This window comes from Acinetobacter sp. UNC436CL71CviS28 (assembly GCF_000620525.1).
Classification (GTDB): domain Bacteria; phylum Pseudomonadota; class Gammaproteobacteria; order Pseudomonadales; family Moraxellaceae; genus Acinetobacter; species Acinetobacter radioresistens.
In genome coordinates, this window is record NZ_JIBB01000001.1 from 55,283 (window position 1) to 112,953 (window position 57,671).

A 57,671-nucleotide genomic window follows, 5' to 3' on the forward strand; every position below is an offset into this window, starting at 1 on the left:
AGCAGATAAATACTGCTGTCAAAAAAACTGAGGTCAGGGTTATATTTTAAGAAAAAACCGAAAGCTAGCCCGATAATGGCAGCAAATAGAATCTGTGTATTTAGGCTCATTAGAGTAAGCAGTAGTCAAGTAGTCCCTTTCAGGCACTATGCCATGAGCTTCCACAAGAATCGAGGCTATTTATAGGGACTTTTATTAATATTTAAAAGCCACTCCCTGAGGAGGGCTTTTAGAATGTACTTTTTAGCAGATATTACTGGGTTTCAATTTCACGTAAACGCATCAGGCCTTCTTGTACAGTACTGCACACTAGCTGGCCATTTTGCCACATGCGGCCAAAGTTTAAACCGCGTGAGCTGGCACTGACTGTTGCCTCCATGTCATATAACATCCATTCATCCGCGCGCAAAGGGCGATGGAAATAAATTGCATGATCCAGACTGGCACATTGCAGACTTGGTGAAAGATAGCTTAAGCCATGTGGACGTAGCGCTGTGGTCATCAAGGTGAAATCAGAATAGAACGCTACAATGGCCTGATGCAGGGAAATTTCATCGACTTCGGTTGCAATCTGGTCATGGGTTCGTAAATAGTGGGCATAATAAGGTGCTTCAGGTTGGGGCTGAAACGGGTTATCTATATTTACCGGACGGATTTCAATATGACGATTCCGCATAAAGCTGGCACGTACATTTTCAGGGATAAAGCTGATTAAACCTTCTTTTAACTCCTGCTCGGCTTTTAGTGTTTCAGGTGCAGGATAACTTGGTTCCTGATGCTGGTAGTTCAAACCTTCTTCCGGTTCTGCAAAAGACACCATCGCAGAAAAAATGGTACGTCCATGCTGAATGGCTCGCACCTGACGGCTGACAAAGCTTTTTCCGTCACGCAGACGTTCAACCTCATAAATGATAGGCGCATTAACATCGCCACCAAACAGGAAATAAGCATGCATGGAGTGTGCGGGACGGTCCGCAGTATAAGATGCTGCACGTAAGGCCTGTCCAAGTACTTGGCCTCCAAACACCCGTTTACCGACCAGGTTGCGGCTTATTCCCCTATAGATATTATCTTCTAGCTTTTCCAGGGTTAAAAGCTCAACAAGTTCTTGAGTTAAAGTATTCATAAGATACCTTTAATGAATGGAAGACCGAAACAGCCCCATGAAATGATGAACGAAAACAAGATAGATAAACTATTTTGCCATATTTTCTGAGTAAAACGCTAAACTTTCCTGAGAGCTGCTGCCATATTTACTTTTGGGTTATAATCCCTAAAAATACGATTTTTAACGATAAAAGCTAGCCATTCTCTTCTGTTTTAGCAGAAAATGGCAGACCCGTTTTTCTGTTCGATTTAATACAAAATCAGTCGATGACCGGATACCGGTTTCAGTCGTCTAGCTAGGAGTTTTTATGTCCAAGAGTGGATTTGGTCAGTTGTATCGGCGGCTTTCAAGCAAGCTGCTTGACCTTGTCGTAACCCCCCATGTTATTGGCGAAGTTCCAGGCAAGTCACCGGCTGAAGAGCAGGAATTGGCTGAAGTTAATAAAAAAATTACCTGTTATGTCCTGCAAAACTATTCTCGCAGTAACGCCTTAATTGTAGATGCAGAAACCCGACGTTTACAGCTTGCTCCGGCATTGGACCCGCTGGTCATTGCCGAGCATAAAGAAAAAGCTTCGGTTCTTTTTCTGCAACATCATGATGAAAAAAATCTTTTAAATCCGCCAGCTCATAATTTTCCACCCCGTTTACTTCGTCTGATTGAGCTTCTCGACCAGTATCCACAGTACGATATTGAACTGGTGCCAGTTACTGTGCTTTGGGGCCGCTCGCCAGATAAAGAAGATTCCTGGTTTAAACTTTTATTTACAGATACCTGGGCGACGCCGGGTAAAGTCAAACAGCTGGTTAATATTGGTTTACATGGCCGTGAAACGTATCTGGAATTTCATGAAGGCCAGTCTTTACGTACACTGGTTGAATACGCCAAAGAAAATTATCCGAACCTCTCAGCAGCGACTTATATTATTAGTACCTTAAATGACTATCTGGATTGCCAGCGCGAAGTCGTACTCGGACCAGATTTATCTGACCGTCGCAATGTGATGCAGTCTTTGATCAAATCGCGTGATGTTCAAGAAGCCATTCGCCGTGAAAGCATCCGTGGCAAAATTAGCATGCTGGAAGCTGAACGCCGTGCAATTGGTTACTTGAATGAGATCGTATCGGATTATTCAGCTTCAGCAGTACGGTTTGCCGATATGGCACTGACCCGCCTCTGGACGCAGCTTTATGATGGTGTAGAAGTACATAACTTTAATACTGTTCGTGAACTGGCAAAAGACTATGAAATTATCTATACACCATGTCACCGTAGTCATATCGACTACCTGCTGCTTTCTTATGTGATTTATAAGCGTGGTTTGATGGTTCCGTATATTGCGGCAGGCGACAACCTGAATATGCCATTCGTGGGCCAGCTGTTACGTGGTGGGGGCGCATTTTTTATTCGTCGCTCTTTTCGTGGCAACGCACTGTATACTTCGGTATTTAAAGAATATCTATATAGCATTCTCTCACGTAATACACCGCTTGAGTACTTTATTGAAGGTGGCCGTTCACGTACCGGCCGTCTGCTGCCACCCAAAACCGGCATGCTGGCGATGACTGTGCATAGCCATCTACGTGGACGTGCTAAACCTATTGCCTTTGTACCCACCTACATTGGCTATGAACGTCTCATGGAAGGCGCAACGTATGTAGGTGAAATGCAGGGCAAACCAAAAGAAGCTGAATCTATTTTTGGAATCTTGCAGACCCTGCGTAAAATCGAACGGATTTTTGGTAAGGTCCACGTAAATTTCGGTGAACCTGTGTTTCTAGATGACTTGCTGAAACAGCACGGCGCCGAAAATATAGTCATCGAGAAAAATGATGATCCGGTTCCTGCAGCAGTTTCAGAAGCAATTAATAGCTCGGCTGTTGCTATTTTAGAAAATATCAACCGTGCGGTGGTAATTAATCCAGTATCGTTATTATCACTCATCTTACTGGCCACTCCGAAACATACACTTGATGAAGAAGTATGTATTAAACAGCTTGATGCTTACCGACGTCTGGCCTCTGCACTGCCTTATGATGAACGTACTCAGGTTACGCCTTTATCTGGTAAAGAAATAATTGCCTATGGCTTGAAACTAAAACTGATCAAACGGGTTCAGCATGTACTGGGGGATATTATTGCAATTGAAGATAATCAGGCAGTCTTACTGACCTATTTCCGCAATAATATTTTGCATTCGTTTGTTTTGCCTTCTCTGGTTGCATCACTGGTTGAGCACAATGGTAAAATCAGCCGCGGCGATCTGATCAGTGTTATCCGTACTTTATATCCATTCCTGAAGGCCGAGTTATTCCTGAAATGGAATACTGATGAATTGAAAGAGCAGATTTGCCAAAATGCAGATGCCCTGATTCAAGGTGGCCTGATGAGCCAGGATGAAGAAGGCAATCTGCTCAGTTCTGCCCCAAATACTGAAGAACATAATCAGCTGGTTGTATTAGCCGCCCCAGTAAAACAGAGCCTAGAGCGTTATTACATGACCTTGGCCCTAATTACGCAACGGGGTTCTGGCACCATTTCTGCAAAACAGGTTGAAGATTTAAGCCATCTGCTGGGTCAGCGCCTGTCTGTACTTTATGAATTTAACTCACCAGAATTCTTTGATAAGGCCCTGTTCCAGAGCTTTATTAAAGTCTTAACCCAGCAAGAATATATCCGTACCAATGAGAATGGCCTAATTGAATTCGATGCCGGTTTTAGCAATATGGCCGAAGGTGCCAAACTGGTACTGGATGAAGTGACCTTGCAAATGTTGCATCACATTACTGACTTTAGTGATGAAGAACTGCAAGAAGCTTTAAATGCAGTGGCTGCACAGCAAGCTAAACGCCGCTTGATGCGCAAGAGAAAGTAATTTAAAAAAAGCCGCTGACAGCGGCTTTTTTTAAACTGGTTAAGCTGATTGACTTAACAGGTCAGCATAGACCTGAAAACAGTCAGGATAATTAAGCTGGAAACCACTGTCCAGCATACGGCTGGCATATACCTGTTTACCACTGGCTTGCTGCGTCTCAAGGGCCAGTATGGGCAATCCTAGCTGCTGCTGAAACCACTGAATAATACCAGGCAAAGGCAAAGGCCGGTTATCCGTTACGATATAACTCGATTGCGGAGTTTCAATACAGATTAGAAGTGCCAGAAAACCTACCAGGTCATCAATATGAATGCGGTTGCTATAATGCAGGTCTGGATAAGTCTTTCGGCTCTGGGCCAACTTTTGCATTCGTGCAACCGATGTACCATAGATTCCGGTCGGCCTCACAACTACCACTTGTTCAGGGCAGGCTGCCTGCCATTTCAGCTCCATTAATTGTAATAGAAAGCCCTGTTCATCACATGGATAAACTGTAGTTTCATCATTAATTTCCTGTCCTGCCTGTTCACCATAGACCCGGGTAGATGACACTACTACAATACGTTTTACCGGATGGCCATTTAAAGCAGCTGCTAACGATTCAATTGGAGATACATAGGTCTGTTGATATGCCTCAGCTGTACTTTGGTCTGGACTTAGTAAAATATACACCCAATCAACAGGGGGAATCTGGCTGAAGTCAGCCTGCTGTACATCCTGAATCAGATGAGTGGCATAAGGATCAAATTTCGGACTTCGGCTGATTGTGGTAATTTGGTGGCCTTGCTCAAATAACTGTTTTGCAAGTCTTTGAGATGTTTTACCATAACCAATAAATAGAATATGCATGGTATGACCTAAGTTAGGGGGACATGGCTACAGTCCATCAATTACAGGGTGTCGGTACAGCGTCAGCTGCATTACTCGAGAAACTGAATATTTTTACTACTGATGATCTGCTATTTCATCTTCCGCGTGATTATGAAGATCGTAGCACTATTATTCCCATGAACCAACTTGTCGTGGGCCGTAGCTATTTGCTTGAAGGAACGGTAAGTTCTATCGATTTTCCGCCCGGCAAACGCAAATCTATGGCGGTATTGCTCGAAGATGATTTTGGTAAGGTTACATTGCGCTTTTATCATATCTACAAGGCCCTGATTGATAAAATGCGTAGTGGCAACCGGCTGCGGGTATTCGGTGAAGTCAGAGTAGGCGCACGCGGACTGGAACTTTACCATCCGGAAATTCAGCAAATCAGTGCACAAACTGCTCTGCCTAAAACCCGCTTAACTGCCATTTATCCTTCTACCGAGGGCCTAACTCAAGCCAAGCTACGTGAATACGTACGCCAAGCTCTCGAGCAGCACAGCGAAAATCTTCCTGAACTTTTACCAGAAAAATTCACCAACGGTTACGCCTTAAAAGAAGCGCTTGAATACATTCATGAGCCACCCATTGATGCCAATATGCAACAGTTAATGCAAGGTTCACATCCCGCACAGCAAAGACTTATTTTTGAAGAACTGGTCGCTCATCAGATCAGCCTGTTAACTCGGCGCGCTTATATCCGTGAAATTGAAGCACCCGCTTTTGAACCCAGCACAATACTGGCTAAAAAATTATTGGCTAATCTGCCTTTTAATATGACGGGCGCTCAAAGAAGAGTATCTAAAGAGATCATGATTGATCTCAAGCAGCATCAACCCATGTTACGGCTGGTCCAAGGTGATGTAGGTGCAGGTAAAACGCTAGTTGCAGCAGTGGCCGCCTGTCATGCCCTAGAAGCCGGCTGGCAGGTCGCACTCATGGCACCTACAGAAATTTTGGCTGAACAGCATTATTTAAATTTCAAACGCTGGTTCGAACCACTGGGCATTCAGGTGGCTTGGCTATCAGGCAAACAAAAAGGTAAAGCCCGGACACAGGCAGAAGCAATTATACGGGGTGGACTAGCTCAATTGGTTGTAGGCACTCATGCCCTGTTTCAGGAAAATGTCGAGTTTGCCCGTTTAGGTCTAGTTATTATCGATGAGCAACACCGCTTTGGTGTCGATCAGCGGTTGGCTTTACGTAACAAAGGGGCTGAACAGATGACTCCACACCAGCTGGTGATGACAGCTACACCAATTCCACGTACTCTAGCCATGAGTGCCTACGGTGACCTCGACACTTCGGTGATTGATGAGCTTCCTCCCGGACGTACACCGATTCAGACTGTGACTATACCACTTGACCGCCGTGAAGAAGTTTTGCAGCGAATTGCTACCAACTGTCAGGAGGGCAAACAGGCTTATTGGGTCTGCACCTTGGTAGAACAGTCCGAAACACTGGATGCCCAGGCTGCTGAAGCGACTTATGCAGAAATTAAGGAACGCTTTCCTAGCCTGAATATTGGACTGGTACACGGCAAAATGAAAGCTGATGAAAAGCAGTCAGTCATGCAAAAATTTAAAAACAATGAACTACAACTTCTGATTGCGACTACAGTAATTGAAGTCGGGGTCGATGTACCTAATGCCTCAATTATGGTGATAGAAAATGCCGAGCGCCTTGGGCTGTCACAACTGCATCAGTTACGAGGCCGAGTTGGGCGGGGAGCAAAAGCCAGCTTTTGTGCCCTACTTTATAAAACTCCTCTTTCACAAAATGGACAGGAGCGGCTTTCTATTTTAAGGGAAAGTAATGATGGCTTTGTGATTGCCGAAAAAGATCTAGAACTGCGGGGTCCGGGGGAACTACTTGGAACCAAGCAGACGGGCGATATGGGCTTTCGCGTGGCTAAACTGGAGCGGGACGATCATTTGTTGACTGAGGCACACTATGTAGCCGAACAAGTCCTCAAGGATTATCCTGTAAATGCAGAAGCTTTACTTAAGCGCTGGTTACCTGAGGCACCACGTTATGCCTATGTTTAACCCATCCTCTTTACTCAGACCTATCTCACGGCTGCTACCCTGCCCGCTTTGTAGCAGCAGTTTACAAATGCAGCATGGAGTTTGTCATGATTGCTGGGAACAGCTGCCTTGGTATCGGCAGACTGTAGAACGACAAGAATTAAACATTCATGTTGCCTGTGGCTATCAGTATCCAATAGATCGCATCATCCAGCAGTTTAAATATGAGCAGCAGTTAAACTATCAGCAGCTACTGACTGCATCGATACTAACCCTCAGGTTACCTAAAGTTCAGGCCATTGTGCCTATGCCCATATCAACCGAACGTTTAATTGAACGCGGCTATAATCAGTCACTGGTCATTGCAAAAATTCTAGCCCGTGAGCTGAATGTTCCGGTCTGGCAACCTGTAATTCGGCTGGCTCAGCATTCGCAAAAAGGCTTATCGCGACTCGAACGTCTGAACCAGATTGAAATGCAATTTCAGCCGATCCTCACCGAACGCCGGCGTTACCGCCGGGTATTAATGCTAGACGATGTAGTGACTACAGGCAGCTCACTTTCGGCCTTGGCTCAAGCCCTGACCCAGCTGGGCTGCCAGCATATTTTTGCTGCGTGTATTGCAGCCGCAGAAACAGCCTAGTTTTTTTCCAGCAATTGCTGCTCGCACCAAGGTATAACAATCTCACGAGTCAGCGGAGCAAGCAAAGTGGTCTGATCATCCAGTCTGACCCACTTCATTTCAGCAATTTCTGCGGCAATCCGGGGTGACTGGGCTATAGCAACCACATATAGGTAACTGATCAGCTCATGGTCAGGCTCATTAGCTGTCTGTGTTTCGAAACGGCCAATAAACTGCTCTACTTGTGCCTCGCAACCAATTTCTTCCTGAATCTCGCGGATAATTGTCTGCTCTGGTGGCTCATCTATTTCCAGCTTGCCACCAACTTGCATAAAATATTGAGTATTTTGCTTACGTACTACCAGTAATTCATGCTCTTTATTTAGAATTACGGCAGCTGCCACAGTAATTTTTTTCATCAATTTGCCTTATGGATTTACGCCAGAAGTTCCCCACTTCGGTGCAGGCGGCTGATACTGGTCAAACTGCTGCAAGATTTGTTCGATATTGTCCGAGGCAATTAATTTTTCAACAAACCGGCTATGGGTAAAACCTTTATCGACTGTAAACTGAATCATTTTAAGCAGATCATTATAAAAGCCATCCAGGTTTAAAAAAGCACAAGGCTTCTGGTGAATCCCTAACTGAGCCCATGTCCATTGTTCAAATATTTCTTCCAAGGTTCCAGCGCCACCCGGCAGTGCAATAAAACCGTCTGAAAGTTCTGACATTTTAGTTTTTCGCTCATGCATGTTCTGAACGACATGCAATTCAGTCAGGTCTGGATGTGCCAATTCACGGTCAACTAAAGCATGGGGAATCACGCCAATCACTGCTCCCCCTGCCTGTAGGGCGCTATCTGCAATAACACCCATTAAGCCGGAACGTCCCCCACCATAAACCAAAGTCTGCCCACGCTGGGCGATTGCCTGTCCGACTGCTTGGGCCGTTTCTAAAAAAACAGGCTCAGTTCCAATGGCAGAACCACAAAAAACACCAATAGCTTTCATAATATGTTGACCATGTTGTAAATTTTTCATACTTTTCAAGTAAGCTTAAAGCAGAATTGCAAAGGAGACTAAAAAAATCTCTGTTGGGGTGTGTTTTTCCGGCAATCCTTGTCTAAAATACTCACCCATCTTGAACGCCAATACTGCGCAAGGGAGCCAAAGATATGCTTGAAGCCTTTTACGCCACAGAGCGCGGTAGTTTGGAAGATGCCACTATTAATGGTGGCTTTGATTTACATCCAGAACTTGTATGGATTGACCTGATTGCGCCCTCACAGGAGGAACAGCAATGGGTCATAGATGCCTATAACCAAAATTTACCGACTTTAAAGTCTCTAGAAGACATTTCTTCATCAGCACGATTCTACCGCGATGACGATGGAATTTTGCATATCAGTACCTACTTTTTAACGAAAAATAAAAATTATCAAGTCGATAATGAGACTGAAGATGGAATGAGCCGACTGGCTACCGTACAGACTGTGGCTTTTATTTTACATAAAAATCATCTATTCACATTACGTGGCGAAAAACTGGTGGCATTTCGGGCATTCCGGGCACGTGCGCGCCGTAATGATTATGAAATGGATTATAAAGATCCGACCTGGATTTTATTAGGGTTATTAGAAGCCAAACTGGATGAACTTGCGGATATATTAGAAGATATCCATAGGGATCTGGAAAAATACTCTACTGAGGTCTTAAATAATCATCATCGCGAACAGATTCTGGATCTGGACGACATGATTACGCGGCTAGCCCAGCAAGAAGATACCCTGGGTAAAGCCCAGCTCTGCCTGATTGACCTGCGTCGAGTACTAACTTTTTTATCGCGTCCGCGTGCTCTAAGCAGTCATATTTATGATGCAGATATTCGTGAATTAAGTGAAGATGTACGTTCTTTGGTTGAACATGATGCTTTCCTCTTTCAAAAGGTTCGCTTCCTGCTGGATACAACTTCAGGATTTATTAATACTGAACAGAGCGATACGATCCGTCGCTTCTCGATTTTGCCTAGTATGCTGGCGCCACCGATGCTGATTGCCAGTGTTTATGGTATGAATACTGATGTGCTTCCATTTGCTAAAGGTACCACCAGTTTCATGGTAGTCATCAGTATATTGATTGCCTTTTTTGTAGGCCCCTTAATTTACTTCCGTTGGAAAAAATGGATATAAAAAAAGCACCTTATGGTGCTTTTCTAATTTCAGTTTAGCTGAGCAGTTGCAAGTCATTTTCCAGATGGCAAGCCTGAATGATTTTCATCATCTTGTCTGGCACACCCTTAAATTGCAAACCCTGAGCCTGTGGAGTTTGCCTTAACCAGCGGATCAGCACCGCTAAGGCCAGCGTACTCCTATGCTCTAGTCCAGCCAAGTTAACTATAAGTGGGTAATGCTGCTGAGACTGAATAAGCTTGAGGCCCTGCTGATAATATTGTTCCGCATTAGCGTAATCAATTTTCCCAGTAACCTTAAGCTCCTGCCCAATTAATTCAACCACTCTGCACCTGCCCTAACTAAACCTTATTTTTTTGCCTGACTGACTGCAGCATCTGCATCCGGCTGGAAGTTTGCAATCGCTTTATCCAGATTACCACCATTACGTTTTACCGTAGCTGCAAACTGATTACGGAACTGCAAGCCCAAGTCGATACCAGAGACGTTAATATTACGGATTTTCCATTGCGTACCTTTATCTACCAACTGGAAAGAAACCGGAATTTTCTCGCCCTTATTGTTAAAGTCGACAGTAACTACAGGATTTTTGCTGTTAGTGGCTTTATAAGGACGAATGCTGTAAGACTGGTTACTATATTTTGCAAAAGCACTGCCATAATTTTCAATCAGAGTTTCACGGAAATTTTTCTCAAATTGAGCACGCTGGGCAGCTGAACTGTATTGATTGGTTGCGTAAGTACCCATCACAATACGTGTAAATGCTTGGGAATCAATGTAAGGGTCCAGATTTTCACGTACAATGGTTTTGACTGCAGCCGGATTAGTTTGCAGCTTGTTATGATCAGCTTTTAAACGGCCAATCAACCCATCTGCTACACGTTTAATGAAAGCCGGAGGAGCTTCAGAAGGTGCAGCAAATGCTGTACCTGCCAATAAGCTGGTTAATATACTTACTGTCAGGGTTTGTTTAAATAAAGTTTTCACTCAATCACTCCTCTACATTACTCGACAAATGAAGTCTGAGCATTATTTGCTTCAGCCGTTTCAGTTGCCGAACTTTCTGATGATTTACCCGCACCACCTGTAATAAATTTACTGATTAAATCTTCCAGATCCATAGTGCCCTGCGTATTGGCAATTGTTTCACCACGTTTGACATAGTTCAGTCCACCGCCTGGAACAATTTTCAGATATTTCTCGCCTAACAATCCATTGGTAGCCACCATAATATAAGCATCTTCATCAATACTGGTGATGGATTTCATGTTACTGATCAGTTGCTGTTCCATAGCTTTTTGTTGTGCCGGTGCCGCAGCAGCATATTCACTACTGTAGCGTAATTCCTCTATGGCATTTTGCTGTACAGTTTTTAACTGCTCAGGATTAAAACCTGTAAGTTTACCATCAAGCTCAAAATCCACCTTGGCCAGACGCGACACTGGATCTAGGGTAATATCGGTTACACGTCCAATTGTGACGCCACTCATGGTAACCTTAGCTCTGGGTTTCAGTCCGTTTACGTTGTCGAACTGAGCACTCATTTCATAGCTGTCACGTAAGCTGGTACCCGCCAGACCACTGACTTTCATGGCAAGAAAAAATAGAGCGATGCCGAAAAGAATAACGAAAATACCTACGGCCAGCTCACTAATACGTGATCTCATCAAACCCCTCCGAACATGACCGCAGTCAACACAAAATCAAAACCTAAAACACATAATGAAGAAAAAACTACTGTGCGGGTGGTTGAAGTAGCGATGCCTTCTGAAGTCGGTTCACAGGCATAGCCCTGATAAACTGCAATCCAGGTACAGATTAATGCAAATACAATACTTTTGATGATGCCATTCACTACATCATGCCCGAACTGTACACTGCTTTGCATTCCACTCCAGAAAGAGCCTTCATCTACACCCAGAAAATCTACGCCGACCAGTTTGCCGCCCAGTATGCCTACTGCACCAAAAATTACGGTAAGCATGGGAAGGCTTACTATACCTGCCCATAAACGTGGCGAAACGATCCGTTTAAGCGGGTCTACCCCAATCATTTCCATACTGGAAAGCTGTTCAGTAGCTTTCATGAGACCAATCTCTGCTGTCAGTGCAGAACCAGCCCGGCCAGCGAATAGTAGTGCCGCGACCACTGGAGCCAATTCGCGCAGTAAGGTTAAGGCAACCATGGTACCCAGCATGGCTTCACTACCCACATTCACCAGAATTGAATAGCCCTGCAGCCCTAATACCAGTCCAATAAAGAGTCCAGAGACCGTAATAATCAATAGCGACATCACCCCAACCCGGTACATCTGGTAAATAAATAGTTTTACCCCAAGCCAGGTCGGCAATGAAAATATAATCTGCAGCAACATCAAGGTTGCTACACCAATACCACGCACCCGTTCAATAACAAGTCGGCCCAACCAGGCAACGGCATTCATGAACCAACCTCATTTTTCAGATAAGCCTGATGGCTAAATTGGTAATCCACAGGCCCCTCCACAGCACCAGTTAAAAACTGGCGAACAAAGGGTGAAGCATCAGCCTGTAACTGTTCAGGTGTACCCTCACCCTGAACCTTGCCCTCTGCAATCACATAGATATAATCAGCAATTGAAAGAGTCTCAGCAACGTCATGTGAAACCACAATTGTCGTCAGATCTAGTGCTTCACGTAAAGAACGGATCAGCCGGGTAAGTACCCCCATGACAATCGGGTCCTGTCCTGCAAATGGCTCATCATACATAATCAGTTCAGGATCAAGAGCAATCGCACGCGCCAGTGCAACACGACGGTTCATGCCACCTGAGAGTTCAGAAGGCATCATTTGTTCGGCACCACGCAAACCGACTGACTCGAGTTTAAGTGCAACAAGTTCAGTAATCAGGTGCTCGGGCAACTGCGTGTGAGCACGCAATGGAAATGCGACATTTTCATATACAGTCATATCTGTAAACAATGCACCGCTTTGAAACAGCATCCCCATACGAGCACGGGCTTTAAACAGCTCTGAACGCGACATTTTGGCAATGTTATGGCCATCAAGCAATATCTCGCCCTGATCAGGTGTAAGTTGACCACCAATCAGGCGTAGTAAGGTAGTTTTACCTGTACCGGAAGGGCCCATGATTGCAGTAATCTGGCCACGACGGATGCTTAAACTAACATTGTCATAAATGATACGTTCCCCACGTTTAAAACTCAGGTTCCTGATTTCAATCAGGGGCCGAGTATCAAGAGAACTTGGGTAATTCATAACTGAGAATTTCCTGCCTTTTTCAGCCCGCCTACTATAGCATCGAACCATTAAAACTTGGTTGTATTTTAACAATTTGTCCTATGAGAGTGCCAAAGGATTAAGAAAAAATGCCAAGATCATTCTGTTTGATTCAAATAGCGAGATTTGAAAAGACTTTAAACTTGAAAGCTATAACTTGATATTCAAGAAGTTTAAAGTGACATATACAAAATAAATCGTTTGATACCGCTTCTTTTTTATTGGCTCATTATTTTTATAAAAATAAGATGTTGTCCCATTAAACTTAATTAAATTAAAAGTATAAAAAAAGCCAGTTCAGGAACTGGCTTTTTTATTTTATTACAGCTTAGTCTTGAAATTTACGGCGACGCTCACCGCCAAAGTCGCGACGTGGACGGTCTTCACCACCAAAGCTACGCTCGCCACGCGGTTTGTCATCAAAACTGCGGCGTGGACGGTCTCCACCAGCTGGACGCTCACTACGGTCGCCCGCAGCACGGAATCCACCAGTACGTGGTTTATAATCTACGCGGTTTCCACGGTTGTCATCATTTGAGTCAAAGCGTGGTTTGTCATTAAAACCGCCTTCACGACGTGGACGATCGCCACCAAAATTACGCTCGCCACGTGGTTTGTCATCAAAGCTGCGACGTGGACGGTCTTCACCACCAAAACTGCGTGATTGCGGACGATCACCAAAGCTACGTTGTGGACGGTCTGAATTAAATTCACGACGTAGGCGTTCAGCACCACCAAAGCTACGCTCACCACGTGGCTTGTCATCAAAGCTGCGCTGTGGACGATCACCAAAATCACGGCGGGCTGGACGGTCACCAAAATCACGCTTAGGACGGTCATCACCAAATGGACGTTCGCCACGCGGTTTATCATCAAAACTGCGACGAGGACGATCGTCACGACCGCCTTCACGACGTTTGAAGTTTGATTCACCTTCAAAGCGGCGACCACCACCAAAACCACCACGGCCACCCGGGCGTTTACCGCCACCACCTTCACGACGCGGACGAGCCGGCGGTGGAGATGGCTCTAGGCCTTCAATTTCTGAAACATTCAGACGAGTTTCCAGGTAATCTTCTAGAGCACGGATCTTGCCACGTTCACGGTAAGTTGCCAGTGTAATGGCTTTACCGGTACGGCCAGCACGACCAGTACGCCCAATACGGTGTACATAATCTTCATGCTTCATCGGTAAACCGAAATTGATTACGTGTGAAATGGTTGGTACATCCAGACCACGTGCAGCTACATCAGTTGCCACTAGGATTTTAGCTCGGCCTTCACGAATACTGCGCAGACGACGGTTACGTACGGTTTGTGGCATCGCACCATGTAATGCAACAACAGAGTGACCCGCTTCAGCCAGTTCTTCAGCCAGCATGTCGGTATCTTCTTGAGTGCTTGCAAACACAACAGCCTGATCCAGAGTTTCGTCTTCTAACCAGTGAGTCAGCAGTTTTTTCTTGTGCTCAAAACCATCAGTCCAGTGTAATGTCTGGGTGATGTCAGTATTGGTTGAATGACCTGTTTCAATAGCAATACGCATTGGATCTTTCATCATGCATTCAGCAAGACGAATAATACGATCAGCAAAAGTTGCAGAAAACATTAAAGTCTGCTTGCGGTTTAGAGCAAGTTCGCTGATCGCTTCCAGGTCTTCAGAGAAGCCCAAGTCAAGCATACGGTCAGCTTCATCTACAATTAACGCATCAACTTTATCCAGTTTAATCTGGCGACGGTTTACCAGGTCAAGCAGACGGCCTGGAGTGGCCACTACAACCTGCGCACCTTTTAACTGCTGGATTTGTTTACCAAAAGGCATACCGCCCATGATCGCAGCAATACGTACACCTTTCATGTGACGTACCAGCGCGATTGCATCTTGACAAACCTGCTGGGCTAATTCACGAGTAGGCGAAATCACCAGAATATTCGGTTGAGTCACTGCACGCATACGTTCTTTAAATGGCAGGAAAGTATCTTGATCAGCAAGAGCATTTAATGTTGGCAGTAAGAATGCCGCAGTTTTACCAGAGCCAGTTTGGCTTGAAACAAGAAGGTCTTTACCTTCTAAGGCAGCAGGAATCGCCTGTTCTTGTACAGCAGTTGGCGCTGTAAAGCCCAAGTCTGTCAGTGCTTGGGTAAGAGATTCATGTAAAGAAAATTCAGCAAAAGTTTTGCTCATAGAGAGTGTTCACCCTGTTTTGGGTGCTCCATTTAATAAATACAAATATGGACATCGGCACAAAGCGGCACAGCAACTAGAAGCTGAAAAAATATAGAATTCAGCAGCGATCCGAATAACGACGATGTGGATTAAACGCACGCATGATTACGGCCGCAACCTGAAAGAATCGCTTAAGCGATTGGGGCGCGAGGAATAGTCCTCTCTATGGACAGTACGCGCATACACAATGATTAGAAGAGAATGTTCAGGTAATGAACGGAAATTTAAGTGCGTGACAGCATGATACCAGAAACATTTTAAAAAGTAATCATTTTTTTCGATTAAATCTAAAACAAAGAGCGATTTTAGCAGTAATTGACTCATTTTTAAGTAAATTTTGATTATTTTTTATACAATTAATTTTTAAAAACCTTAATTCAGCATTTGTGGAAACTTGTATAGAGAAACAAACCTTAATATATACATCGTACCAGTAAGTAAAAAGCCCTCAATTGAGGGCTTTTTAAACGTTATTGCAGAGTTTATTTAGCTGCATCGCCCCAAGCAGGAACTACAGTTTGCATCAACGGTTTTAACATTTTCATTGAAGATGCCAAGACCTGTCCATTTGACATGGATTCAGAACCACCACGCGCATCCACTACAGTACCACCCGCCTCTTTAACCAAGAGCTCACCTGCTGCAATATCCCAAGGCTTCAGGCCAACTTCAAAAAAGCCATCAAAGCGGCCAGCAGCCACATAAGCCAAGTCCAGCGCAGCAGAACCGCCACGGCGAATTTGTGCACCAGCTTTAGTCACAGCCAGCAAAGAAGCAAAATGCTGCTCGGCATAAGATACTACTTCACCAGCACGCTGAGTACGGTAAGGATGACCTACTGCCAGGAAGGTATTGTCCAGGCTGTCCTTAACATTTACACGAATGCGGCGCTGGTTCATCATTGCTCCGCGGCCACGGCTGGCAGAGAATAACTCATCTTTTACCGGATCGTAGATTACGCCATGCTGGGTAATCCCTTTATGCTGAACAGCAAGAGAAATACAGAAATGCGGAAAACCATGAATAAAGTTTAAAGTTCCATCCAGTGGATCAATCACCCAGCACCAGTCGGCATCGTGACCTTTTCCTTCCTGAAGACCGAACTCTTCACCCAAGAAACTGTGATTTTTGTAGCTTTTACGAAGTGTATCGATAGTTAACTGTTCCAGATAACGGTCTACACGCGTTACTGGACCATCAATTCCTTTTTCTTCCACTTGTAGATCGAGCTTATGACGATTTTGATGCGCTTTTAAAAGCTCTTGACCAACTGTTTGAGCCGCACGCGCAGCCATCACCACCATAGGTTCCATTGAACACCCACTACAGAATAGAAAAATTTTGACAAAGAATAGTGCATAAAAGCGCATTCATTTTATCAAATGAATGCGCTTTTAGGGAGAAAATGTTGTTAAATTTTAGAGCCTGTTTTAAGGATGTAAAGTCAGCTTAGCCCAGCACTGTGCAATTGAGCGCTGAATACCGAGTGCATCGAGGCCGCTTTCCTCTAACATTTGTGCATGAGACGCCTGTGGCATAAAGCTGTCTGCCAGCCCCAGATTTAATACTGGCTTCACAAGAAGGGCCTTGGCCAGGAACTCATTAACAGCACTACCTGCGCCGCCCATCACTGCATGTTCTTCTACAGTTACAAATAATGTGGTCTGTCCGGCCAGCTGTTGAATAATTTCTTCATCTAGCGGTTTCACGAAACGCATATTGACTACACGAACACCAAGTTTGTGCGCAGCGGCCAGTTCCTGTCCTGCTTCGAGTGCAGCCTGTACCCGGCTTCCAAACGCCAGAATACTGATCTGCTGCTCATGATGCGGATTAAACTCAGCCAGTAATTCAGCACGGCCAAGCTCTAGCAAACTCATTTCCTGCTGAACATCTACCCCTAAGCCTGAACCCCGTGGATAACGTACCGCAGCAGGTCCTGGATAGACATAGGCTGTATGTAGCATCTGACGACATTCATTCTCGTCTTTAGGCGCCATAATAATCATATTTGGAATAGTCCGCATATAAGCATAGTCATAAGCCCCTGCATGGGTTGGGCCATCTTCACCTACCAGACCGGCTCGGTCAATTCCAAAAGTAACATCCAGATTCTGTAATGCGACATCGTGAATCAGCTGATCATAACCGCGTTGCAGAAAAGTAGAATAAATGGCCACGACAGGCTTGAGGCCTTCACAAGCCATACCGGCAGCCAGCGTGACGGCATGCTGCTCTGCAATTGCCACATCAAAGAAGCGTTCCGGATAGTCCCGAGCAAAATCAACCATACCCGAACCTTCACACATGGCAGGCGTGATTGCCATGAGACGCTTATCCTGCGCTGCCTGATCGTATAACCACTGCCCAAAAATCTCCGAATATTTAGGTGGAGCCTTTTTAGTCGCCAAGGTTGGTTGGGCAGGCAACTTGCTAATAGCATGATAAGTAATCGGATCAGCTTCGGCAGGTGTAAACCCTTTTCCTTTCTTGGTATATATGTGAACCAGACGTGGACCTTTGCGTTTTTTCAGGGCATTGAACACCTGAACCAGCTGGTCGATATTATGACCATCAAAAGGACCAAAATAGTCGAATCCGATAGCTTTGAACAGGTTATCAGCTGCACTGGTCGCTGATTGATGCAAACGTGAATTATAAATCCACTGTGGATGCGGCTGTACATAAGCCTCGCCATTTTCATCAACATTGACAAATTGTCCTTTTTCCCAGATTGCAGCCAGATGTTTGGCAAAACCGCCGGTACTTTGCGAGATTGACATGTCATTGTCATTGAGCACTACGATCAGATCAGCATCATGAGCCACTGCGTCATTCATGGCTTCAAAAGCCATGCCCGCAGTCATGGCACCGTCGCCCACCACACATACCACTTCACACGGATTGTTTTGATAACGACGTGCAAGTGCCATACCCAGGCCGGCAGAAATTGCTGTGGATGAATGTCCCACACCAAAAGTATCGAATTCAGATTCATCTCGTGCAGGAAAGGCTGCCAGACCATCTTTGGCACGAATTGTAGTAATTTGTTCGCGCCGGCCAGTCAGTACTTTATGCGGATAGGCCTGATGACCTACATCCCAGATCAAGCGGTCATCTGGTGTATTAAAGCAGTAATGCAGGGCGACGGTCAGTTCAATTACACCCAGGTTTGCACCAAAGTGCCCGCCACTTTGTCCGGCCGCATATAAAATATATTGACGCAATTCATCTACAACCTGAGCCAGTTGTTCTTGGCGAAGCTCACGTAATTGTTGTGGATGATCAATACCCTCTAACAAGGAGATTACGGGGCGTTGAGTGGGAATTTCGGTATACAGCATATGTGGCAAAGCCTTCTAAAGCCGGGCAAATCTAAGCTAGGTAAACGGGTTAAATCGATAAATTATCGAAAGAAATCACCTTCCATCAGCCACATTTCTAGCGACGTAATTTCGAGCATTATCTCATAGGGCGTTGTTTAGTGCACAGGATTATCCTGAATAATCTTACTATTTATCAACTATTATTGTGTGCTTTCTACAAAAAAGAAAATCTTATCAATAATTTCAGTATTGCAATTCTACCAATAGCCGAGCATTAGGCTATACTTTAGCGATTTTCTATGACAAAGACGAGCTGAGCTGTGCCGATTGAATTTGTTGCCACATCCAAATTACCCACCAAGTTTGGTGAGTTCAAGATCAGTGTATTTCAAGATCCGGAGACCGGTGAGGAACATGTGGCACTTTCCAAAGGGCTGGAAACTCCGCCAAATGGCCCGGTGCTGGTCCGTATTCACTCTGAATGTCTTACTGGAGATGCCTTTGCATCACTTAAATGTGATTGCGGTCCACAATTACAGGCGACCCAGCAGTTAATCAATGAAGCAGGTCAAGGTGTGATCCTGTATTTGCGTCAGGAAGGACGCGGGATTGGCCTGACTAACAAGATCCGTGCCTATGCCCTGCAGGATCAGGGTCATGATACTGTCGATGCCAATTTAATGCTAAATCTGCCTGCAGATGCGCGTCATTATGATATGTGTCCAATTATGCTTAATCATCTTGGAGTTAAACAGGTACGTCTGATCACCAATAATCCATTAAAGATTAAAGCGCTGCAGGATCAGGGTATAAACGTGGTAGACCGTATTCCATTAACTGTGGGCTTAAATCCATTTAATGAAGAATATTTAAAAACTAAACATAAGCGTATGTCACATCTTTATAAAAAAGATGACTTCTAATTCACTTTCTTTAAACCAGATAAAATAAAAACTTAAGGGATTTTTTCAATATTATTAGAAAAAATCCCTTACTTTTTCTATGTCTTTATGCTTTGATGTGATTAACCTTTTTTATTTCTCCCTCGAGGGTCATCATGCAGAATCCAACTTCAGCTGATATTCAACGTGTTCGTGAATTTCTTCTTGATCTGCAGGCACGTATCTGTGCCGGGTTAGAGCAGCGAGAACAGGCCGGCGGCGGAACGGCGCAATTTGTAATTGATGACTGGGAGCGCCCTGAAGGTGGTGGTGGGCGCTCGCGCGTATTGCAAAATGGCGAAGTGATTGAAAAAGGTGGAGTGATGTTCTCTCACATCAATATCTCCAGACTTCCAGCATCAGCTACCGAACGTCATCCTCAAATTGCAGGTGCCAAAGCACAGGCTCTAGGCGTATCACTGGTCATTCATCCTAAAAATCCGAATGTCCCAACCTCACATGCAAATGTCCGTCTGTTTATTGCTGAACCAGAAGGCCAAGATCCGGTTTGGTGGTTTGGTGGGGGATTTGACCTTACTCCTTTTTATCCAGATGATGAAGATGTACGGGCTTGGCACCAGAAAGCCCATGATCTCTGCCAGCCTTTTGGTGAAGAGGTATACACCGAACATAAACAATGGTGCGATGACTACTTTTACCTGAAGCACCGTGATGAACAACGCGGAGTAGGAGGCCTGTTTTTTGATGACTTAAACCAGTGGGATTTTGAAACCTGCTTTAAATATATACAAGCTGTAGGTAACGGCTACCTTGAGGCGATTTTACCAATTTTCCAAAAGAACCAAGAAAAACCTTATACTGAAGCACAGCGTGAATTCCAGCTGTACCGTCGTGGCCGCTATGTTGAATATAATCTGGTCTATGACCGTGGCACCCTGTTTGGCCTGCAAACTGGCGGACGAATTGAATCCATTCTGGTCAGTTTGCCAAATCTGGCCGCTTGGTCATATCGCCCTGAATGGGAACAGGATTCGCCAGAAAAACGCCTGACTGATTATTATTTAAAACCTCATGACTGGCTGAATGAACTGCAATAATATTCAGCATTTAAAGTATGGGAGCTGCTTTATTTAAAGCAGCTTTTTTATGCAATTTTAAATTACATCTTTGCACTTTGTTAAACAGCTTCACATAGTGTTTCATTCATTAGCATTTTAATACTTATAAATTAAAAAATATCAGGTACACTTTATGTACTTGGTCAGGCTATTGATCCTGATTATAGATCAGTTCTCTTGGTGCATATTTGCATGTTCATGAAGAGAATACATTAGCCTATTTCTTTAGGCCCGGTTGTCGCTCTTACCTATGAAAAGGTAATGATAGGTCTGCCGAGTTATACCGCTACTATTAAACAGGTTATCTTGAGCAAAATAATGTTAAGAAAATCAAATAATCATACTGTGATTTTGTCATGGTGTATTTTCTCTATTCTTCTATGTTCCATTGCTGTAACAATTGTCTCTGATAATACGATCTCAGATGGCGTATCCATAACAGTCAGTGTGATTGCTGGTATTGCCCTGGCTTTAAGTCTGGTTACAGTCCTTATTGATGTTATCCGCTCGATTTGTGATCCTTAAGTCAGATTAAAGATTTTATTTATTTTTAGCTTTCAGTTTTGATTGAAACCGTTTTTAACTTCAGTGGGCAAAAATTACTGATTGACGTATATTGTCTGCATTTCATTTAATGGATACTGTGAGATGAATCAGCAGTTTGCCGTCATTGGTAACCCGATTGAGCAGTCCCGCTCTCCTGAGCTTCACCAGGCTTTTGCCCAGAAAACCGGCATTCATCTAAATTATGTCAAACAACTGGCAGCACCTGATGCATTTAAAACTTCGGTTGAAGCTTTTTTTGCACAAGGCGGCCGAGGCATGAATGTGACGGTACCTTTTAAGGAAGAAGCATTTGCCTTATGTGATGTACTGACTGAACGTGCCAAGATTGCCAAAGCAGTCAATACGTTATGGCGGGAAAATGACCAGCTATATGGAGACAATACCGATGGGCAGGGCTTAGTGGCCGCCATTACTGCTTTGGGCTGGCCATTAAAAAATAGTCAAATTCTGATTATTGGGGCAGGTGGCGCTACTCGCGGTGTGATATATCCTCTGGCTCAGGCAGGTGCCAGAAAGATTGTTATAGCTAACCGTACCTTAAGTCGTGCTGAACAGCTAGTTCAGGATTTGCAGCAAGCCGTACCACAAACCACGTTGCAGGCCATGGCATTAAACGAACTGAGTGGAAACTTTGACTTAGTGATTAATGCGACTTCAGCCAGTTTAACTGGTGAAGCATTGGTTCTACCTGAAAGTATGAGCTTTCACTATGCCTATGAGATGGCTTATGGCAAAGCTTCAAGCTTTCTGGAACAAGCCAAAGCACGCGGAGTAAAGTATGCCGATGGGTATGGCATGCTCGTCGGGCAAGCAATTGAATCATTTTCAATCTGGCACAGTGTTAAACCGGAATTGCAGGATTTTCTAGATTAAATATAAAAAGAACCTCAACTGAGGTTCTTTTTAGAATAGAGAATTAAACTGCCTTATTTAACATGCTGCTTTAATTTTTGATAAGTCTCTTGGTATAAATCGAAGTCAATATAATCGGCCTGATCTAAAGTCAGCTGCTGAATACTTCTTACCGAAAGATTATTCTGGGTAGTGTCTTTATATGCACGCGCCAGTACTGTTGCGGCTGCTTTCAGAAAGGGACGGCTAGCTGGCTCAACTTCATATTCCTCATTAAAACGCTGTATATAATACTGAATAAAGAGAGCTTGGGGCTGTTTGTACTGGGTTGCCAGCTTGTTCCAGTTTTGACGGTCTTCAGCACCTGCAATCACTTCCGAGACCATTTTGTCTACGCTTTTACCCAAGACCTCATCAAACTGGATACTTTCCTTGAGCTGATGTTTTTCCTGCAAGATTTTAATTTTTGCCAGTTCTTGTGTATCTGGTGTGTTCTGATCAACGTCCTGATAACGATACGCATAAACCTGAGAAATTTCTTGTAATGCCTGCGGACTGTAATTCTTCAGCAGTTCTGGCTGTTGAACTGCCAGTTCCATCAGGAAAACAGTCTGATAAGTTTGCTGGTAAGAATGAGTACGGGCGTAAGTCTTTTCTGCCAGCTTATGTACCTGCTGCTCAAAATCAGGCATTTCATTATGAGTATTGGTTCTGGATGACTCATCTTCACCCATAGAGCGCCCCACTCCTTTAATCAGGTTTTCAAACATTGAGCCTTTACTGACTTCCTCAATCGACTTGGCATTACGCAACTGGGCACGGTCAATTTTGGTAGCATTACCATAATTTAAAATATCCATGTCAGCTTTTACATCCAGTACACCATATTTTTGTGTTGTGTACTGCAAGCCATATTTAATCTGTACTACCCGGCCCTGCTGGTCTAGTCCAACATCCACCTGTAACGGTGTCTGCCGATGAAGCCCCCTCATTGCCTGCTGTATATCGGATTGGTGATTCTTCCATAAACCGGTAAATTCCTCAGCTGTAGTCAACTGCCGTTTTTCATAAGGGGTAAATACCTTCTGTAAATTCAGCAAAGCTTCATTGAGACTATAAAGTGTTCCCTTATCTTTTACATTTTTTTGAAAAACATCTAAACCATACTCATTTCGACAAGCATTCAGCTGCCCCATAGCAACCTGCTGAGGCTGTTGAAGCAATGCTTGACATTCCTCTTTGGTTAGGTAACCGCTCGCTTCCTCTTCAGCCGCTGTATACGTCTGCTCTTTAGCAGTATCTAAACGTCCAGAATCTTCTGTCAGTTGGGCTGCATCTCTGCAGTTCTTGTGGCTGTCCGTTATACAACTGGTTTCAACAGCACTGTCTGTTGCCATATCAGGATGTTGTAACTGGTTCAAGTGCTCATTAACCAACTGGGTTAATAATACACGTGACTGGTAAGCTTCTGTTTCGGCGCTACCACCTATTTCAGAAGATAAAACATCCAGTTCTACCTTGTGTGAAAAGTCATCCTTTTCTCTAGCAGCATCGGTTGCTATTTGATTGTCTTTAGACTGTACTGGCATACCTAAGACGGTATGAGATAAGTACCCTTTGTTGAGCTGACTAAACAGACTTGATTGTAAAGAAATAGCTTCAAGAGTGGTATCTAACCGGACTTTCTCAACCAGGCCTTGTTGACGGTCTTGAGCCGTTAGAGCGAGCGAATGTATCTGTTGCGGCTCTGCTAGCAAGTAAGCGACTGCATTCATCTGCTTAATGTACTCAGCCAGCTCTTGCAGGTTTACTTTATTGATATCACTTTTATATTTGGAAAAGTCAATATAGGCAAAGCTGCTCTGACTGTCTTGATTGACCAGATAAGGCATAAGCGCAAAATAATTGCTATAGAACTTATAGTCTTTAAAGTCCACGACCATTGGAATTTTGGCTTGTACCAGCAGAGTCGGTTTTTTATAGGTTGCCGTTAGATTAAGAGACGCCAGTTTCTGGCGATAATGTACCGAACCAGCATAATCAAACTGAATATTACTCAGCAGATTTAACGCCCAAACATCAAACTGGCGCCCGGAAGCTGTACTCGCTGCTCTATAACGATCAGCGTCCTTATACATTGCCTGATAAAGTTGCTGCTTTTGTTGTGTTGTAAGAGAAATATGCTGTTTCTTTAAAAACTGGTCAATCTGCTTTTGCAATGTGTGGTCGAACCGATCCGATTTCTTCTGTTCCTCCTGAGTTTTAGTTATATCTTGTAACGCAGATGCTTTTACTAAGAACTGGCCACGATAATCATAGCTCGAGGTTTCAAGCATGGAATTAAGACCATGTATCGCGCGCTGTCCAGCACTTTTAGCAGCATCTGGACTGGTTTTAATGACATGCTGTGTACACGCCCCCAGACTTAAACCTAACAGGCACAAGGTTAAATATTGTAATTTCATGAGGTTTTTCTAAACACCTTATTTATTTATAATTTAAACTAAAAAAACTGCAAATTAATCTGTACAGATAATCCGGCTTATTTTAACAAGCTCAAGTCCTTTTAAGATTGGCAATTGTGCTTAGATTAGCTTTTCTGACATTTTAATTTTGCTGTCATATCAATGTATTTTTATAGAATTTATGAATAATTGAATACATACACCAGATAATCCAAAACAATTTCTAGATTAGGATTAAGACCCATGCCAGCATATAAAGCTCCCCTTCGTGATACACGCTTCTTGATGAATGAAGTTTTTGATTATCCAGCCCATTACCAGACTTTATCCAATGGTGAACTGGCTGATAGTGATACCGTCGATATGATTCTAGAAGGTGCAGCAGATTACTGTGAAAATGTAATTTCCCCCCTGTATCAAACCGGCGATGATGAAGGCTGTCACTGGAACAACGGTGAAGTCACTACCCCTAAAGGCTATAAAGAAGCATATGACCAGTTTGTACAAAGCGGCTGGCAGGGATTGTCTTATCCGGAGCAGTATGGTGGACAGGGTCTCCCTATGTCACTCAATCTGATCAAGTCGGAAATGATGGGCACAGCCAACTGGGCGTTTACCATGTATCCAGGTTTAAGCATGGGTTGCATGAATACTATTTTGCAATTCGGGACTGAAGAGCAGAAAGATATTTATATGCCACCTCTGGTTGCAGGTACCTGGTCAGGGACCATGTGTTTGACTGAGCCCCAATGCGGTACTGATCTGGGTCAATTAAAGACTAAAGCTGAACCTCAGGCTGATGGTACCTATAAAATAACCGGTACCAAAATCTTTATTTCTGCGGGTGAACATGACCTGACTGAAAATATTGTACACATCGTGCTTGCTCGTCTGCCAGATGCACCTGCGGGTACAAAAGGTATTTCACTGTTCATCGTACCGAAGTTCCTCCCAACTGCTGAAGGAAATGTCGGTGAGCGCAATGCAGTGAACTGCGGTTCAATTGAGCACAAGATGGGTATCAAGGCCTCTGCAACAGCAGTACTCAACTTTGATAATGCTACCGGTTATCTGATTGGTGAACAAAATAAAGGGCTGCATGCCATGTTTACCTTTATGAATACTGCCCGGATCGGGACAGCGGTTCAGGGTATTGCACATGCTGAACTTTCATTCCAAGGCGCACTGCCTTATGCCAAAGAGCGCATGTCAATGCGTGCCCTGTCCGGTAAAAAAGATCCGGAAAAAGTTGCTGATGCGATTATTCATCATGCTGATGTACGCCGTATGCTACTAACACAAAAAGCTATTGCCGAAGGTGGCCGTGCCATGATTTATCATGCTGCACAGCTTGCCGATAAAATGACAGATGCCCTTACCCGTGGTGACAATGCTGAATATGAAGAATACGATGATAAACTCGGTTTTTATACGCCTATTTTAAAAGGCTTTCTGACCGAACTTGGTCTTGAAGCAGCTAACCATGGTATGCAGGTCTTTGGTGGTCATGGTTATATCAAAGAATGGGGCATGGAGCAGATCGTTCGTGATGCACGGATTGCCACCTTGTATGAAGGTACAACCGGTGTGCAAGCACTGGATTTGATTGGCCGTAAAGTTTTGCTGTCTTCTAAAGGTAAAGTCGTTCGTGATTATACCGCTGAAATTTTAAAATTCAGTGGCCGTCATGCACGCAACAAATATATGCGCCGTTTTGCCTGGGACCTGACTAAAATCTGTGCTCAGTGGAATGCTCTTACTGTACGTATCATGCTGGCTGCACGTAAAGACCGGGATATTGTTTCAAGTGCCTCTTTTGATTATCTCATGTTCTCTGGATACGCCATGATGGCTTATTTCTGGGCCCAGCAGGCTGCAGTGGCTTCAGAAAAACTTGAATCGGGTGAAGGTAAAGAAACTCCTGAATTCTATAAAGCTAAAATCAAGGTTGCAGACTTCTATTTCGAGCGTATGCTGCCACGTGCACAAGGTCATGCTGAAGCTATGGTGAATCCTTCACGCACCATGACTTCTCTGGCAGCTGAACATTTCAGCTTTGACTACTAAGCTCATCATTTCAATATAAGTTATTCTTTAAAAAGAGCGCTTAGGCGCTCTTTTTAACTTCAGACTATTATTGATTCTAAATTATTCCAAGTCTTAAAACTCTACTGCATCTTTGACCAGTTTATAGGGCTGTTCAGGTAATGGATGCTGCTGTATAAAAGTCTGTATTACCCGCTGATCATTAGCATGCAAGGTCTTATAGAGATTCATGACCAGATTCTGCTTGGGATCAACACGATAATAAAAATTAACCCCCTCAGCGAGGTGCACAATAATTTCATTCTTAGCCTGATCAACAGACCAATGATCTCTGCGATAAAAACGGCGTTGCGCTGTATCAGGCCTGTCTACGCCAGGTTGCACCCGGCCAAATGTAGCGATCATACGGTGGGCACTGCCGTCAGGCAGCAAATTTAAAATATATTCTGCCCTTCCTTTGCCACAATTTACAAAAGCATCCTGACAGGGAACCTGCGTATAGTAACGTCCTGCATACTGTAAATTTGTACTGCGTACTTCTTCATTCTGCTCATTTTGCAGTACTGGCAAAGACGCACGGCCTGCAACCTCAGTCAGTTTTCGGCCTGTCACCAAACTTTCATCAGTATAATTTATATTATTCAAAGAAGGGAGCTGACCCTGACTTAGAGGTGAGCTTTCCCGTGTTTCTGACTGCGAGAGATCACAGCCACCCATCAATGCGCCTAATAACACAATGGTACAGACTCTGGCTAGAACAGGCATTTTTCTATTCATCACTCACTTGTTGGTCCGACGACATTCGGCTTATGCAGGCCAATAAATGTATTTTCAATACACTTTTATCATTAAAATCAGGCGTTTCAATACCATTGTCGCTCAAGTTAAATTAAATACTCAAAAGAGTAGAGAAGGCATACCAATAAAAATAAAGTCGACTTCCTGAGTTGGAAATAACTTTAAGGGTATTTTAGTGGTCAAATTATAGAAATTTGAACTCCTGCTTACATAACTTAACCAAGTTACTGAACATACGTCTTTAAAAGGTATTCATTCATCACTATATAAATATTGAGGGTAATGATTGTTTCGTTATCAGATTTATTTTTTACAGCGAGGAGACTTCGATGTCAGATTCTGGCTTATATCGTTCTAACCGACAAAACATGATTGCCGGCGTAATGGGCGGTATTGCAGAACGTTTTGGCTGGAATGCCAATCTGCTGCGCATCATTTTTGTCTTAATCTCGATTATGAGTGCAGCTTTTCCTGGAATTCTGGTTTATCTGATTTTATGGCTATTAATGCCTAAACGTGATTATCGTCTGGATGCACCGCCACGAAATTATCAGCAGCCAGTACGTACTGTTTATGATGAACATAAGGTGAAACGCTAAATCGCTCTCCTCTCTAACCGGTTTGGTCGCTACGGTTGTGCCCCTAGACAGCCGTAGCCTTTTTATCTATCTATAAATTATGGTTTCTGGCGCAAATGCAGAATTTCTTGTTGCATGGCTGCAATCATATCTGCCCGGCTAATGATTCCAATTAGCTGTTCTGCTTCAACTACAGGTATATAGTTAAAAGATTTCTCTACAAAATAGGGCGCCAAATCTTGAATTGGCTGTTCAGGGTGAACTGTCACCACCTTACGGTTCATAATCTGTTTTACCAGATACTCCCATGATGCCCGGTAATCTGCACCGCGCTTAAACCACTCAACCACATCATATAACGCAAGTGTACCCACCAAATGCTCTGAGGCATTCACTACGGGCAGACTCATTAAATTGACCTGTTTGAACTTGTCTAAGGCTTTATGAATATCATCGTTTTCATGCAGTACAATGACGTCACGGCTCATAATATCACGACAGTGATAGTGTAAAACTATACGTTCATTTGCCCGTTCTTGGGCTTCTAGAATAATTTTTTCCAAGTCATACTGACTGATATCAAGAAGCTCGGTCTGATGCTCAAGTGCCTGCTGGATATCCTGTGGCTGAATGGTCACCTTCTGGGTAGGCGTCGGGTCTTTGGAACGCTCATTTACCTGCCGTGGATAAGGATAATGCCGCCCTAGCAGACGATTAAAAAAAATAGCAAAACCCAGCAATAAAACCGAATTTAGTAATACGGGATAAAATAAAAATTGATAACCCAGATGATGTACACCCTCGCCACCTAAAACTGCCGTAATTGCTACAGCTCCGCTAGGCGGATGTAATGAATCTGTAGTCATCATCAAGAAAATAGACAGACCAACGGCCAAGCTAAACGCAGAAGTAAGATCAGGAATCCATAAAGCACAACTGACACCAATTAATCCGGCAATGGTATTGCCCACCACCATGTTCCAGGGCTGCGCCAGTGGACTGGCCGGCACTGCAAATAATAAAACCGAGGAAGCACCCATGGGTGCAATATACCAGGCATTGATTCCGCCCAGTGTATACCAGCTAATAATTGATGAAATCGCCAGTCCCAGCAGAGCGCCACAACCACAGAGTAAGCGCTCTTTTAAAGGCAGCGTTTTAAAATTAGGTTTAAGGGTGTCTAGCCAAAACTGTGAATTACTCACTGCACAACCTGTTCTTGTTAGATAAAAAACAGGGCGAGTATACGCCTAAGCCTTATTAAGGTGCATTGATTTTATATCTTTACAATATTGGTTTTTTTGTAAAGCAGTCACAACGCTTCTTAGCGTTACTTAACTTTTCTCGGCTTTATACTTACTTGGCTCTGTTATTTACTCATAATTGATCAGGGATTAATCAAGACTGGATGATATGAACAATAAAATCTATAGCAATACAGCTTTAATACGCTCTTTGCTTCTGGCACCGATACCAAGCCTGCTGGTGATTTTAATTTTCTCGGCAGCCGCCAATGGTGCAGGCCAGTTATCCTCTGTAGTCAGTATTCTGTTTGTAGCTGTTATGATTTATGCAGTTTACTGTATTTTAGCATTACCGTTTGCTTACGGCTTATCTCAGCTTATACAGCTCAAATTTCATCTAAATCTGGGAATTATTTTAGTCGGCTCTATAAGTGTATGGTTAATTATGCTGACTTTGTTGCAGCTCATACTCAATCATAATATTTCAATGGGCTGGGAACTTTATTTAAGTGGCGGCTATTATATGATGGCCTTATTGACCGGATTCTTTTACTGGTTGCTACTTAAATATTTTGATTCACAGCCTGCCCCAGCGATTGCACATTTTAACAAGTTAAAAACCTACTGATGAATAGTTGAAGGACAGGAATTCCGCTATAGCTAAATCAGGTTTTATGCTGGTTTATTTTCTAGAATCTAGGTTTAAATACCTGTTTGGTGGAATTTTATCTGTATAAAAAAGTTGAACTGATTTTAATAATAAGCCTGGTCTGACTTGAAAATTCTGCTTTAACTCATGATTCGCACTCTTAAATAGAATTCTTTGCCACTCCCCTGCAAATTCCCTATACTTAGGGACAATTTTTTCTCATATTCTAGTGGATGCTACATGAGTCGCGCCATATCACATATTGATACATTTCAAGGCTTAATTCTTGCCTTACAAAATTACTGGGCCGAGCAAGGCTGCGTCGTATTACAACCTTACGACATGGAAATGGGTGCAGGTACTTTCCACACTGCGACTTTTCTGCGTGCATTAGGCCCTGAAACCTGGAATGCGGCTTATGTCCAGCCATCACGCCGTCCTAAAGATGGACGTTACGGTGAGAATCCAAACCGTCTACAGCATTATTACCAATTCCAGGTAGTGCTGAAGCCTAATCCGGATAATATCCAGCAGCTTTATCTGGATTCATTAAAGGCTATTGGTATTGATACGCTAACACATGATATCCGTTTTGTAGAAGACAACTGGGAATCTCCAACACTTGGCGCTTGGGGCTTGGGCTGGGAAGTCTGGCTGAACGGTATGGAAGTGACACAGTTTACCTATTTCCAGCAAGTTGGTGGCGTAGAGTGCTATCCGGTTACAGGTGAAATTACTTACGGTCTTGAGCGTCTGGCCATGTACCTGCAAGGTGTAGACTCGGTTTATGATCTGGTCTGGACTAAAGGCCAATTTGGTACGGTCACTTACGGCGATGTGTTTCACCAGAATGAAGTAGAACAGTCCACTTATAACTTCGAATATGCGCCAGTTGAAAAACTATTTGAACTGTTTGATTTTTACGAAACTGAAGCCAGCCGTTTAATGGAAGCAGAACTTCCACTGCCGGCATACGAACAGGTGATCAAAGCTTCACATAGCTTTAACCTGCTTGATGCACGTGGTGCGATTTCTGTGACTGAACGTCAGCGCTATATTTTGCGTGTACGTACACTGGCCCGTGCCATTGCACAGAGTTATGTACAGGCCCGTGCCAAACTAGGCTTCCCGATGGCCGAGCCTCATCTGCGTGATGAAGTCTTGGCCCAGCTTAAAGCTCAAGCGGAAAATGATGCTGCTCAGGCAGAAAAATCAGCGGAGAACAAATAATGTCTAAACATACAGTTTTATTTGAACTTGGCTGTGAAGAACTTCCTCCAAAAAGCCTGAAGACCCTACGAGATGCCTTACGGGCAGAAACAGTGAAAGGTTTAAAAGATGCTGGTCTAGCCTTTGATTCAATCGAAGCTTATGCTGCCCCACGTCGTTTAGCCCTTAAAATTGTGAATGTCGATGGTGCACAAGCAGATACACAGAAGCGTTTTGATGGTCCTGCGGTTCAAGCGGCTTATGACGCTGAAGGCAAACCAACCAAAGCTTTAGAAGGCTTTATGCGTGGTCAGGGTATCAGTATTGATCAAGTATCAACATTCCAGGCAGGTAAAGTTGAAAAGGTCTGCTACTTAAAAGATGTAAAAGGTCAGAGTCTGGATGTATTACTGCCACAAATCCTGCAAACTGCTTTAGATCATCTGCCTGTGGCAAAACGTATGCGCTCAGCAGCCAGCCGTACTGAATTTGTACGGCCAGTCAAATGGGTAGTATTACTAAAAGATGATCAGGTCATTGATGCTACTATTCAGGACCATACAGCCGCTAATGTAACCTATGGTCACCGGTTCCATGCACCAGACGCAATTACACTTGCAAATGCTGATGCCTACCTGGATGCACTGCGTGCAGCTAAAGTCGTAGCTTCATTTGAAGAACGTCAAGCCATTATTGACCAGCAGGTAAAAGCTCTCGCTGATGAAGTCAATGCAATTGCCATTGTACCGGCTGACTTGCGTGATGAAGTAACTGCACTGGTAGAATGGCCGGTGGCTCTGCGTGCCAGCTTTGAAGAGCGTTTTCTTGCCGTTCCACAAGAAGCACTGATCACGACCATGCAGGATAACCAGAAATACTTCTGTCTGGTCAACAGCGACCACAAGCTTCAGCCTTATTTTATTACCGTATCGAATATTGAGTCAAAAGACCCGAAGCAGATTATTGAAGGTAATGAAAAAGTTGTTCGTCCACGTCTTTCAGATGCTGAGTTCTTCTTTTTGCAGGATCAGAAACAGCCGCTGGCTTCACGTTCAGAAAAACTGGCTAACATGGTATTTCAGGCACAGCTTGGCACCTTATGGGACAAGACTGTACGTATCGCAATGCTGGCTGTGGAACTGACCAAGTTTACAGGTGCACAGGTTGCTGACGCTGAAAGAGCCGCCATGCTGTCTAAATGCGACCTGACTTCCGAGCTGGTAGGTGAATTCCCTGAGCTTCAAGGGATTGCAGGGACATACTATGCCCGACTTGAGGGTGAAAACGATGAAGTCGCTGAAGCGCTTGGCGAGCAGTATCTGCCAAAATTTGCAGGTGATGTTTTACCAAAAACCAAAACAGGCACTACGATTGCACTGTCCGACCGTCTGGATACGCTGGTAGGTATTTTTGGGATTGGGCAGGCTCCTACAGGTTCAAAGGACCCGTTTGCACTTCGCCGTTCGGCAATTGGTATCTTGCGTCTGATTATTGAAAATAATCTCGATGTAACGATTGAAGCACTGGTGAACTCTGCCCTGCATGCCTATGGCGCGCTGATTACTGATCCGAATAAAACCCGTAGTGATGCAGTTGCCTTCCTTGAAGGCCGTTACCGGGCCAAATATGAAGACCAAGGTGTTCAGGTAGATGTCATTCAGGCAGTCCAGGCGATGTCACCTGCTTCTCCGCTTGACTTTGACAAACGTGTTAATGCCGTTAACCATTTCCGCAATCTGCCTGAAGCTGCTGCATTGGCTGCTGCAAACAAGCGTGTTGCAAATATTCTGGCGAAAGAAGCTGCACCTGAAGGTTCAGTGGTTGAAGCGAACCTGGTTGAAGATGCTGAAAAAGCATTATTTGCTGAACTTGCGAAAATTACGCCTGTGGTTGAGCCATTATTTTCTGCTAAAGACTACACTGCTGCGTTGTCTGCACTTGCTGCTCTTCGTGTGCCAGTGGACGCGTTCTTTGACGGCGTAATGGTGATGGCAGATGATACTGACCTGAAAGCAAACCGTTTACGTATGCTGGCTCAGCTTCGTGATTTGTTTACCAAAGTTGCTGATATTTCGGTGTTGCAGCACTAAGTTGTGATTTATTAAAAAACCCGCTTTAGAGCGGGTTTTTTATTTCGAGAAGATCTTTATCTTGCTTGTTTAATTTATCATATAAATCAGGGAAAATTTCTAACATATTATTAATAGCTAATTTCAAATATCCTTCAGCTAAACCTAAAGCATATGCAGAATATATCTCCTCTATTGGTGTCTTTACTCCAGTTCCTCGGTCTGGTTCAAACATTTTATAGAACCCCATTGGAAAACTATGGGTATAAGTAGATAATAGTTGGTAATTTACTTTAAATGCTGATTTTGAATTTCCGATTTTGTGTTCAATTTCTTCTCGACTGAGAAAAAAAGCAGTAGCCCCCTTTAAAAAATGCCGTTGTTGTTTCTCTTCTAAGTTTTGAAAATATTTAGTACTAGTTAATTCTTTAATCAATTGGTCTTTTAAGTCTTTATCCGGTTCTTCTTTACCAATTTCTTTAAATAATTTTTCTCTAGATATAAAATCATGATAATTAAAAAGATTTTTTCTAGCTAATGCTTCATCTTCTGAGATTTTATCAATACAAAGATAAAAAAATGTTTGATAGCACTCCATTAAATTTCTAGCTAAAGTAAATGCTGAATTAAAATCCCAATGTGAATTATATTTCTTACCAGTATCCAAATCTGCTAATTTTTTTAAAGAGATCGAAATAACACAAATTTTTGTAAAAAGGATAGAGGCCCATCCTTTTCTATAATCTACGAATCTTCCAGCTACACTTTTTGAAATTTTGATTGCTAAACTTGTATACTTTACATACGTATTAAATTGTTTATGAAATTTTAATTCATCGATATTATTCATTCGCTATGCTCTTTATCCAATTTCTATAATTAAGAAATATACTTTAAGTGCTCATTTTCATATTTCAGAAAAATTCCAAAGATGAAAATAATAAAATTTCAAAAACTCGCTTTTAAGCTAAACCAGACAAATACTATAGGCATATCCCTATATATTTCATATACTCAACCTAACAACACTCTACAAGAAAGAATCATATGACATTTAAAACACTCATGTTGGCGGGTCTTGCGAGTATCGCAGTTACAGCCTGTAGCTCAGCCCCAAAAATTCCTCAGCTTGATCTTGGCGTCTTACAGGAAGTACAAAATCTTGAAGTTGTTCCTGCAACTACCAACAATAAGGCAAAACTGACCAAATTCCTTGATAAATGCGTGATTGAATTTACAGGTGATATTGGTGAAAACCGTGTTGTGGAGCAGTGGTCATTTAAAGGTATGGGATTAATGAATGCCGGTTCGGCCACATTCCAGCGTGATGGCACCAGCAAAGCAGAAAAATTTAACCTGCATGATGCGAATGTTCAAAAGAACTTTGTTACCCTGCGCGATCATTTTGCCAAAGAAGCGCTAGATCAATGTAACTAGCAAACTCGCCCTGTTTTATAAAAGATAGGGCGTCCTCTATGAAGTTGCTGCATAAATCGCTGTATAACCCTCTATATCTTTTTTAAATTAAAATAATTATAAGATACTGCAATATTCTTCTTTAGCGATTCTTCACAGGATATTCATTGTTTTTAAAACATCATCCGCTACACTAAAACATTCAGACCGCTCTTTAACAAATTCGAGGTCGATTCTTAATGAATATTAAAACTCCAATACTTTTGCTCATCGCTCTTATGGGCGCTGTACCACTCCTCGCCCAGGCGAATTCTACTCAGACCTCTTCACAGATTACTAAACCGGTCACACCTTATGGTGAGAACCCAAATCTGCTGCATGTATTTGCCTATAAAGCACAAGAAGGCGTAATCAATACTGCGGAGAAAGTGGGAAAGGTGACTGAAAAAAGTATCGCCAGAATTAAACCAGATGTCGACCGCGCCTGGAACAACACCAAATCTGTTGCCTCAGATACTATTCAAAAGGTGGATCAGGGAACACAGCAGGCAGCTCAACAAGCTAACCAGAGAATCCAGAGCTCTCGAGAAGCATGGGGTGGTACACCGCAACAACCGGCGCCTATTATTCAGCAACCTCTAAGCCAGTCATCGACAGCTACCCAAACTACAGCGCCCTTACAACCCCATTCAGGTGCTACAAGCTATGCAATCACAGAACTTTAAACTTGCGTGGGGTTAAATAAATATATTGAGCTAACACGTTTCTTTAAATGCTTAACAGGCTTACACAATATTTGAGCAAAATATTAAGAGATTAGGATTATGCAACGCCCATGCTTTGGAATGGGCTGGCTGGTTAAAACTCTTTACTAATTGACCTGCCGGATAGGCTGGCCTCGTTTAAAGGCTTCAGTATTTTCAGCAAGCTGCTCTAGCATACGCTGTCGCGCCTGAACACTTCCCCAAGCAGAATGCGGTGTAATAATCAGATTTGGAATATCCTCATTCAGTAAAATATTACCCTGTTTAGGTGGCTCAACGGTGAGTACATCGCTGGCAGCTCCGGCGATTTCACCATTTTTTAAGGCTTGGGCCAATGCTGTCTCATTCACCAGTCCACCACGTGCACAGTTAATGAGAAAGGCGGTAGGTTTCATCTGTTGCAGCTCTGCTGCTCCAATCAGGTTTTGGGTCTGTTCGGTTAAAGGACAATGCAGACTCAGAAAATCAACTTGCGGCAGCAGCTCCTTTAATGGAATCCGGTCAGTCCCCCCCGGACGGCACGGTAAAGAGGCAATCTTGACCTGCATGCCAAATGCCTCTGCCAGCCGGGCTACAGCCTGTCCAAGTTCGCCATACCCTACAATTCCTAAAGTCTTTCCAGCCAGTTCAACAATCGGGAAGTCGAGTAGACAGAACTGCTTGGTCTTGTTCCATACACCAGTCCGCACCGCATGGTCATATTTTAAAAAAGACGTCGCCAGACTCAGCATAAGCAATAAGGTATGCTGGGCAACAGCCGGTGTGCCATAGCCCTGACAGTTACAGACCACGATGTTATGCTCACGGGCTGCGCTCAGATCTACATTATTGGTGCCGGTAGCAGAAATCAGAATCAGTTTTAACTTGGGAAGCTGACGAATCAGTTCGGCATTTACTCTGACTTTATTGGTAATAATGACATCGGCATTCTGTACACGCTCCAGAATTTCATCTGGTGCAGTAACTTCATGTAAAGTCAGCTGGTCAAACTGCTGTTGAAGATGGCTGATCTCCAGATCATTTTGGTTCAGTGAATTAAAGTCTAGAAATACGGCTTTCATTGGATTCATCTCCTGCGACTCTACTCTATTTAAACAGCTCGTCCATGTTTATTCCAGAGCAGTGCAAGAGATGATCCTTAGCCTACAGTTTTAGTGTTAAATTTCAGGTGACAGCAATTTGCGTTTTTTAATCACTGGTTTGTGCTGATGGCTTTTATAAAATTGCCAGGCCTCTTTTAAGACATACAGCGCGAAAGTCAGCACTACCATGACTCCCAGACCAAAAACCAGATGCGGTGTATGTACTGCACCCGCATGAGCGAAGCCAGGGAATAAAAATATTAAGCTAAACAGCAAAGATGGATAAACATTCACATCTACACTCCTTATCTTTTTTCTTTAAATTTAGGTATTTACAAAAAACCTATTACTGAATCCCGACTATAGCCCACATACAGAATAAAGCAAGTTTGTAAGATCAGGTAACTTTCATATTTAAATTCCAGCTATTTACAGACCTAAAAAAGCCGGGCTAAACCATGAAGGCTTAGCCCGGCTAACAGATTAAGCTGGCCTTTAGATCACCACAAATTTCTCTGTATTTTGAACGTGTTCTACAGAAAAATGGCAATTGCCATATTCATCACAGCTCAGGTTCAGGTTTTTATAACTGAGTACATAAAAATCCGGATATTTTTTTAGAACAATCGGACTCATGTCTGGAGAAAGTGCATCTTGCTCTTTTACCAGCCGCATAATACGGCGGTCATTCATTACCACCATATAGCGCTCATTGTTCAGATCAACACTGAGCAGACCAGTTTCTTTCGCCTGTAGAGAGATCAGATACTTGTTATTGAGACTAATTGCATCCTGACTATAGCTTTCCAGCTTCTGTGTAATTAAATTAAATACCAGATAGGCCTGATGGCAGTCCTGCAACAGGCTGCGCTGCTCCTGATCATGGGGCATGTTGACTTTAATACCCAGCTTCAACAGGTCCTGCTCATTTACCTGCTTGTTGGTCAGCAAGGTTCGGGTAATCAGCTGCTTTAATTGAGCATCCAGATATTGCCCGTCGAGCTGGAATTCACCATTTTTCAGGATTTTTCCAAGTTTGGCGCTGTGTTTTGGCAGGAACCTGGCAATAACATTACGGTAATAGAATTTACTGTTCTTTTTAACCTCACGCACCTGTTTATAAAAATATTGCTGGTCCCATTCATGTGAGATAAAGTCATTTAGCAGGGTCGAGCTGGCCAGTACAGCCAAGGCATCATGGCCGGTAAACGGTAAATGAATAGTATACAGTTGCTGAATTAGGGGCTGAATTTTTGAATAATGCTCATGATCAGCTTCAAAATACGGGTCATAAACCAGAATATACTCACTATCTGGGGCAATATCAGAGCGTTCAATCCGCATGTTGGCATTCAGGTCAGCATCAAAGAACTCGCTATAACGGCGGTCATTGACTTCATCTGGATTAATGGAGTATTGCGGAACAAAAGCAATGACCCGGTTCATGCCAAGCAAGCGAGAATATTTTATCGCAGCATAACCACCCATTGAGCCCCCATATCCAACTACATAGTCGAACTGCGCTAAAATAGGCTGTATCTGTTCCAGCATGGCCTGCATACTGGCTGCCGGAAACCATGATTTCCGCTTGGGCATGACCCCAATAACGTTGTAGTCATATTTAGAAAGAGATTTCTCGGCATTAATTGACATACCATTAGCTTTGGTAATTAAATCACCAAAGGAAAAAACCAGTTCACGAGAATGTCCTTTTAAAAAAATTACCCGGATATCGTCGTCTTCAAAAACTATCTGCTTATCCATTCGCCTATGAGGCACCGTAGCGCCTACACTTCTCCTATAAAAATGAAAACAATAAGGCCTTTGCCTGAGCCAATTTGCTCAGTATCTTATTTTATCGAGGTCACTCAAATTAAAAAGCGCAAAATATGACACATTCAATACATCCTGCCGCACAAAAAGGCTTTAGTCAGGCTGCCCGACTTTATCAGGAGGTACGGCCCAGCTATCCTAAACAGGTAATTGATTGGCTAAGGAATGACCTGAATTTAAGTCAATCGTCGTATGTTGTCGATCTGGGCACAGGTACAGGCAAATTTTTACCATATTTACAAGCTTTAACTTCTCATATTACTGCGGTTGAACCTGTTGCAGAAATGCTCGCAGAACTGGAAAAACGTTATCCGGGTGTTGTCGCATTACCGGGCACCGCACAGCATTTACCTTTAGGGAATGAGAGTCAGGATGCCGTACTTTGTGCACAATCTTTTCACTGGTTTGCTGATATTCAGAGCCTGAATGAAATTTATGAGGTGCTTAAACCGGCAGGTTATCTGGGACTGGTCTGGAACCAGCGTGATATTGAAATTGAATGGGTGCGTGCCTTGGCTGAGCTGATTGCACCATTTGAAGGAACTACTCCACGCTATCATAGTGGTCACTGGAAAGAAGTTTTTGACAATCAGTTTCTGTTTCAGCTGGAAAAGGTCAAGGTTTTATCACAAGTACAAAAAGGTACGGTAGAACAGGTGGTATCCAAACGTTTACTGTCGACCAGCTTTATTGCAGCCATGTCAGAGTCTCAACAGCAGGCCCTGAAACAGCAGTTTGAAGAAACCGTCCGGCACTATACTAACAAGCAACCTCATGATGAAATTGAATTTCCATATGTAACTTATGCTTATAGCTTTAAAAAAGTCAGTTATAAATAACTGAAAAAATCATGTTTAAAATGAGGGAGTACATATGAATAAAACAGCCCGTCTCGCTTTACCTCTGATGTTCTGTTCAGGCCTGCTACTGGGCGGCTGCCAAAAGGAAAACCCGGAAACTGGTGATCTTTCGCAGCAACAGCAGGAAGATGCAGAAGTCATGAAACAGCTGGAAACGCCTCCAGTTAAACAATTTCCGGCTACTCCGAATGATGCTCACGATATTCAGCTACTGGAAGACTATGAAAGCCGTTTTTTAGCCATGAGTGACGAACTGGAGGAAGAACTTGGTAAAATGCGTCAGGAAGGCTCGCTCACTGAAGAATTTGAGCAGCAGCGCAAACGCGAGCATATTCAGTCAGCACGTAATATGTTGCGTGAACTGGACTTAAAAACTGAGCAGGGTCGCTATATTCAGGGATTACATGCAGAATACTGGGATAATCAGGCTAAATTACTTGAACAGCAACCTGAACAAAAAGGTAATAACAATCAGGTACAGGGCTTAGGCGATTATTTACATGCGCAAGAGCAATTGAAGCACTGGAAAAACCAGCAGCAAACTGCCAGCAAACAATCACAGCCACCATTTTCTGAACCTACAAAACAGCAGTAAAAAAAGGCAGAGCTAAAATATATAATTCTTGGTAATTATACCTCTGAAACCCGAAAACATATATCCGACTGCATTATTCTGAAGTCGGGTATATGTTGCCTGGATTAAACTTCCTTTATTTAATTTCGTAACAACTTTAAATTTAACTTCTGACTTTCTCGATCCATTGAATCGAGTTTACTCGAAATAATTCACAAGCCCCTTCTCCCAAATCAGTTGGAGTAAGTGATGAGGTCCAGACCAAATCTTTATCCTTCACTTCAACCAACTCGCCATGTAAACGGACCAGATCACCCCGTTTCACTTTCTTAATTTCTTGGGCAATTTTAGGATTGGCTGGAATAATATGCATATTTGATACCATTTGCATGGCCTGTTTCGGTGGTACTGGAAGCTTGTCTATTTTCCAGTTCAGGAAACGGTCATATTGGTTCACACTGATACGCCGGGCAATTTCCGGCTCGGCAAACATTCCCCAACTGACTGCATAATCAATGGGGGAAAATTTGGCTTGTTCATCATGAGTATAGATTTTTGAACCTAATATACGGAAATCACCAGCGAAAGGTTTAAGTACTGCAATAGACTGATCTTTTACAGCAGGTGCCAATCCTTTAGCAATATTATATTCAGCAGAGGTCGATGCACTGGCCTGTCCTACCCATAAGCCCAGTAATACACTACATATTAAGCGTTTTGACATCAATTTCCCCCTGTAATCAGCGTGTTTCTTAACTCTATATTAGAAGAAGAAAATATGAAAATAGTATCAAATTTTAGTAACAATCAGCATGGTTTAGGTTTGATTTTGTCTTGACTCTATTTATTTAAACGCGGGTCTAAGCGCTATACTTCATCAAAATCAATACGCACGGTCTCAAAACGTACCCGCCCGTCACGGATTGCCTGAGCAATTGCCTGCTGGCCTTTGGTTAAGCGTGCATTTCCACTTTTAATATCAATCAGCACTACTTCAATTTCATCTGCTCGGCCTTCGCCATCACGAAAGTCGGTATAGCCATCAAATACTACATAATCCACTGGGTCCCCTAAAAATTTGGCATCGCTCGGCAAATACTGGAACTCAGGCAGGATTGGAGCCAGCTGTTCGGCCATTTTGCCCTTGAGGACTGCACGGCTAGTGTTTACACTGCGCTTTTGTGCATGAGTCAGTGCCTGCTGGTGTTCACGTTCTAGCTCGGCAATATACTGTTCATATTCTGCCTTGATTCGTCCATTACGTGTATTTGACAAAATGAAAGTGGCAAGTACCACACCGATGCAGGCACCAATCAGCATGGCCATCCAGATTGACATATATATTCCTCATATTTCATGTGCATAGTAATGTATAGAGTCTTACAACTTTTGTCATGTGTCACATTTCTCACATAAAAAGCTGCTAAGCTAGGGTAGAGATAGATCATTGTACTAAAGTGAATGAAAACAATATTGATTGCCAACCAGAAAGGGGGCTGTGGAAAAACCATTGCAGCAATCACTTTAGCCACGGCACTCTCCCAAAAAGGTTATCGGGTCGGGCTGGCAGATGCAGATTACCAGAAGTCAGCCTTACAATGGCTAAAGCTACGACCTGAAACAGCCACGCCAATTATTGCTCTAGACTGGCGAAAAGAAAAACAGATCGGTGAAGCTCCCGCAGACCTGGACTATTTAATTATTGATGCGCCCGGTGCATTACGTGGAGAGCATGCTGAACAGCTGATCCGTGAAAGCCAGCATATTATTGTTCCGCTTCAACCTTCTTTTTTTGATATTGACAGTACCCGGCGTTTTTTAAAACATCTCCAAGAGATCAGGCGGATACAAAAAGGCAAGGTAAAAATTCTGCTGCTGGCAAACCGGATCAAGTCACCAAAAAGTAATCAGCAGGATATGCAAAGCTTTTTTCAAAAAGTTGGACAGGAACCTGTAGCCTGGATTGCAGAACGTTCAGCTTATGCCAAACAGGCCATGCAGGGGTTGGCTATATTTGATAAATATCAGAAAAATCTGCTGGTTTTACAAGCTCAGTGGCAACCGGTTCTGGATAGCATTATTGAAGATCCAACCGAGTGGTTCTGATTTTTGAGCTGCTATCCGTTCTTTTTATATCGTGTAATTTATTCACGGACCTACACCCGGCATTCATTTCCCCGGTGAGTATTTTCGGTTAATATGATTAATCGGCTATCAAAGATCAGAGAAATCAGTGCAACAATATGCTCCAACCCTACAGCGGGTTTTGTTATTTGGACTGTTTTTTATATTGGTATTTTTGGGCTTCCATGTGCTCAAATACTTTATTGTACCGGTCCTTTGGGCAGCAATTATCGCCTATATGACCTGGCCACTTTATCTGTCTATCCAGCGGATGTGCGGGCAGCGTTCAAGTATCAGTGCGTCTGTCATGATTGTTCTGATTATTCTGGTCATTGGTATTCCCCTGACCTTTGCTATTTTCATTTTGCAGCATGAAGGCCGTAACCTGTATTACGAGCTGCAACGCCAGATTTTTTCCGGTCATGTTTCTGTACCTGATTTTATCCGCGAGTTACCTATCATTGGTAAAGAAGTTACCCGGACCTTAAAAGAGCTAAATACTGACCCGCAGTCCATTACCCAAAATGTAGCTGCCTGGATCCAAGGTCATTTAGGTTATGGCCGTTTCGTCCTGAATGAAATTAGCAAAAATATTATTAAACTCTGTTTTGCGATCATGTCCTTATTCTTTTTTTACCGTGACGGACAGACTATTTTAAGACAGGTCAGTACAGCCATGGAAAAAGTAATTGGGCCACGTATCCATCATTATATGGACACTATTTCAGAAACTACCCGTGCCGTAGTTTATGGTGTGGGTCTAACTGCAATTGCTCAGGCAATCCTGGCTGGCTTAAGTTATGTAGTAGCGGGGGTGCCTAATCCAATGGTCCTGACTATTGCAACTTTCTTACTGGCATTAATTCCATTTGGTACCCCGGTCGCCTATGGCTCGGTTGCTCTCTGGCTATTTTCACAGGGACAGACGGTAGAAGCCATTGGTGTATTTGCATGGGGTGTCTGTATTGTCAGTACATCAGATAATGTTATTCGACCACTGGTAATCTCTGGTGCGACTCAAATCCCTTTCCTGCTTATCATGTTTGGGGTTCTAGGTGGAGTCGCCAGTTTTGGCCTGGTTGGTCTATTCATTGGTCCGGTAATCTTAGCCGTAATACTGGCAATCTGGCGTGAATGGCTGCATGAAACCACTGAACCCGAACCTGTGCCGGATGCTTCTTTGGCCTATGAAATCTTAAATGATGAAGAGCCGCCGAAATCACCATAAATGATTAAAGTTAATAAACTTATACAAGACCATACTTAATGCTGATTGTGTATTGAATAGTGCTTTGCTTGAATTGGACTGCACAATAGTCACAATCAGGATGCACTGTATGTTTCCCTCCCTATTTAAAGTTAGCGCGCTTTGTGCACTGACTGCGGCGGTATCGGTAGGTTGTACTACCATGGATCATCACAATTCAGCCAAACAGCAGACCGTTACTGTACATGCTGTTTCACCTGAAGGTGTGGGTAGTAAAATCGGTACAGTTACCTTTCATGACAGTCCGCAGGGGCTTATAGTCATGACCAATCTGTCTAGTCTGCCTTCAGGTCAGCATGGCTTCCATATCCATGAACGTGGCTCATGCGAACCAGCGATGAAAGACGGAAAAATGACTGCCGCCCAGGCTGCTGGTGGACATTTTAACCCGACAGGTACAGGTCATGGTACTCCAACCACTGGTCATCTGGGGGACCTGCCCACTGTTACGGTAGATTCCAACGGGAAAGCTAATCAGACCTTGCTAGCACCGCGTCTGACCTTGAGCCAGATCCAAGGACTTTCGGTCATGGTACATGCAGGTGGTGATAACTATTCAGATCACCCTAAACCGCTTGGTGGTGGTGGTGAGCGTATTGCCTGTGGTGTAATTAAATAGAATATAGCTCCTATAAAAAAAATGTGGACATCTCAACAGATGTCCATATTTTTTATTGCCTACTTAATGGGTATTTAATTCAGATCCTGCTGCTGACGCCGCTGCATTACTTTATTTAAAAGCATCCGTGGAAATGTAAACCAGAGCGCAATCAGTACAAGACATGCCAGACTGTATCCCAATAAATGAAACTGCTCGTAAAGCATACGAACCAGCTCAATAATAATGAAGAAGCTGAACATCAATAGCATTGATACTGCGGCTGCAACTGTTCCCTTAGAAACCTGTGATGACATCAGGGCAAACCGGTAAAGAACAGAAAAGCTCAGTCCCTCTCCAAAGCTGATCAAGGTCATTCCAATGATCAGACTCCACAAAAAATATGCTGGCCAGATCACGCCCAGAAGCAGGATAAAAGTACCGAATAGCATAATAGGCAGGCCTATAAGTACTGTTTTTCCTAATGCCAGCTTGTCGATCACTTTAATCAGTACAATATTGCCCAGGATCAGACCGCCAAGTACCGGAAACTGTGCCATGCCATATTGCAGACTGCTGAGTCCGAGTTCTTCGACCAGCATGACTGGAGAGAGTGCAATCCATAACATCAGCGGCATGCTGACCATCGGTAAAGCGAATGTTAAGCCTAAAAAATGCTTATCCTGATAAACCTTTTTGAAATCATAAAGAATATAGCTGATCGGCTGTTTAGGAATACTCTGCTTATACTCCGGCATTTTAGCTTTCAGACCAAACCAGCTTAAAAATGCCAGCAAGGCAATACCGATAAAACCCCAGTGCCAAGAAACATGGTCAATTAAAAAAGCACCCAAAATAGGGCCAAGCAAAGGTGCCAGCAAGGAGATATTGGCCATGAGTGCCATGACCTTAATCGCGTCACGCTCTTCAAAAGTTTCCTGAATGGCAGCATAGCCTACTGCGGTAATTACCGTCAGGCCAATGCCCTGTAAAAAACGCAGGGCCAGGAAAGTTTCAATACGTTGCGTCAATAAAATCAGCAGGCAGCACACTACAAAGAATAATACTCCAGAGAGCAGAACTTTTTTGCGGCCAAGACGGTCTGAAAGTGGTCCTAAAAGCCATGCAACACAGGCGCCACCCAATAGATAAAATGACATTGAAGAAGGTGCCCAGCTACTGCTGACTCCGAAGTCTCTAGTAATAGCAAGCATTGCCGGCTGGACCAGATCATTGCCGATATACACTGAAAATTCGAACAGGACCAAAGCCAATGGGAACATGAGCGTAGCGCGGCTCAATGTGGTGGTTTGAATATTTTGCATTGTTATCTACATATCTTTATCGGCTTGTAAGGCTGAGTATCATTTTTAGGGAGATAAACGTCAGCCCAATGACAAGCACTGAGTATTTAAAAATTAAGTTTTAGAAAATGCGCTTGAGAGCAGCGACTTAGAACACTGTATTCACAAAGTGTCTAGCAAGATAAAAATAATGATGTGAGATTTTATGACTTCACCAAGTACACCCACTTGGTCAAGTCAGTATAGTCTAACAGAGAATAATCTTAAATACTGTGAATTTTACAGCCGCAAAATTTATGTGTAGCAGTCTTCTTTTAAGAAAAATAAATAATTATATTTTTTACAGTGATCCACCCATTCCAGAAAATAAGGCTATATCGAGCGGATCCACCTTTAGCCGAATTATCTCTATAGATCAGTTATATATTTTCAGGGACACTGAGCAGCCTGAAAAGACTTGGTATTTTTACCACGCATGCATTGGTATGAACGTTGGGTATTTACCAGTTCCCAGTTATTTTCAATATGTTTGAAACTATAAATAGTGCGAACTGAACGGACCGAATCATCTTTTAAGCCGGTTTCAGTAACCTTTACCTGAGCTGCTGTCGGACGCTCAATATTATTAAAAAACTGGCGTATTTCTACTGTAGCAAGATCTTTGAGCAGCTCGGGACGCTCCTGTAAAACTTGCTGTATAGGTGTATCAGACTTAAAGTTCATGAGCTTGCTGGTTGTAGCGCAGCCACTCATCACGCCCAGTAACAGCGAAGATAAAATAAAAACTCTTAACATTGCATGTTCCCCTTCAGCAAAAAAAGCGTAGCCATTGTGCTACGCTTTTTTTGTTTACACTATTAAAGCTATGTAGTCTTAAAGATCAAACAGTTTGCCCGGATTCATAATACCATTCGGATCAAATACTTTTTTAAGGGCCTTCATATATTCAATCTCTTCAGCAGAACGGCTATAGTCGAGATAAGGCTTTTTGGTCATTCCAACCCCATGCTCGGCAGAAATTGAACCATCATATTTTTTTACGGTCTCAAATACATATTTGTTAACGACTTGGCATTTAGCAAAGAACTCGTCTTTACTCAGATTTTCAGGTTTTAAAATATTCAGGTGCAGATTGCCATCGCCAATATGCCCAAACCAGCAGATTTCAAAATCTGGATAATTGGCCTGAACAATTGCATCAATTTCCTTAATAAACGCCGGTACATGCGTGATCAATACTGAAATATCATTTTTATAGGGAGTAAATGGGGCAATTGACTCGGAAATATCTTCACGCAGACGCCATAGATTTTGTGCCTGGTCCAGAGTCTGACTCATCACACCATCAAGTACCCAGCCGTGCTCCATGCAATGTTCAAAGATTTCCATTGCCTTATCCATGATTGGCTCATAAGGTGCTTCAAACTCAAGCAGAACATAAAATGGGCACTGGCTTTCAAATGGACGCTGTACACGACCATGGGCTAGCACTTTCTGCATTGCCAGTTCACCAAAGAACTCAAATGCTGTCAGATCGATCTTGCTCTGGAACGCATGCAGAATAGGCATGATCGCATCAAAATCTGGCACACCCAGTACCATGACCTGTAAGTCTTGTGGCTGACGTTCCAGCTTGATTTCAGCTTCAGTTACCAGCCCCAATGTACCTTCTCCACCAATAAACAGATGTTGCAAGGCATACCCGGTTGCATTTTTAATCATACCTTTGTTCAGGCGTAAAATATCACCTTTACCAGTTACTACAGTCAGGCCCAACACCCAGTTACGAGTCATGCCATATTTAATAACCTTAATACCGCCTGCATTGGTACCGATATTGCCGCCAATTTGAGATGAACCTGAAGAAGCAAAATCAACCGGATAGTACATCCCCTGTTCTTCTGCATAAGACTGCAACTGCTCGGTTACAATACCCGCCTGTACCCGTACCATCCGGTCTGCCGGAAAAAATTCCAGTACCTGGTTCATTTTATCCAAGCTCACCACGATTTCACCATTGGCTGCTACTGCTCCAGCAGAGAGCCCGGTACGCCCCCCTGAAGGGGTAATCGCAATATTAAACTGATTGGCCAGCTTGACGACTTGCTGAACCTGCTCTGTACTGGATGGAAAAACGATGACTGACGGGTTAGGTTCAAAATGCTTGGTATAGTCCCTGCCCCAGGCATCCAGACTGGCAGCATCGGTTTTAATACGGTTTTCCCCAACAATTGCAGAAAGTTGGGTCAATAATTCAGGTGCTAAAGTAACTGGAGCATTCATCGTTTTGCGGACCTAGCAAGAAATAGATTAGAAGTGCGGCACTATAGAAGCTTCATTTTCAATAAAATTTAAAGAACAACAATCTGATCATGAAATAGAAGCACTGCTTTGGACAAGATGAAAAAACCGTGAAATTTTTTCATTCCGGTATTAAAAGCGCTTACATTTTACCCCTAAGTCAGGCCGGGATAAAGCATGCTAAAAATATACTGTCACAACACCATTTATATAAGTACAGCAGGTTTTCAGGTTATGTTTGGCATGCTGGCGTTTTATAAAACCAGCCTAGCGACCATAAAGCAGGAAAATATCCACTGAGGCAGTCATAAAGCAAATGTCTATAGGGCGACCAATATGTTATCATACTGCCACTAAATTTGGCCTTTGTAGCGGAGCGGTAATGAGCCAACACCTTTCACTTCCTAAAGATAAAATTCGTTTCTTGTTGCTAGAAGGCGTTCACCAAAACGCGATCGACACTTTAAATGCTGCAGGTTATACCAACATTGACTATCGCAAGACTGCGCTTGAAGGCGAAGCGCTCAAGGAAGCGATCAGAGATGCCCACTTCATCGGTATACGTTCTCGCACGCAGTTGACCGAAGAGATTTTCGAAGCAGCCAACAAGCTTATCGCGGTTGGCTGTTTTTGTATCGGTACCAACCAGGTTGACCTAAAAGCAGCAATGGAACGTGGTATTCCGGTATTTAATGCACCTTATTCAAATACCCGTTCTGTAGCAGAGCTGGTACTGGCAGAAACCATTCTGCTACTTCGTGGTGTGCCTGAGAAATCTACTTCCTGTCATCGTGGTGGCTGGAATAAATCTGCCAACGGTTCATTTGAAACACGTGGCAAAACTTTAGGTATTGTGGGTTACGGCTCAATTGGTTCACAGCTGTCTGTCTTGGCTGAAAGCCTGGGCATGCAAGTTATTTATTATGATGTAGTAACTAAACTGCCTATGGGTAATGCCCGTCAGATAGGCTCTTTAGATGAGTTGCTTGCAACTGCTGATGTAGTGTCTCTACATGTACCAGATGTTCCATCTACCCGTAATTTCTTTACAAAAGAACAGTTTGCAAAAATGAAGCCGGGTTCAATCTTTTTAAATGCAGCACGCGGCACCTGTGTGGTGATTGAAGATCTGGCCGATGCTATTAAATCTGGCCATATTGCTGGCGCTGCTGTGGACGTATTCCCGAAAGAGCCAAAAGCAAATGGGGAAGAGTTCGTCTCTCCACTGCGTGGTCTTGATAATGTGATCCTGACACCACATGTTGGTGGCTCTACCATGGAAGCACAGGCAAATATCGGTTTGGAAGTAGCTGAAAAATTTGTGGCCTATTCTGATAAAGGTATGACACTTTCTGCAGTTAATTTCCCGGAAATTGCCTTACCGCTGACCGAAGGCAAACACCGTCTGCTACACATTCACAAAAACGTGCCTGGCGTACTGTCAAAAATCAATACTTTGTTTGCCGAGCATAATATTAATATCTCGGGCCAGTCATTAATGACTAAAGGTGACGTAGGTTATCTGGTGATGGATGTAGATGCTTCCGCATCTCAAGAAGCACTCGATACTCTGCATCAAGTAGAAGGCACAATCCGCGTTCGTGTACTGTTCTGATCCGTACAAATACTGACAAAGCCACAACCGTGAGGTTGTGGCTTTTTCTTTGTGCCAGTCCTATAGTGAACCTGATATTATCCTTTTGATTACTCCAGTCTTTTTTTCATGCTTAATATAAAACAGGCACCGCATTTACAAGCTCTGTTGCTTCTTATACTGGCGATGCTTTCAGTACAGGGTAGCGGATCATTTGCCAAAGTACTGATCAGTGAGTTTCCGGTCATTACTGTGGCAGCACTGCGTTTAATGTTTAGTGCACTCATTCTCGCTGCAGTGTTTCAAATCTGGAAAATTAATCTCAGGAATATCCGCTGGAAAGCCATCTTGAGTTATGGACTGGCACTAGCTGGCATGAACTTGCTGTTTTATTTATCTATAGCCCGGTTACCATTAGGAATTGCAGTCGCTTTTGAGTTTATTGGCCCTTTGAGTGTAGCTCTGTTTTTTGCCCGTCAGCGCTATGATTTTATCTGGATCGGCCTTGCGGTATTAGGCCTTTTGTTACTTCTACCCTTAGATGAAACGCAGCAGTCACTTGATCTGTTAGGTGTAGCTTATGCATTAGGAGCCGGCGCCTGTTGGGCTGTCTATATTATTGCAGGGCAAAAACCTTCGGGTATTTCAGGGAATCATACTGTCTGCCTAGGCATGATGGTCGGTACATGCTGTTTGCTTCCAGCCGCTTTATTGTTTACACCCGCTACTCTTAGCGCATTTGAATTACCTCATATAGGTTCTTTTATTGTCCTTGCCATACTGGCCAGTGCCTTGCCTTTTTCTCTAGAAATGATTGCACTACGTAATCTGACTGCACTTAGCTTTGGTACTTTAATGAGTCTGGAACCTGCGATTGCTGCATTTTCAGGTTTTTTATTTCTGGATGAACAGCTGCTCTGGAGCCAGTGGCTCGCATTAGTAACTATTATTGCTGCTTCAATTGGCTGTACAGTAACAACTCAACGCGCGCGCCTGCGCGCCCAAGCTAAAAATTCCTCGGCCTCTTCAAACTAGGTATTTTTTCCCAGCTCTATTTATCCGGGCTTTGGTTATAATAGACGCTATCTCTTTCTTTACGATCTGGGTAAATGCTCTGATCACGCGCGCCTATGTCAAACTCATCTTTGCTTGCTGTGCTATTCATGGTTTTATCCATGATTTCCTATCAGATCAGTGCATCCTTTGCCAAACAGCTTTTTTCAGTTCTGGATCCGCTGACTGTAACTATTTTAAGGCTGTGTTTTGCCGCTGTACTCGTAACTCTCATGTTTCGTTCCTGGCGTATCATTTCAAGATTGCCTTATTTACGGTGGCGTGATCTGCTCTGCTATAGCGCATCACTTGGCCTGATGAATATTCTGTTTTATCTGTCACTAGATAAACTTCCTCAAGGTATTGCAGTTGGGCTGGAGTTTGCAGGCCCGCTAGGCTTGGCTTTATTGTCGGTCAAATACCGTAGCGACTACATCTGGGTATTACTGGCTATTATTGGAATTGTACTGATGGTGCCTTGGGGCAGTGCCAATGCCGAGAATTTTTCAGTATTTGGAGCTGCCTGTGCACTGGGGGCCGGCTTCTGCTGGGCAATTTATATTTATTTTGGTCAAAAAGTAGTACAGCAAAATATTGGAATGCATGCATTGACGATTGCCATTATTATCTCAGCACTGGCACTCTTGCCTATCGGATTATATCAGGATGCTCCTGCACTAGTGCAAACCCAGCATTGGGGTAAAGTACTTATGGTTGCCTTATTGGCTACCGCTATACCTTATGCACTGGATCTGCTGGCACTGAAAAGCCTGAGTAAACTTAGCTATGGTACCCTCTCCAGTCTCTCGCCTGCACTGGCTGCGCTGGCTGGCATGGTCCTGTTAAAAGAACAGATTAATACCTGGCAGTGGGTCGCGCTTGGCTGCATTATGCTTGCCTCAGTTGGTGTAACGGTAGGAACCAGCAAACGCTCACGCCAACCGGTCACCGATTTCTAAAAGCCCAATAAACCAAAAAAGATGGCTCTTGCCATCTTTTTCTGATACTACAGCATGGTTTTACTGATTTCCTTATAGTGTTCATATTCGTTCAGATATTGTTTGGCCAATACAGTTTTTTGCTGCTCATCCAGAATTTTGCCAGCCTGCTGAAAAAAACGGTGTTCTTCTTCAGTCAGATGGTGATGAACCGTCTCAGTCAGTTTTTTTGCCAGTGCCAGCCAGCCTGTATTACTCATATCCAGCTCGGTGAGCTCTTCAACCATTTCATCCATTTCATGATGTTCAGCCAAAGCATGGCGAGTAATACCCAGACCGGAATCAGTCATCATTAAGGGAATATAAAAAAAGCGGTCTTCAGCCACTTCATGAGCGAACAGCTCGTTTTTAAGTGCTTGAAATACACTACGGCGCTCTGGAGAGTCTCCATGGGTTTTTAAAAGCTGGTCAGCAAGATCGCGCTGGCGTTCATGACTCTCGCGCAATGCTTCAAATATATTCATACTGCTCCCCTTTCTCTAAAATATTCATTGGCTAAGGTGATGATGCAACCCGTACAAAATATTTCCAGTTGGATATAATTTTATTAAAGTCTTATCTTTAATGTTTGTTTATATTAGCTTTTTTGCAGGCTTGACTTTGTCTTTAAAAAACCGTGTTTTTGTATCAGCTTGTATTCGCTGTGCTTTTTTATTTTACATGAAGCCTGCTGTTACCATCTGATAGGTCAGGCGTATAATCAGGATACTCACCAGAATTAAAAATAAAATCCGGATAAGGCCACTTCCATACTTTAAAGCCAGCCGGACCCCCATTAAAGACCCGAAAATATTGGCCAGTGCCATACCTAAACCAATACCAAACAGAACATGACCAGTTGGAATAAAAAAACTTAAAGCTGCCAGATTGGTCATTAAATTACCAATTTTAGACAGTGCAGAAGCATGTAAAAAATCAACGCTTAAAAACCGGATGAAGAAGAAGATAAAGAAGCTACCTGTTCCAGGGCCAAAAATACCATCATAGAATCCGATTAAAATACTGCCGAGTGCCGCTATTAACAAGAAACTGGAGTTAACCGGACGTTCAGTATGCACCTGGCCGAACTGCTTTTTCATGAAAGTATATACCGCCATGATGATCAGCATAAGCAGTACCAGCGGACGTAATACAGAAACTGGAATCATCGATACACAGGCAGCCCCGATAAAACTGCTGACAAATGCGCAGCCGGCAATGACCACCAGTAACTTCCAGACAAAACGCACCCGTCTGGCGTAGGAAAATGCAGCTGAAGCAGTACCTGCGATTGACGCCAGCTTGTTAGTACCGAAAATTGTTGCTGGGGGCAAATGCGGGAAAGTTCCCATCAGTGCTGGAATCTGGATCAGGCCACCGCCTCCAACAGCAGCATCAATCAGGCCTGCACAAAACGCAAAAAAAACCAGACCGATAATAATTTCGATATCCATATCCAGATCTATCCTTGATGTTTAATATTGCAGTAAATCAGAGATTCAGCACCCTTTTTGGTACTAGCCGTTTCTTATCAGTAATTTCTGCCAGACCCAGACATTTTTCACCGTCAAATACCAGCACTTGGGTCTCTGCTATATGCTCGATATTACTTTCCATACCCCGGCTAAAATACTCGCTTCGTCCTTCTGGTACCTGTATTTTAGGAAAATGGTCAACCGGCGCATAAACTGGTAATAATAGTGCCTCACGTTCAGCTTCATTCAGACTTTCCAAATATTCGATGGTATAGCTGGGAATCAGGTCGAAAGGCCCTGTTTTTATACGGTGCAGATAAGTCAGATGGCCATAACTCCCGAGCGCCTGAGCAATATCTTCCCCTAGTACACGAATATAAGTTCCTTTAGAGCAGGTTATATCCAGCGTAATACTCTGCGCCGTAAATGACAGTAATTCAATCGCATAAATACTCACTGGCCGTGCTTCACGTTCAATTTCAATACCTTTACGTGCCAGCTCATATAAGGGACGACCCTCTTTTTTTAAAGCCGAATACATCGGCGGCACCTGCTCGATATTACCCTTAAACTGGGCCAGTACCTGCCGGATTCTCTCTTCGTCCAGTTCGGGTATCTCGGCCTGTAAAAGTATTTCACCTTCGACATCACCAGTAGTCGTACTGTGCCCAAGCTGTATAGTGGTCTGATAACGTTTGGTTGAATCAAGCAGGTAATGCGAAAATTTGGTGGCTTCACCCAGACAAATGGGTAACAGGCCTGAAGCCAAAGGGTCGAGTGCACCAGTGTGCCCGGCTTTTTCAGCACGATACAGCCAACGTACTTTTTGCAGTGCTGCATTTGAACTGATCCCCAGCGGTTTATTCAATAAAAAAACCCCGTTAACCGGGCGGCGCTGAATCTTGGATGAGGATCGTTTCATGAGAAAAATCAGATTAGAGTAAGTGCCGTCATGTTATCAATCTGTTCCCACCTTTTACAACTTTTCTATAGGTTCCAGAAAATTTTATGGCATATTGAACCCGATTCTAAAAATTAAAATAAATAGAACGGCATTACAGGTGCATAGGAATGCAGAAATATAAAATATGGATGGTTTTATCTATTGTTATCATTTGTGTAGCAGGCCTGATTTTCTGGCTTATGCCTCAGGATAAAACCATAAAACAGCCGGTTGGACCAGCAGCGGCTTCTGGGCTGTTACCCCAACAAACCGTACTAACTCAAGCGCAGGTTAAAGCAGGTATTCCCTACCTGAGTCCAAGCCAGAAGGATACTGAAATAAACTGCCAGCTCCGGCTAGATTCTTCTAATCGCCTCATCATTAATGAACAGACCCGTAACTGTTTTGAATATTTTATTACACAATATGGTGAGAAAAATATTGAGCAGATCAAGCTCGATTTTAAGTCCTATATTCAGACAGTTCATAAAGACCCCGCACAGTCACAGATTCTGGGCCTGTGGAACCGTTATATTGACTACCGTATTGCTCTAGGTGACTTGCAGGCTTCAAGTACCGACAGAGACAGCACACAATACTATCGCGCTATTTTTAACAAGATGAAAAATCTGCGTCAGCAGTTTTTCTCGGCTTATGAAATAGAAGGTCTGTTTGGAACCGAAAATATTTATCATCAATATACACTGGACCGCATGGACATTCTGGATGATAAAAATCTGTCTGAAAGTGAGAAAGCACAGAAACTTAAAGAACTGTTCAAACAGCTTCCACAAGACTGGCAGGATAATCTTGAGCAGCTTAATAAACTCGAAGATTTAAGAAAACTTACCGCAGATATTCAGGCACGCGGTGGTTCAAATGATGAGATACGCCAGATGCGGCTAAATCTGGTGGGACCAGAGGCAACCCAACGTCTGGAAAGACTGGACACTGAACGTGACGACTGGAAAAGCCGGGTGAACCAGTATCTGAGCGCACGCCATCATATTAAGACAGGCGGGATGAGCGAGGCAGCGAAAGACCAGGCAATACAGCAGCTACGCCAGCAATATTTTAATAATGCACAAGAGCAGTTACGGGTTGAAACCTTTGAAACTGTACATGACCAGGGTGGCAAGCTGCCTTTTGCCAACTAATCTAATGTATGGATTACTCATCTATCAGTATAGCTCAACAACAGTTCTGCTTGATGAACAAGGTAAACAGTGACTTGAGCAATTTAGTCCAGCACTTTATAAACAGGAAAATTTTTATGTGCAATACACCAAATACAATGTTCAGGCATAAATATCAGAGTACAAAAATTAACCAAAACCCTTATCCTAAAATTCCAGAAAATGTATATTGATTTAACAGCCATTTAAAGAAGATCAGTAATTACTCGGCACTTTAAATATTCTGCTTATTTGCATGAGATAACTGAAAAATAAAAAAACCAGTTCATCAGGGAGGTACATAACTATATCTAAATTGGACTTTATTATTTCATCACATCAGGGAGGAAAAACTAAAACAGGTGTTGCTAAGTCATAAATAAAAAAAGAAACAAAATTAAGGATAGATTATGGATTATACGAGTAAAAAAATAAAAATACTCAGTGCTGCTATGCTATTAGCCAGCATCACGTCCCTGACCACAATAGCGCATACCAAACCTGCGATATTACAGGTTCAGGAAAAAGCATTATCAGATTATGCCAAGACCAGATATCCAATTGTGATGACTCATGGCTGGTTAGGCTGGTCTAGAATTGGCAACTCAAGCTTTAATATTGATTACTGGTATCAGATTCTGCCAGATATGGCGCGTAATGGCTCAACTGTATTTGCCGCTCAACTCTCGCCGGCCAACACTACTGAAATACGTGGCGAACAGCTGCTGAGTCAGGTCGAAGATGTATTGGCCATTACTGGCCAGCATAAAGTCAATCTGATTGGTCACTCGCATGGCGGACCTACGGCACGTTATGTAGCCGCCATCAAACCACAATATGTTGCCTCGGTTACTGGCGTAGGTGGAACATTTCGTGGTTCAAAGGTAGCAGATGATATCCAGAATAATACAGCAACCCGGACCGTATTTAATATTGTCGGTGACTATCTAATCGCGCCTCTGATTTCATTGGCACAGTTGCAGTTTGACTTGCCCATTGATTTTGATGGCTCAATGAAATCCCTTACTGAAACAGGATCGGCCGATTTCAACCGGCGCTTCCCAACCTCTGCCTTGGCCTCTGACTGTAACCGGCAAGGTACTAAAGTAGATCGAGGAATTCATTACTATTCCTGGACCGGTACAGCACAAACAACTAATTTACTGGATATTGACAGCATCCTGATGCAATTAGGACCAGTGTCCTATGGCAACAAAGACAATGACGGAATGGTTGCACGCTGTAGCACCCATATTGGCCTTGTGGTTCGGGATAACTACAACCTGAATCATACAGACCTTGCCAATATGATGTTTGGCTTAACAGGCCGCTTTGCTCCTGACCCGGTAGCGCTATTTCGTCAACATGCCAATCGCTTAAAACTTGAGGGCTTATAAAAGCTGACTGAACAGCACTTTCTCTCTGGTCAGTTACATCATCAGATGGATGACCCATTAAGAATCAAATCAGTATCAAAATAAAAAAATTGAGGATTATTATGAAATACGGACAATTCATTCTTGCTATATTTTTTGCCTCAGTAGCTTTAACAGCACAAGCGGCAACCAGCGCTGAACAGGCTACGACCAGACTGATCGTTTCAAACTATGCTAAAACTAAATATCCAATCGTATTCAATCATGGTATGGCAGGTTTTATCAGTATTGGTACAGACCAGTTCGGTCTCGACTATTTTTATCAGATTTTGCCAGATCTGGCACGTAATGGAGCAAATACGTGGGCAACCCGGGTATCACCTTTAAACTCTACTGAAGTACGAGGAGAGCAGCTTGCGCAGCAGGTCGAAGAAATTCTAGCCCTGACAGGCGCACAAAAGGTGAATTTGGTCGGACACTCTCATGGTGGTCCTACCATCCGTTATGTTGCCGGAGTTTTACCTGAACGTGTGGCTTCATTGACAGCAGTCGGGGCACCTAATAAAGGTTCACCGGTAGCTGACCTGATTTTAAAGGCTGAAGGTACAGTCGTAGAGGCACCCTTGGTGGGCGTAGTCAATCTGGTTTCAAAAATGATTACCTGGGCTCAAGGACTTGATCCAAATAGTTATCCACATGATGCCTTGGCAGGTGGCAACAGCTTAAGCCTGAAAGGCTCAGCTCAATTTAACAGCAAATTTCCACTTGGTATGCCTACCACGGGCTGTGGTGAAGGTCCGTATCAGCAACAAGGAATCTATTTTTATTCATTTACCGGCGTAGGAGCTATTACTAATGCCCTTGATCCAGACTCGGCATTAAAGGCCACCAGTCTACTGATTGACCAGGGTAAAGATAATGATGGGCTGGTTTCACGCTGTAGCGCCCGTTTTGGTAAAACAATCCGTGATAACTATCACTGGAATCATTTAGATGAAGTGAATCAGGTTTTAGGTTTAAGAGATGTATTTGCACCTGACCCTGTAGATGTTTACCGGCAGCATGCCAATCGCCTAAAACTTCAGGGATTATAATATATTATTAATTATAAAAAATGCGCCAGAAGGCGCATTTTTTAGCTGTATAAAACTGATTAAGCTTCAGTTTTACGAGCTGGAAGTTTTTCACGGATACGTGCAGCTTTACCAGACAGATCGCGCAGGTAGTAAAGTTTAGCACGACGTACAGCACCGCGACGTTTCACATCAATACGAGCAACGATTGGAGAGTGAGTTTGGAATACACGCTCAACACCAACACCGCTAGAAATTTTACGTACTGTGAACGCAGAGTTCAGACCACGGTTTTTCTTAGCAATTACTACGCCTTCGAATGCCTGTAGACGTTCACGGTCGCCCTCTTTTACTTTTACCTGGACAACTACCGTGTCACCTGGTGCAAAAGCCGGGATGTCTTGTTTAAGCTGAGCATTTTCTACAGCTTGTACTAAAGGATGCTTACCGCTCATGGGGTATCTCCAATATGTGCGAGTCAGAAGAGGTCTGATCATCGCTGGGTATAGAGGCTGAATCGCATAGACCCGATTGACTTTCCCTTTATGCTTGACCGCTTCAATGCATAAAGAGCCTATTTTAAATATTTAAACAACATTGCTTAAATACAGATTTGGACAACAGGATTAGTTGTTGCCACCTTTTAAATCCTTTAACCATTTCTTTTGCTGCTTGGTCAGTTCAACTTTTTCTACCAACTCAGGTCGGCGTTCCAAAGTGCGCTGATATCGCTGCAAAAACCGCCATTTTTCAATATTGGCATGATGTCCCGATTTTAAAATCTCTGGAACATGCATTCCCTCAAAATGGTCTGGCTTGGTATATTGCGGGCAGTCTAACAGACCATCCACAAAAGAATCTTG

56 protein-coding genes (2 of these 56 running past the window's edge) are annotated in these 57,671 nt (G+C 43.3%); 26 read left to right on the plus strand and 30 right to left on the minus strand.

Going from position 1 to position 57,671, the window contains the following annotated elements; genetic code table 11:
- A protein-coding gene (locus tag N518_RS0100360) for a dicarboxylate/amino acid:cation symporter (RefSeq protein WP_017400887.1) crosses the window boundary here: on the minus strand, positions 1–110 show its beginning. The gene continues 1,138 nt to the left of window position 1, outside the view; 110 of the gene's 1,248 nt are visible here — the first part of the coding sequence; the start codon lies at positions 108–110; the stop codon falls past the left edge of the window.
- A gap of 143 nt (positions 111–253) precedes the next feature.
- Positions 254–1,126 carry an acyl-CoA thioesterase gene (locus tag N518_RS0100365; protein ID WP_017400886.1) on the minus strand — a complete coding sequence of 291 codons (873 nt, stop codon included), beginning with the start codon at positions 1,124–1,126 and terminating at the stop codon, positions 254–256.
- A 289-nt stretch (positions 1,127–1,415) separates the two neighbouring features.
- Between N518_RS0100365 and plsB the strand changes: the two genes are divergently transcribed.
- Positions 1,416–3,983, plus strand: a complete 2,568-nt coding sequence (gene plsB, locus N518_RS0100370) for a glycerol-3-phosphate 1-O-acyltransferase PlsB (RefSeq protein ID WP_005024417.1) — start codon at positions 1,416–1,418, stop codon at positions 3,981–3,983.
- Positions 3,984–4,022: 39 nt separating this feature from the next.
- On the opposite strand, the gene N518_RS0100375 is transcribed toward plsB, so the two are convergent.
- Complete coding sequence (locus N518_RS0100375; RefSeq protein ID WP_005024414.1) at positions 4,023–4,832, minus strand: NAD-dependent epimerase/dehydratase family protein; 810 nt, start codon at positions 4,830–4,832, stop codon at positions 4,023–4,025.
- 23 nt (positions 4,833–4,855) lie between these two features.
- Between N518_RS0100375 and recG the strand changes: the two genes are divergently transcribed.
- Positions 4,856–6,901 (plus strand): ATP-dependent DNA helicase RecG, encoded by a 2,046-nt coding sequence (recG, locus tag N518_RS0100380; RefSeq protein WP_005024412.1) that lies wholly within the window; start codon positions 4,856–4,858, stop codon positions 6,899–6,901.
- Positions 6,888–7,523, plus strand: coding sequence for a ComF family protein (locus N518_RS0100385; RefSeq protein ID WP_005018309.1), 636 nt, complete (start codon positions 6,888–6,890; stop codon positions 7,521–7,523). Before recG ends, N518_RS0100385 begins: the two co-directional genes overlap by 14 nt.
- On the opposite strand, the gene N518_RS0100390 is transcribed toward N518_RS0100385, so the two are convergent.
- Together N518_RS0100390 and N518_RS0100395 are read right to left on the minus strand one after the other, a co-directional pair.
- On the minus strand, positions 7,520–7,921 hold the full coding sequence (locus N518_RS0100390; RefSeq protein WP_005024410.1) for an NUDIX hydrolase: 402 nt from the start codon (positions 7,919–7,921) through the stop codon (positions 7,520–7,522). The two genes, N518_RS0100385 and N518_RS0100390, sit on opposite strands and share 4 nt — an antisense overlap.
- Before the next feature lie 9 nt (positions 7,922–7,930).
- Positions 7,931–8,512 (minus strand): TIGR00730 family Rossman fold protein, encoded by a 582-nt coding sequence (locus N518_RS0100395; RefSeq protein WP_005404596.1) that lies wholly within the window; start codon positions 8,510–8,512, stop codon positions 7,931–7,933.
- Positions 8,513–8,676: 164 nt separating this feature from the next.
- Between N518_RS0100395 and N518_RS0100400 the strand changes: the two genes are divergently transcribed.
- Positions 8,677–9,690, plus strand: a complete 1,014-nt coding sequence (locus N518_RS0100400; protein ID WP_005024408.1) for a magnesium and cobalt transport protein CorA — start codon at positions 8,677–8,679, stop codon at positions 9,688–9,690.
- A 34-nt stretch (positions 9,691–9,724) separates the two neighbouring features.
- Here N518_RS0100400 and N518_RS0100405 read toward each other — a convergent pair whose 3' ends face one another.
- From N518_RS0100405 to dxs, 8 genes are all read right to left on the minus strand, one after another.
- Entirely contained in the window at positions 9,725–10,015 is a 291-nt protein-coding gene (locus tag N518_RS0100405) for an STAS domain-containing protein (RefSeq protein WP_005024406.1), read from the minus strand.
- A 23-nt stretch (positions 10,016–10,038) separates the two neighbouring features.
- Positions 10,039–10,677: an MlaC/ttg2D family ABC transporter substrate-binding protein gene (locus N518_RS0100410; protein WP_005024404.1), complete on the minus strand. Its 639-nt coding sequence runs from the start codon at positions 10,675–10,677 to the stop codon at positions 10,039–10,041.
- A gap of 17 nt (positions 10,678–10,694) precedes the next feature.
- A complete protein-coding gene (locus tag N518_RS0100415; RefSeq protein WP_005024401.1) occupies positions 10,695–11,357 on the minus strand; it encodes an outer membrane lipid asymmetry maintenance protein MlaD in 663 nt (220 codons plus the stop codon).
- Entirely contained in the window at positions 11,357–12,133 is a 777-nt protein-coding gene (mlaE, locus tag N518_RS0100420) for a lipid asymmetry maintenance ABC transporter permease subunit MlaE (RefSeq protein WP_017400883.1), read from the minus strand. The genes N518_RS0100415 and mlaE overlap by 1 nt, the downstream gene beginning before the upstream one ends.
- Positions 12,130–12,948: an ABC transporter ATP-binding protein gene (locus N518_RS0100425; RefSeq protein ID WP_017400882.1), complete on the minus strand. Its 819-nt coding sequence runs from the start codon at positions 12,946–12,948 to the stop codon at positions 12,130–12,132. The genes mlaE and N518_RS0100425 overlap by 4 nt, the downstream gene beginning before the upstream one ends.
- A gap of 349 nt (positions 12,949–13,297) precedes the next feature.
- Complete coding sequence (locus tag N518_RS0100430; protein ID WP_026443873.1) at positions 13,298–15,154, minus strand: DEAD/DEAH box helicase; 1,857 nt, start codon at positions 15,152–15,154, stop codon at positions 13,298–13,300.
- Between the two features lie 524 nt (positions 15,155–15,678).
- On the minus strand, positions 15,679–16,509 hold the full coding sequence (locus tag N518_RS0100435) for an inositol monophosphatase family protein (RefSeq protein WP_005024392.1): 831 nt from the start codon (positions 16,507–16,509) through the stop codon (positions 15,679–15,681).
- 117 nt (positions 16,510–16,626) lie between these two features.
- Positions 16,627–18,540 carry a 1-deoxy-D-xylulose-5-phosphate synthase gene (dxs, locus tag N518_RS0100440; RefSeq protein ID WP_026443874.1) on the minus strand — a complete coding sequence of 638 codons (1,914 nt, stop codon included), beginning with the start codon at positions 18,538–18,540 and terminating at the stop codon, positions 16,627–16,629.
- A gap of 302 nt (positions 18,541–18,842) precedes the next feature.
- Here dxs and ribA point away from each other — a divergent pair, with 302 nt between their 5' ends.
- From ribA to aroE, 4 genes are all read left to right on the plus strand, one after another.
- A complete protein-coding gene (ribA, locus tag N518_RS0100445) occupies positions 18,843–19,445 on the plus strand; it encodes a GTP cyclohydrolase II (protein ID WP_005024388.1) in 603 nt (200 codons plus the stop codon).
- A 134-nt stretch (positions 19,446–19,579) separates the two neighbouring features.
- Positions 19,580–20,521, plus strand: coding sequence for an oxygen-dependent coproporphyrinogen oxidase (gene hemF / locus N518_RS0100450; protein WP_026443875.1), 942 nt, complete (start codon positions 19,580–19,582; stop codon positions 20,519–20,521).
- A gap of 339 nt (positions 20,522–20,860) precedes the next feature.
- Positions 20,861–21,067 (plus strand): hypothetical protein, encoded by a 207-nt coding sequence (locus N518_RS0100455; RefSeq protein ID WP_005018267.1) that lies wholly within the window; start codon positions 20,861–20,863, stop codon positions 21,065–21,067.
- A gap of 123 nt (positions 21,068–21,190) precedes the next feature.
- Complete coding sequence (gene aroE, locus N518_RS0100460; RefSeq protein ID WP_005024384.1) at positions 21,191–21,982, plus strand: shikimate dehydrogenase; 792 nt, start codon at positions 21,191–21,193, stop codon at positions 21,980–21,982.
- Between the two features lie 53 nt (positions 21,983–22,035).
- Here aroE and N518_RS0100465 read toward each other — a convergent pair whose 3' ends face one another.
- Positions 22,036–24,426 (minus strand): hypothetical protein, encoded by a 2,391-nt coding sequence (locus N518_RS0100465; protein ID WP_005024382.1) that lies wholly within the window; start codon positions 24,424–24,426, stop codon positions 22,036–22,038.
- A 243-nt stretch (positions 24,427–24,669) separates the two neighbouring features.
- On the opposite strand from N518_RS0100465, the gene N518_RS0100470 reads away from it, so the two are divergent.
- The gene (locus tag N518_RS0100470) at positions 24,670–26,493 is read left to right on the plus strand and encodes an acyl-CoA dehydrogenase C-terminal domain-containing protein (protein ID WP_005024380.1); all 1,824 of its coding nucleotides are present in this window, start codon (positions 24,670–24,672) and stop codon (positions 26,491–26,493) included.
- 93 nt (positions 26,494–26,586) lie between these two features.
- Here N518_RS0100470 and N518_RS0100475 read toward each other — a convergent pair whose 3' ends face one another.
- On the minus strand, positions 26,587–27,249 hold the full coding sequence (locus N518_RS0100475; RefSeq protein WP_227548690.1) for a hypothetical protein: 663 nt from the start codon (positions 27,247–27,249) through the stop codon (positions 26,587–26,589).
- A gap of 350 nt (positions 27,250–27,599) precedes the next feature.
- Here N518_RS0100475 and N518_RS0100480 point away from each other — a divergent pair, with 350 nt between their 5' ends.
- Positions 27,600–27,869, plus strand: coding sequence for a PspC domain-containing protein (locus tag N518_RS0100480; protein WP_005018251.1), 270 nt, complete (start codon positions 27,600–27,602; stop codon positions 27,867–27,869).
- 77 nt (positions 27,870–27,946) lie between these two features.
- On the opposite strand, the gene N518_RS0100485 is transcribed toward N518_RS0100480, so the two are convergent.
- The gene (locus N518_RS0100485) at positions 27,947–29,053 is read right to left on the minus strand and encodes an HPP family protein (RefSeq protein WP_005018243.1); all 1,107 of its coding nucleotides are present in this window, start codon (positions 29,051–29,053) and stop codon (positions 27,947–27,949) included.
- Between the two features lie 208 nt (positions 29,054–29,261).
- Here N518_RS0100485 and N518_RS0100490 point away from each other — a divergent pair, with 208 nt between their 5' ends.
- The 3 genes from N518_RS0100490 to glyS all read left to right on the plus strand — a co-directional run bounded on the left by N518_RS0100490 (position 29,262) and on the right by glyS (position 33,040).
- The gene (locus N518_RS0100490; protein WP_005018242.1) at positions 29,262–29,720 is read left to right on the plus strand and encodes a hypothetical protein; all 459 of its coding nucleotides are present in this window, start codon (positions 29,262–29,264) and stop codon (positions 29,718–29,720) included.
- 261 nt (positions 29,721–29,981) lie between these two features.
- On the plus strand, positions 29,982–30,971 hold the full coding sequence (gene glyQ / locus N518_RS0100495) for a glycine--tRNA ligase subunit alpha (protein ID WP_005018241.1): 990 nt from the start codon (positions 29,982–29,984) through the stop codon (positions 30,969–30,971).
- Entirely contained in the window at positions 30,971–33,040 is a 2,070-nt protein-coding gene (gene glyS, locus N518_RS0100500) for a glycine--tRNA ligase subunit beta (protein ID WP_017400881.1), read from the plus strand. Before glyQ ends, glyS begins: the two co-directional genes overlap by 1 nt.
- 25 nt (positions 33,041–33,065) lie before the next feature.
- Here the strand turns inward: glyS and N518_RS0100505 are convergent, their stop codons facing one another.
- Complete coding sequence (locus tag N518_RS0100505; RefSeq protein WP_005407241.1) at positions 33,066–33,869, minus strand: DUF5677 domain-containing protein; 804 nt, start codon at positions 33,867–33,869, stop codon at positions 33,066–33,068.
- Positions 33,870–34,066: 197 nt separating this feature from the next.
- Between N518_RS0100505 and N518_RS0100510 the strand changes: the two genes are divergently transcribed.
- Together N518_RS0100510 and N518_RS0100515 are read left to right on the plus strand one after the other, a co-directional pair.
- The gene (locus N518_RS0100510; RefSeq protein WP_005024359.1) at positions 34,067–34,456 is read left to right on the plus strand and encodes a hypothetical protein; all 390 of its coding nucleotides are present in this window, start codon (positions 34,067–34,069) and stop codon (positions 34,454–34,456) included.
- A gap of 218 nt (positions 34,457–34,674) precedes the next feature.
- The gene (locus N518_RS0100515) at positions 34,675–35,160 is read left to right on the plus strand and encodes a hypothetical protein (RefSeq protein WP_005024357.1); all 486 of its coding nucleotides are present in this window, start codon (positions 34,675–34,677) and stop codon (positions 35,158–35,160) included.
- 146 nt (positions 35,161–35,306) lie between these two features.
- On the opposite strand, the gene N518_RS0100520 is transcribed toward N518_RS0100515, so the two are convergent.
- From N518_RS0100520 to N518_RS0100530, 3 genes are all read right to left on the minus strand, one after another.
- Positions 35,307–36,260, minus strand: coding sequence for a 2-hydroxyacid dehydrogenase (locus N518_RS0100520; RefSeq protein WP_017400879.1), 954 nt, complete (start codon positions 36,258–36,260; stop codon positions 35,307–35,309).
- 96 nt (positions 36,261–36,356) lie between these two features.
- A complete protein-coding gene (locus tag N518_RS0100525; protein ID WP_005024353.1) occupies positions 36,357–36,575 on the minus strand; it encodes a hypothetical protein in 219 nt (72 codons plus the stop codon).
- A 201-nt stretch (positions 36,576–36,776) separates the two neighbouring features.
- Positions 36,777–38,045, minus strand: a complete 1,269-nt coding sequence (locus tag N518_RS0100530) for a hypothetical protein (RefSeq protein WP_005024351.1) — start codon at positions 38,043–38,045, stop codon at positions 36,777–36,779.
- Between the two features lie 125 nt (positions 38,046–38,170).
- Between N518_RS0100530 and N518_RS0100535 the strand changes: the two genes are divergently transcribed.
- Entirely contained in the window at positions 38,171–38,953 is a 783-nt protein-coding gene (locus N518_RS0100535) for a class I SAM-dependent methyltransferase (protein ID WP_005024349.1), read from the plus strand.
- 34 nt (positions 38,954–38,987) lie between these two features.
- Entirely contained in the window at positions 38,988–39,569 is a 582-nt protein-coding gene (locus N518_RS0100540; RefSeq protein WP_005024347.1) for a hypothetical protein, read from the plus strand.
- A 142-nt stretch (positions 39,570–39,711) separates the two neighbouring features.
- Here the strand turns inward: N518_RS0100540 and N518_RS0100545 are convergent, their stop codons facing one another.
- Both N518_RS0100545 and N518_RS0100550 read right to left on the minus strand, forming a co-directional pair.
- Positions 39,712–40,272, minus strand: a complete 561-nt coding sequence (locus N518_RS0100545) for a hypothetical protein (protein WP_005018223.1) — start codon at positions 40,270–40,272, stop codon at positions 39,712–39,714.
- A 143-nt stretch (positions 40,273–40,415) separates the two neighbouring features.
- Positions 40,416–40,886 (minus strand): Holliday junction resolvase-like protein, encoded by a 471-nt coding sequence (locus tag N518_RS0100550; protein ID WP_005024343.1) that lies wholly within the window; start codon positions 40,884–40,886, stop codon positions 40,416–40,418.
- A 123-nt stretch (positions 40,887–41,009) separates the two neighbouring features.
- Between N518_RS0100550 and N518_RS0100555 the strand changes: the two genes are divergently transcribed.
- The 3 genes from N518_RS0100555 (at position 41,010) to sodC (ending at position 43,558) form a co-directional block, all read left to right on the plus strand.
- Positions 41,010–41,654 carry a ParA family protein gene (locus N518_RS0100555; protein ID WP_005024342.1) on the plus strand — a complete coding sequence of 215 codons (645 nt, stop codon included), beginning with the start codon at positions 41,010–41,012 and terminating at the stop codon, positions 41,652–41,654.
- A gap of 127 nt (positions 41,655–41,781) precedes the next feature.
- Positions 41,782–42,900 (plus strand): AI-2E family transporter, encoded by a 1,119-nt coding sequence (locus N518_RS0100560; protein WP_005024339.1) that lies wholly within the window; start codon positions 41,782–41,784, stop codon positions 42,898–42,900.
- Between the two features lie 109 nt (positions 42,901–43,009).
- Positions 43,010–43,558, plus strand: a complete 549-nt coding sequence (sodC, locus tag N518_RS0100565; RefSeq protein WP_005024337.1) for a superoxide dismutase family protein — start codon at positions 43,010–43,012, stop codon at positions 43,556–43,558.
- 74 nt (positions 43,559–43,632) lie between these two features.
- On the opposite strand, the gene N518_RS0100570 is transcribed toward sodC, so the two are convergent.
- The 3 genes from N518_RS0100570 to N518_RS0100580 form a co-directional block, all read right to left on the minus strand.
- Positions 43,633–44,862, minus strand: a complete 1,230-nt coding sequence (locus tag N518_RS0100570; RefSeq protein WP_005024335.1) for an MFS transporter — start codon at positions 44,860–44,862, stop codon at positions 43,633–43,635.
- Between the two features lie 408 nt (positions 44,863–45,270).
- A complete protein-coding gene (locus tag N518_RS0100575) occupies positions 45,271–45,636 on the minus strand; it encodes a hypothetical protein (protein WP_005024332.1) in 366 nt (121 codons plus the stop codon).
- Between the two features lie 78 nt (positions 45,637–45,714).
- Positions 45,715–47,124 (minus strand): FAD-binding oxidoreductase, encoded by a 1,410-nt coding sequence (locus N518_RS0100580; protein ID WP_017400873.1) that lies wholly within the window; start codon positions 47,122–47,124, stop codon positions 45,715–45,717.
- Positions 47,125–47,524: 400 nt separating this feature from the next.
- Between N518_RS0100580 and serA the strand changes: the two genes are divergently transcribed.
- The 3 genes from serA to N518_RS0100600 all read left to right on the plus strand — a co-directional run bounded on the left by serA (position 47,525) and on the right by N518_RS0100600 (position 50,748).
- Positions 47,525–48,757 (plus strand): phosphoglycerate dehydrogenase, encoded by a 1,233-nt coding sequence (serA, locus tag N518_RS0100585; protein ID WP_017400872.1) that lies wholly within the window; start codon positions 47,525–47,527, stop codon positions 48,755–48,757.
- A gap of 108 nt (positions 48,758–48,865) precedes the next feature.
- Positions 48,866–49,771, plus strand: coding sequence for an EamA family transporter (locus N518_RS0100590; protein ID WP_017400871.1), 906 nt, complete (start codon positions 48,866–48,868; stop codon positions 49,769–49,771).
- A 95-nt stretch (positions 49,772–49,866) separates the two neighbouring features.
- Positions 49,867–50,748, plus strand: coding sequence for an EamA family transporter (locus tag N518_RS0100600; RefSeq protein ID WP_026056639.1), 882 nt, complete (start codon positions 49,867–49,869; stop codon positions 50,746–50,748).
- 47 nt (positions 50,749–50,795) lie between these two features.
- Here the strand turns inward: N518_RS0100600 and N518_RS0100605 are convergent, their stop codons facing one another.
- The 3 genes from N518_RS0100605 to truB form a co-directional block, all read right to left on the minus strand.
- Positions 50,796–51,251, minus strand: a complete 456-nt coding sequence (locus N518_RS0100605) for a hemerythrin domain-containing protein (RefSeq protein WP_005018199.1) — start codon at positions 51,249–51,251, stop codon at positions 50,796–50,798.
- A 192-nt stretch (positions 51,252–51,443) separates the two neighbouring features.
- On the minus strand, positions 51,444–52,220 hold the full coding sequence (locus N518_RS0100610) for a sulfite exporter TauE/SafE family protein (RefSeq protein ID WP_017400868.1): 777 nt from the start codon (positions 52,218–52,220) through the stop codon (positions 51,444–51,446).
- 37 nt (positions 52,221–52,257) lie between these two features.
- Positions 52,258–53,163: a tRNA pseudouridine(55) synthase TruB gene (gene truB, locus N518_RS0100615; RefSeq protein ID WP_026056638.1), complete on the minus strand. Its 906-nt coding sequence runs from the start codon at positions 53,161–53,163 to the stop codon at positions 52,258–52,260.
- 149 nt (positions 53,164–53,312) lie between these two features.
- Here truB and N518_RS0100620 point away from each other — a divergent pair, with 149 nt between their 5' ends.
- The 3 genes from N518_RS0100620 (at position 53,313) to N518_RS0100630 (ending at position 56,829) form a co-directional block, all read left to right on the plus strand.
- On the plus strand, positions 53,313–54,341 hold the full coding sequence (locus N518_RS0100620; RefSeq protein WP_026443876.1) for a lipase secretion chaperone: 1,029 nt from the start codon (positions 53,313–53,315) through the stop codon (positions 54,339–54,341).
- Between the two features lie 428 nt (positions 54,342–54,769).
- Positions 54,770–55,756, plus strand: coding sequence for an esterase/lipase family protein (locus N518_RS0100625; RefSeq protein ID WP_026443877.1), 987 nt, complete (start codon positions 54,770–54,772; stop codon positions 55,754–55,756).
- Positions 55,757–55,857: 101 nt separating this feature from the next.
- Positions 55,858–56,829 carry a lipase family alpha/beta hydrolase gene (locus N518_RS0100630; protein WP_026443878.1) on the plus strand — a complete coding sequence of 324 codons (972 nt, stop codon included), beginning with the start codon at positions 55,858–55,860 and terminating at the stop codon, positions 56,827–56,829.
- 59 nt (positions 56,830–56,888) lie between these two features.
- Here the strand turns inward: N518_RS0100630 and rplS are convergent, their stop codons facing one another.
- Positions 56,889–57,263 (minus strand): 50S ribosomal protein L19, encoded by a 375-nt coding sequence (gene rplS, locus N518_RS0100635; RefSeq protein ID WP_005024307.1) that lies wholly within the window; start codon positions 57,261–57,263, stop codon positions 56,889–56,891.
- Positions 57,264–57,434: 171 nt separating this feature from the next.
- On the minus strand, positions 57,435–57,671 hold the final stretch of the coding sequence (gene trmD / locus N518_RS0100640) for a tRNA (guanosine(37)-N1)-methyltransferase TrmD (RefSeq protein WP_026443879.1). Its footprint extends 513 nt past the window's final position; the window shows 237 of its 750 coding nt (coding positions 514–750); its start codon lies off the right edge, out of view — the gene reads right to left on this strand; its stop codon occupies positions 57,435–57,437.

Bases quoted from the DNA above. Each gene is read 5' to 3' on its own strand.
- N518_RS0100365 (WP_017400886.1), bottom strand. From the start codon at position 1,126: ATGAATACTTTAACTCAAGAACTTGTTGAGCTTTTAACCCTGGAAAAG.
- plsB (WP_005024417.1), top strand. From the start codon at position 1,416: ATGTCCAAGAGTGGATTTGGTCAGTTGTATCGGCGGCTTTCAAGCAAG.
- N518_RS0100375 (WP_005024414.1), bottom strand. From the start codon at position 4,832: ATGCATATTCTATTTATTGGTTATGGTAAAACATCTCAAAGACTTGCA.
- recG (WP_005024412.1), top strand. From the start codon at position 4,856: ATGGCTACAGTCCATCAATTACAGGGTGTCGGTACAGCGTCAGCTGCA.
- N518_RS0100385 (WP_005018309.1), top strand. From the start codon at position 6,888: ATGCCTATGTTTAACCCATCCTCTTTACTCAGACCTATCTCACGGCTG.
- N518_RS0100390 (WP_005024410.1), bottom strand. From the start codon at position 7,921: ATGAAAAAAATTACTGTGGCAGCTGCCGTAATTCTAAATAAAGAGCAT.
- N518_RS0100395 (WP_005404596.1), bottom strand. From the start codon at position 8,512: ATGAAAGCTATTGGTGTTTTTTGTGGTTCTGCCATTGGAACTGAGCCT.
- N518_RS0100400 (WP_005024408.1), top strand. From the start codon at position 8,677: ATGCTTGAAGCCTTTTACGCCACAGAGCGCGGTAGTTTGGAAGATGCC.
- N518_RS0100415 (WP_005024401.1), bottom strand. From the start codon at position 11,357: ATGAGATCACGTATTAGTGAGCTGGCCGTAGGTATTTTCGTTATTCTT.
- mlaE (WP_017400883.1), bottom strand. From the start codon at position 12,133: ATGAATGCCGTTGCCTGGTTGGGCCGACTTGTTATTGAACGGGTGCGT.
- N518_RS0100425 (WP_017400882.1), bottom strand. From the start codon at position 12,948: ATGAATTACCCAAGTTCTCTTGATACTCGGCCCCTGATTGAAATCAGG.
- N518_RS0100430 (WP_026443873.1), bottom strand. From the start codon at position 15,154: ATGAGCAAAACTTTTGCTGAATTTTCTTTACATGAATCTCTTACCCAA.
- N518_RS0100435 (WP_005024392.1), bottom strand. From the start codon at position 16,509: ATGGAACCTATGGTGGTGATGGCTGCGCGTGCGGCTCAAACAGTTGGT.
- dxs (WP_026443874.1), bottom strand. From the start codon at position 18,540: ATGCTGTATACCGAAATTCCCACTCAACGCCCCGTAATCTCCTTGTTA.
- hemF (WP_026443875.1), top strand. From the start codon at position 19,580: ATGCAGAATCCAACTTCAGCTGATATTCAACGTGTTCGTGAATTTCTT.
- N518_RS0100455 (WP_005018267.1), top strand. From the start codon at position 20,861: ATGTTAAGAAAATCAAATAATCATACTGTGATTTTGTCATGGTGTATT.
- aroE (WP_005024384.1), top strand. From the start codon at position 21,191: ATGAATCAGCAGTTTGCCGTCATTGGTAACCCGATTGAGCAGTCCCGC.
- N518_RS0100465 (WP_005024382.1), bottom strand. From the start codon at position 24,426: ATGAAATTACAATATTTAACCTTGTGCCTGTTAGGTTTAAGTCTGGGG.
- N518_RS0100470 (WP_005024380.1), top strand. From the start codon at position 24,670: ATGCCAGCATATAAAGCTCCCCTTCGTGATACACGCTTCTTGATGAAT.
- N518_RS0100475 (WP_227548690.1), bottom strand. From the start codon at position 27,249: ATGAATAGAAAAATGCCTGTTCTAGCCAGAGTCTGTACCATTGTGTTA.
- N518_RS0100480 (WP_005018251.1), top strand. From the start codon at position 27,600: ATGTCAGATTCTGGCTTATATCGTTCTAACCGACAAAACATGATTGCC.
- N518_RS0100490 (WP_005018242.1), top strand. From the start codon at position 29,262: ATGAACAATAAAATCTATAGCAATACAGCTTTAATACGCTCTTTGCTT.
- glyQ (WP_005018241.1), top strand. From the start codon at position 29,982: ATGAGTCGCGCCATATCACATATTGATACATTTCAAGGCTTAATTCTT.
- glyS (WP_017400881.1), top strand. From the start codon at position 30,971: ATGTCTAAACATACAGTTTTATTTGAACTTGGCTGTGAAGAACTTCCT.
- N518_RS0100505 (WP_005407241.1), bottom strand. From the start codon at position 33,869: ATGAATAATATCGATGAATTAAAATTTCATAAACAATTTAATACGTAT.
- N518_RS0100510 (WP_005024359.1), top strand. From the start codon at position 34,067: ATGACATTTAAAACACTCATGTTGGCGGGTCTTGCGAGTATCGCAGTT.
- N518_RS0100515 (WP_005024357.1), top strand. From the start codon at position 34,675: ATGAATATTAAAACTCCAATACTTTTGCTCATCGCTCTTATGGGCGCT.
- N518_RS0100520 (WP_017400879.1), bottom strand. From the start codon at position 36,260: ATGAAAGCCGTATTTCTAGACTTTAATTCACTGAACCAAAATGATCTG.
- N518_RS0100530 (WP_005024351.1), bottom strand. From the start codon at position 38,045: ATGGATAAGCAGATAGTTTTTGAAGACGACGATATCCGGGTAATTTTT.
- N518_RS0100535 (WP_005024349.1), top strand. From the start codon at position 38,171: ATGACACATTCAATACATCCTGCCGCACAAAAAGGCTTTAGTCAGGCT.
- N518_RS0100540 (WP_005024347.1), top strand. From the start codon at position 38,988: ATGAATAAAACAGCCCGTCTCGCTTTACCTCTGATGTTCTGTTCAGGC.
- N518_RS0100545 (WP_005018223.1), bottom strand. From the start codon at position 40,272: ATGTCAAAACGCTTAATATGTAGTGTATTACTGGGCTTATGGGTAGGA.
- N518_RS0100550 (WP_005024343.1), bottom strand. From the start codon at position 40,886: ATGTCAATCTGGATGGCCATGCTGATTGGTGCCTGCATCGGTGTGGTA.
- N518_RS0100555 (WP_005024342.1), top strand. From the start codon at position 41,010: ATGAAAACAATATTGATTGCCAACCAGAAAGGGGGCTGTGGAAAAACC.
- sodC (WP_005024337.1), top strand. From the start codon at position 43,010: ATGTTTCCCTCCCTATTTAAAGTTAGCGCGCTTTGTGCACTGACTGCG.
- N518_RS0100570 (WP_005024335.1), bottom strand. From the start codon at position 44,862: ATGCAAAATATTCAAACCACCACATTGAGCCGCGCTACGCTCATGTTC.
- N518_RS0100575 (WP_005024332.1), bottom strand. From the start codon at position 45,636: ATGTTAAGAGTTTTTATTTTATCTTCGCTGTTACTGGGCGTGATGAGT.
- N518_RS0100580 (WP_017400873.1), bottom strand. From the start codon at position 47,124: ATGAATGCTCCAGTTACTTTAGCACCTGAATTATTGACCCAACTTTCT.
- serA (WP_017400872.1), top strand. From the start codon at position 47,525: ATGAGCCAACACCTTTCACTTCCTAAAGATAAAATTCGTTTCTTGTTG.
- N518_RS0100590 (WP_017400871.1), top strand. From the start codon at position 48,866: ATGCTTAATATAAAACAGGCACCGCATTTACAAGCTCTGTTGCTTCTT.
- N518_RS0100600 (WP_026056639.1), top strand. From the start codon at position 49,867: ATGTCAAACTCATCTTTGCTTGCTGTGCTATTCATGGTTTTATCCATG.
- N518_RS0100605 (WP_005018199.1), bottom strand. From the start codon at position 51,251: ATGAATATATTTGAAGCATTGCGCGAGAGTCATGAACGCCAGCGCGAT.
- N518_RS0100610 (WP_017400868.1), bottom strand. From the start codon at position 52,220: ATGGATATCGAAATTATTATCGGTCTGGTTTTTTTTGCGTTTTGTGCA.
- truB (WP_026056638.1), bottom strand. From the start codon at position 53,163: ATGAAACGATCCTCATCCAAGATTCAGCGCCGCCCGGTTAACGGGGTT.
- N518_RS0100620 (WP_026443876.1), top strand. From the start codon at position 53,313: ATGCAGAAATATAAAATATGGATGGTTTTATCTATTGTTATCATTTGT.
- N518_RS0100625 (WP_026443877.1), top strand. From the start codon at position 54,770: ATGGATTATACGAGTAAAAAAATAAAAATACTCAGTGCTGCTATGCTA.
- N518_RS0100630 (WP_026443878.1), top strand. From the start codon at position 55,858: ATGAAATACGGACAATTCATTCTTGCTATATTTTTTGCCTCAGTAGCT.
- rplS (WP_005024307.1), bottom strand. From the start codon at position 57,263: ATGAGCGGTAAGCATCCTTTAGTACAAGCTGTAGAAAATGCTCAGCTT.